55 protein-coding genes, 1 tRNA gene, 1 pseudogene and 1 other annotated feature (2 of these 58 only partly in view) are annotated in these 57,671 nt (G+C 52.6%); of the genes and pseudogenes, 47 read left to right on the plus strand and 10 right to left on the minus strand.

From position 1 onward, the window contains the following. The 7 genes from NST69_RS11685 to NST69_RS11715 all read left to right on the plus strand — a co-directional run. Positions 1-1,321, plus strand: the 3' portion of a protein-coding gene (locus tag NST69_RS11685) for a sensor histidine kinase (RefSeq protein WP_342549380.1). Its footprint begins 488 nt before the window's first position; only the last 1,321 of its 1,809 coding nucleotides appear in the window; its start codon lies beyond the left edge, outside the window; the stop codon is at positions 1,319-1,321. Then, on the plus strand, positions 1,296-2,921 hold the full coding sequence (locus NST69_RS11690; protein ID WP_342549381.1) for a response regulator: 1,626 nt from the start codon (positions 1,296-1,298) through the stop codon (positions 2,919-2,921). Before NST69_RS11685 ends, NST69_RS11690 begins: the two co-directional genes overlap by 26 nt. Before the next feature lie 64 nt (positions 2,922-2,985). Beyond that, positions 2,986-3,900 carry a sugar ABC transporter permease gene (locus NST69_RS11695; protein ID WP_051478340.1) on the plus strand — a complete coding sequence of 305 codons (915 nt, stop codon included), beginning with the start codon at positions 2,986-2,988 and terminating at the stop codon, positions 3,898-3,900. 3 nt (positions 3,901-3,903) lie between these two features. Continuing rightward, positions 3,904-4,743, plus strand: a complete 840-nt coding sequence (locus NST69_RS11700) for a carbohydrate ABC transporter permease (protein WP_209877698.1) — start codon at positions 3,904-3,906, stop codon at positions 4,741-4,743. A 30-nt stretch (positions 4,744-4,773) separates the two neighbouring features. Continuing rightward, on the plus strand, positions 4,774-6,099 hold the full coding sequence (locus NST69_RS11705; RefSeq protein WP_342549382.1) for an extracellular solute-binding protein: 1,326 nt from the start codon (positions 4,774-4,776) through the stop codon (positions 6,097-6,099). 78 nt (positions 6,100-6,177) lie between these two features. Continuing rightward, entirely contained in the window at positions 6,178-7,827 is a 1,650-nt protein-coding gene (locus NST69_RS11710; RefSeq protein ID WP_342549383.1) for a hypothetical protein, read from the plus strand. 40 nt (positions 7,828-7,867) lie between these two features. Beyond that, on the plus strand, positions 7,868-8,785 hold the full coding sequence (locus NST69_RS11715) for a glycoside hydrolase family 43 protein (RefSeq protein WP_342549384.1): 918 nt from the start codon (positions 7,868-7,870) through the stop codon (positions 8,783-8,785). A 448-nt stretch (positions 8,786-9,233) separates the two neighbouring features. Here NST69_RS11715 and NST69_RS11720 read toward each other — a convergent pair whose 3' ends face one another. Next, complete coding sequence (locus NST69_RS11720) at positions 9,234-10,511, minus strand: hypothetical protein (RefSeq protein WP_342549385.1); 1,278 nt, start codon at positions 10,509-10,511, stop codon at positions 9,234-9,236. A 245-nt stretch (positions 10,512-10,756) separates the two neighbouring features. Here NST69_RS11720 and NST69_RS11725 point away from each other — a divergent pair, with 245 nt between their 5' ends. The 7 genes from NST69_RS11725 (at position 10,757) to NST69_RS11755 (ending at position 14,252) form a co-directional block, all read left to right on the plus strand. Further along, positions 10,757-10,891, plus strand: coding sequence for a hypothetical protein (locus NST69_RS11725; protein ID WP_342549386.1), 135 nt, complete (start codon positions 10,757-10,759; stop codon positions 10,889-10,891). An 83-nt stretch (positions 10,892-10,974) separates the two neighbouring features. Next, positions 10,975-11,646, plus strand: a complete 672-nt coding sequence (locus NST69_RS11730; RefSeq protein ID WP_036729545.1) for a stalk domain-containing protein — start codon at positions 10,975-10,977, stop codon at positions 11,644-11,646. 163 nt (positions 11,647-11,809) lie between these two features. Next, a complete protein-coding gene (locus NST69_RS11735; RefSeq protein ID WP_036729541.1) occupies positions 11,810-12,376 on the plus strand; it encodes a hypothetical protein in 567 nt (188 codons plus the stop codon). A gap of 182 nt (positions 12,377-12,558) precedes the next feature. Continuing rightward, positions 12,559-13,182, plus strand: coding sequence for a hypothetical protein (locus tag NST69_RS11740; RefSeq protein ID WP_155991628.1), 624 nt, complete (start codon positions 12,559-12,561; stop codon positions 13,180-13,182). Beyond that, positions 13,175-13,702, plus strand: a complete 528-nt coding sequence (locus NST69_RS11745; RefSeq protein WP_342549387.1) for an accessory gene regulator B family protein — start codon at positions 13,175-13,177, stop codon at positions 13,700-13,702. The genes NST69_RS11740 and NST69_RS11745 overlap by 8 nt, the downstream gene beginning before the upstream one ends. Before the next feature lie 2 nt (positions 13,703-13,704). Beyond that, a complete protein-coding gene (locus NST69_RS11750; protein ID WP_081751311.1) occupies positions 13,705-13,839 on the plus strand; it encodes a cyclic lactone autoinducer peptide in 135 nt (44 codons plus the stop codon). Between the two features lie 17 nt (positions 13,840-13,856). Continuing rightward, positions 13,857-14,252 carry a LytTR family transcriptional regulator DNA-binding domain-containing protein gene (locus NST69_RS11755; protein WP_209877684.1) on the plus strand — a complete coding sequence of 132 codons (396 nt, stop codon included), beginning with the start codon at positions 13,857-13,859 and terminating at the stop codon, positions 14,250-14,252. Positions 14,253-14,332: 80 nt separating this feature from the next. Here NST69_RS11755 and NST69_RS11760 read toward each other — a convergent pair whose 3' ends face one another. Further along, positions 14,333-14,863: a GNAT family protein gene (locus tag NST69_RS11760; protein ID WP_339255957.1), complete on the minus strand. Its 531-nt coding sequence runs from the start codon at positions 14,861-14,863 to the stop codon at positions 14,333-14,335. Between the two features lie 316 nt (positions 14,864-15,179). On the opposite strand from NST69_RS11760, the gene NST69_RS11765 reads away from it, so the two are divergent. The 6 genes and pseudogenes from NST69_RS11765 to NST69_RS11790 all read left to right on the plus strand — a co-directional run bounded on the left by NST69_RS11765 (position 15,180) and on the right by NST69_RS11790 (position 19,186). After that, positions 15,180-15,722 (plus strand): hypothetical protein, encoded by a 543-nt coding sequence (locus NST69_RS11765; RefSeq protein ID WP_342549388.1) that lies wholly within the window; start codon positions 15,180-15,182, stop codon positions 15,720-15,722. 128 nt (positions 15,723-15,850) lie between these two features. Further along, positions 15,851-16,363 (plus strand): annotated as a pseudogene (locus tag NST69_RS11770) (Rpn family recombination-promoting nuclease/putative transposase); the annotation flags it as partial. Positions 16,364-16,502: 139 nt separating this feature from the next. After that, positions 16,503-16,574: transfer RNA gene (locus tag NST69_RS11775), tRNA-Val, on the plus strand. A 238-nt stretch (positions 16,575-16,812) separates the two neighbouring features. Further along, the gene (locus tag NST69_RS11780; protein WP_342549389.1) at positions 16,813-17,235 is read left to right on the plus strand and encodes an NUDIX domain-containing protein; all 423 of its coding nucleotides are present in this window, start codon (positions 16,813-16,815) and stop codon (positions 17,233-17,235) included. Positions 17,236-17,267: 32 nt separating this feature from the next. Beyond that, entirely contained in the window at positions 17,268-18,077 is an 810-nt protein-coding gene (locus NST69_RS11785; RefSeq protein ID WP_339255961.1) for a helix-turn-helix transcriptional regulator, read from the plus strand. Positions 18,078-18,232: 155 nt separating this feature from the next. After that, complete coding sequence (locus tag NST69_RS11790) at positions 18,233-19,186, plus strand: aldo/keto reductase (RefSeq protein ID WP_342549390.1); 954 nt, start codon at positions 18,233-18,235, stop codon at positions 19,184-19,186. Positions 19,187-19,227: 41 nt separating this feature from the next. On the opposite strand, the gene metG is transcribed toward NST69_RS11790, so the two are convergent. Beyond that, positions 19,228-20,946 (minus strand): methionine--tRNA ligase, encoded by a 1,719-nt coding sequence (metG, locus tag NST69_RS11795; RefSeq protein WP_342549391.1) that lies wholly within the window; start codon positions 20,944-20,946, stop codon positions 19,228-19,230. Positions 20,947-20,995: 49 nt separating this feature from the next. Then, positions 20,996-21,265, minus strand: a binding site (T-box leader). A 182-nt stretch (positions 21,266-21,447) separates the two neighbouring features. Here metG and NST69_RS11800 point away from each other — a divergent pair. The 6 genes from NST69_RS11800 to NST69_RS11825 all read left to right on the plus strand — a co-directional run bounded on the left by NST69_RS11800 (position 21,448) and on the right by NST69_RS11825 (position 24,925). After that, complete coding sequence (locus NST69_RS11800; protein ID WP_342549392.1) at positions 21,448-22,524, plus strand: site-2 protease family protein; 1,077 nt, start codon at positions 21,448-21,450, stop codon at positions 22,522-22,524. A 70-nt stretch (positions 22,525-22,594) separates the two neighbouring features. Then, the gene (locus NST69_RS11805) at positions 22,595-22,810 is read left to right on the plus strand and encodes a hypothetical protein (protein WP_342549393.1); all 216 of its coding nucleotides are present in this window, start codon (positions 22,595-22,597) and stop codon (positions 22,808-22,810) included. A gap of 123 nt (positions 22,811-22,933) precedes the next feature. Next, positions 22,934-23,377: a GNAT family N-acetyltransferase gene (locus NST69_RS11810; protein ID WP_339255971.1), complete on the plus strand. Its 444-nt coding sequence runs from the start codon at positions 22,934-22,936 to the stop codon at positions 23,375-23,377. A 91-nt stretch (positions 23,378-23,468) separates the two neighbouring features. Next, complete coding sequence (locus NST69_RS11815; RefSeq protein WP_036695032.1) at positions 23,469-23,705, plus strand: DUF3892 domain-containing protein; 237 nt, start codon at positions 23,469-23,471, stop codon at positions 23,703-23,705. A 258-nt stretch (positions 23,706-23,963) separates the two neighbouring features. Then, positions 23,964-24,518: a copper amine oxidase gene (locus tag NST69_RS11820; protein ID WP_036729511.1), complete on the plus strand. Its 555-nt coding sequence runs from the start codon at positions 23,964-23,966 to the stop codon at positions 24,516-24,518. A gap of 83 nt (positions 24,519-24,601) precedes the next feature. Then, positions 24,602-24,925, plus strand: a complete 324-nt coding sequence (locus NST69_RS11825; protein ID WP_036729508.1) for a DUF1292 domain-containing protein — start codon at positions 24,602-24,604, stop codon at positions 24,923-24,925. A gap of 75 nt (positions 24,926-25,000) precedes the next feature. Here the strand turns inward: NST69_RS11825 and NST69_RS11830 are convergent, their stop codons facing one another. Then, entirely contained in the window at positions 25,001-26,476 is a 1,476-nt protein-coding gene (locus NST69_RS11830) for an aminotransferase class I/II-fold pyridoxal phosphate-dependent enzyme (RefSeq protein WP_036729506.1), read from the minus strand. 144 nt (positions 26,477-26,620) lie between these two features. On the opposite strand from NST69_RS11830, the gene NST69_RS11835 reads away from it, so the two are divergent. The 4 genes from NST69_RS11835 (at position 26,621) to NST69_RS11850 (ending at position 31,214) form a co-directional block, all read left to right on the plus strand. After that, positions 26,621-27,910, plus strand: a complete 1,290-nt coding sequence (locus NST69_RS11835; protein ID WP_076074274.1) for an MFS transporter — start codon at positions 26,621-26,623, stop codon at positions 27,908-27,910. Between the two features lie 332 nt (positions 27,911-28,242). Next, entirely contained in the window at positions 28,243-28,839 is a 597-nt protein-coding gene (locus NST69_RS11840; protein WP_209877659.1) for a hypothetical protein, read from the plus strand. Between the two features lie 264 nt (positions 28,840-29,103). Then, positions 29,104-30,516, plus strand: a complete 1,413-nt coding sequence (gndA, locus tag NST69_RS11845) for an NADP-dependent phosphogluconate dehydrogenase (protein WP_076074279.1) — start codon at positions 29,104-29,106, stop codon at positions 30,514-30,516. Between the two features lie 191 nt (positions 30,517-30,707). Beyond that, a complete protein-coding gene (locus NST69_RS11850) occupies positions 30,708-31,214 on the plus strand; it encodes a shikimate kinase (RefSeq protein WP_342549394.1) in 507 nt (168 codons plus the stop codon). A gap of 37 nt (positions 31,215-31,251) precedes the next feature. On the opposite strand, the gene NST69_RS11855 is transcribed toward NST69_RS11850, so the two are convergent. Then, the gene (locus NST69_RS11855; protein WP_342549395.1) at positions 31,252-31,560 is read right to left on the minus strand and encodes a rhodanese-like domain-containing protein; all 309 of its coding nucleotides are present in this window, start codon (positions 31,558-31,560) and stop codon (positions 31,252-31,254) included. Positions 31,561-31,686: 126 nt separating this feature from the next. Here NST69_RS11855 and aroA point away from each other — a divergent pair, with 126 nt between their 5' ends. The 8 genes from aroA (at position 31,687) to NST69_RS11895 (ending at position 41,213) form a co-directional block, all read left to right on the plus strand. Next, the gene (gene aroA, locus NST69_RS11860) at positions 31,687-32,979 is read left to right on the plus strand and encodes a 3-phosphoshikimate 1-carboxyvinyltransferase (protein WP_342549396.1); all 1,293 of its coding nucleotides are present in this window, start codon (positions 31,687-31,689) and stop codon (positions 32,977-32,979) included. Between the two features lie 53 nt (positions 32,980-33,032). Then, complete coding sequence (locus NST69_RS11865) at positions 33,033-33,533, plus strand: GNAT family N-acetyltransferase (protein ID WP_339313915.1); 501 nt, start codon at positions 33,033-33,035, stop codon at positions 33,531-33,533. 161 nt (positions 33,534-33,694) lie between these two features. Then, positions 33,695-34,129, plus strand: coding sequence for a CoA-binding protein (locus tag NST69_RS11870; protein ID WP_209877653.1), 435 nt, complete (start codon positions 33,695-33,697; stop codon positions 34,127-34,129). Between the two features lie 223 nt (positions 34,130-34,352). After that, a complete protein-coding gene (locus NST69_RS11875; RefSeq protein WP_342549397.1) occupies positions 34,353-35,024 on the plus strand; it encodes a hypothetical protein in 672 nt (223 codons plus the stop codon). A 398-nt stretch (positions 35,025-35,422) separates the two neighbouring features. Next, positions 35,423-37,309: a glucose PTS transporter subunit IIA gene (locus NST69_RS11880; protein ID WP_036729487.1), complete on the plus strand. Its 1,887-nt coding sequence runs from the start codon at positions 35,423-35,425 to the stop codon at positions 37,307-37,309. Next, the gene (ptsP, locus tag NST69_RS11885; protein ID WP_036729485.1) at positions 37,306-39,072 is read left to right on the plus strand and encodes a phosphoenolpyruvate--protein phosphotransferase; all 1,767 of its coding nucleotides are present in this window, start codon (positions 37,306-37,308) and stop codon (positions 39,070-39,072) included. Before NST69_RS11880 ends, ptsP begins: the two co-directional genes overlap by 4 nt. 211 nt (positions 39,073-39,283) lie before the next feature. Further along, positions 39,284-39,808 carry a sigma-70 family RNA polymerase sigma factor gene (locus NST69_RS11890; RefSeq protein WP_339255986.1) on the plus strand — a complete coding sequence of 175 codons (525 nt, stop codon included), beginning with the start codon at positions 39,284-39,286 and terminating at the stop codon, positions 39,806-39,808. A gap of 1 nt (position 39,809) precedes the next feature. Further along, positions 39,810-41,213: a DUF4179 domain-containing protein gene (locus NST69_RS11895; protein ID WP_342549398.1), complete on the plus strand. Its 1,404-nt coding sequence runs from the start codon at positions 39,810-39,812 to the stop codon at positions 41,211-41,213. A gap of 85 nt (positions 41,214-41,298) precedes the next feature. Here NST69_RS11895 and NST69_RS11900 read toward each other — a convergent pair whose 3' ends face one another. Further along, positions 41,299-41,823 carry a type 1 glutamine amidotransferase domain-containing protein gene (locus NST69_RS11900; RefSeq protein WP_036729480.1) on the minus strand — a complete coding sequence of 175 codons (525 nt, stop codon included), beginning with the start codon at positions 41,821-41,823 and terminating at the stop codon, positions 41,299-41,301. 232 nt (positions 41,824-42,055) lie between these two features. Here NST69_RS11900 and NST69_RS11905 point away from each other — a divergent pair, with 232 nt between their 5' ends. The 3 genes from NST69_RS11905 (at position 42,056) to NST69_RS11915 (ending at position 44,612) form a co-directional block, all read left to right on the plus strand. Beyond that, entirely contained in the window at positions 42,056-42,493 is a 438-nt protein-coding gene (locus NST69_RS11905) for a hypothetical protein (RefSeq protein WP_076074887.1), read from the plus strand. Between the two features lie 318 nt (positions 42,494-42,811). After that, a complete protein-coding gene (gene ccpA / locus NST69_RS11910) occupies positions 42,812-43,822 on the plus strand; it encodes a catabolite control protein A (protein WP_036695017.1) in 1,011 nt (336 codons plus the stop codon). A 94-nt stretch (positions 43,823-43,916) separates the two neighbouring features. Further along, positions 43,917-44,612: a 5'-methylthioadenosine/adenosylhomocysteine nucleosidase gene (locus NST69_RS11915; RefSeq protein WP_342549399.1), complete on the plus strand. Its 696-nt coding sequence runs from the start codon at positions 43,917-43,919 to the stop codon at positions 44,610-44,612. Between the two features lie 21 nt (positions 44,613-44,633). On the opposite strand, the gene NST69_RS11920 is transcribed toward NST69_RS11915, so the two are convergent. Continuing rightward, entirely contained in the window at positions 44,634-45,266 is a 633-nt protein-coding gene (locus tag NST69_RS11920) for a GNAT family N-acetyltransferase (protein WP_209877641.1), read from the minus strand. 160 nt (positions 45,267-45,426) lie between these two features. On the opposite strand from NST69_RS11920, the gene acsA reads away from it, so the two are divergent. Next, complete coding sequence (gene acsA, locus NST69_RS11925; protein ID WP_340953497.1) at positions 45,427-47,151, plus strand: acetate--CoA ligase; 1,725 nt, start codon at positions 45,427-45,429, stop codon at positions 47,149-47,151. A 78-nt stretch (positions 47,152-47,229) separates the two neighbouring features. Here the strand turns inward: acsA and NST69_RS11930 are convergent, their stop codons facing one another. Both NST69_RS11930 and rpsD read right to left on the minus strand, forming a co-directional pair. Then, entirely contained in the window at positions 47,230-50,214 is a 2,985-nt protein-coding gene (locus tag NST69_RS11930; protein WP_342549400.1) for a transglycosylase domain-containing protein, read from the minus strand. A gap of 324 nt (positions 50,215-50,538) precedes the next feature. Further along, entirely contained in the window at positions 50,539-51,138 is a 600-nt protein-coding gene (rpsD, locus tag NST69_RS11935; RefSeq protein ID WP_036729464.1) for a 30S ribosomal protein S4, read from the minus strand. Between the two features lie 473 nt (positions 51,139-51,611). Between rpsD and NST69_RS11940 the strand changes: the two genes are divergently transcribed. From NST69_RS11940 to NST69_RS11960, 5 genes are all read left to right on the plus strand, one after another. Continuing rightward, on the plus strand, positions 51,612-53,618 hold the full coding sequence (locus NST69_RS11940) for a sensor domain-containing diguanylate cyclase (RefSeq protein WP_342549401.1): 2,007 nt from the start codon (positions 51,612-51,614) through the stop codon (positions 53,616-53,618). 132 nt (positions 53,619-53,750) lie between these two features. Beyond that, positions 53,751-54,614: a hypothetical protein gene (locus tag NST69_RS11945; RefSeq protein WP_342549402.1), complete on the plus strand. Its 864-nt coding sequence runs from the start codon at positions 53,751-53,753 to the stop codon at positions 54,612-54,614. Between the two features lie 97 nt (positions 54,615-54,711). After that, positions 54,712-55,827 (plus strand): aminopeptidase, encoded by a 1,116-nt coding sequence (locus tag NST69_RS11950; RefSeq protein ID WP_036729456.1) that lies wholly within the window; start codon positions 54,712-54,714, stop codon positions 55,825-55,827. 139 nt (positions 55,828-55,966) lie between these two features. Next, positions 55,967-56,209 (plus strand): HPr family phosphocarrier protein, encoded by a 243-nt coding sequence (locus NST69_RS11955; protein ID WP_036695008.1) that lies wholly within the window; start codon positions 55,967-55,969, stop codon positions 56,207-56,209. Positions 56,210-56,390: 181 nt separating this feature from the next. Next, the gene (locus tag NST69_RS11960; RefSeq protein WP_036695007.1) at positions 56,391-56,693 is read left to right on the plus strand and encodes a YlaN family protein; all 303 of its coding nucleotides are present in this window, start codon (positions 56,391-56,393) and stop codon (positions 56,691-56,693) included. A gap of 144 nt (positions 56,694-56,837) precedes the next feature. On the opposite strand, the gene cax is transcribed toward NST69_RS11960, so the two are convergent. Next, positions 56,838-57,671, minus strand: the 3' portion of a protein-coding gene (cax, locus tag NST69_RS11965) for a calcium/proton exchanger (protein WP_076074340.1). The gene runs 237 nt beyond the window's last position; 834 of the gene's 1,071 nt are visible here — the last part of the coding sequence; the start codon falls outside the window, past its right edge — the gene reads right to left on this strand; it ends in the stop codon at positions 56,838-56,840.

Below are 57,671 nucleotides of genomic sequence, written 5' to 3' on the forward strand. Positions count from 1 at the left end.
TAAGCCATACGAGGTGGTGAGCCTGCTGCTGCCGATCGGGATCTTCGAGCCTTCGCTGGCGAGGAATGTGATGAAGGTCAACATCAAGGCGGACTACCTGCTGGAGCCGCTGAATCGTATACATCTTGGTGAAAGCGGTACCATCTTCCTGCTCAACGAGCAGGGCAGTCCCATTCTGTCCCAGCAGGAATACAGCACCCATCCGGAGGCGGCGAAGGAGGTGGAGCGGGTGCGGGCTGGACGGGAGGCGCAAGGCGTGGTCTACCTGAAGGACGGGCAGGGGGCATCTCATATTCTCGTTTACAAAAAGCTGGCCATCACCAACTGGCTGCTGGTCGGCTTCGTCTCGGAGCAGGACCTGTACGCCAATCTGTTTAAGCTCCGCAACAGTATTATAGTGTTCGCCTCGCTGATGCTGGCGGCCGCCTTTGCGCTGGCCTACTGGATCTCAGCGGGCATTACCAAGCCGCTCTCGCGGCTGGTCTCGGCTATGCGCCATGTGCAGAAGGGCGACTTCGCCCAAGCCGAGCGGCTTACCTTGCCGGAGCGCAGAATCCAGAGTGAGGTGGACTATGCCACCGTTACCTTCCGCAATATGGTCAAGCAGCTATCGCATCTGATCCGCACCGAGTTTGAACAGAAGCTCCTGCGCCAGCAGGCTGAATACAAGGCGCTCTTGATGCAGATCAATCCGCATTTCCTGTTCAATACGCTGGAGCTGATGAGCAGCCTGGCGATCCAGCAGCGCACGAAGGAGACGGTTACGGTCATAGAATCGCTGGGCAAAATGCTCAGGTTCTCGCTGCGGATCAGCGAGGATCTGATCCCGCTGCGCGAGGAGCTGAAGGTCGTGCGCTATTACATGTCCATCCTGGAGGTCCGCTTCGGTGCGGGTCTTGATCTGCGGCTGGACGAGGAGGAGGCGCCATACGATCTGGAGATCGTCAAGTTCCTGCTGCAGCCGCTGATTGAGAATGCGGTGAAGTACAGCTTCATTCACCAGGCTAAGGCCAAGGTACGGATTACCGTCAGAGCGGACAAGGACCGGCTGGTTCTCTCCGTCGCCGACAACGGCATCGGAATGGACCCGGATCTGCTGCGCGAGCTGAAGGATCAGGCGATGCGCCAGCAGCCGGAGCAGTTATTGCAGAGCATGACCCATCAGATTGGACTGCGCAATGTACTGGCCAGATGCCGGCTGTATTACGGAGGGCTCTTCACCCTAAGCATAGAATCAAGCAAGGAGGCGGGCACCTGCATCACGCTGGGCCTGCCCCTTCAGAGGAGGAATGACCATGTACCGCGTATTGATCGTGGATGATGAGCCGGAGATCCGCCAGGGCCTGCGGCTCAAGGCTGACTTTGCAGCGCTGGGCCTCAGCGTAACCGGAGAGGCGGGCAACGGCATGGAGGCCATGGAACGGCTGGCAAGCCAGGCGGTCGATATTGTCATTACGGATATGAACATGCCGGTGATGAACGGCGTATCGTTCCTGGACGATTGCCGCAGGCTGTACCCGGAGCTGAAGCTGGTAGTCATTACAGGCTATGAAGATTTCCATTATGCCAAGGCAGCGATCCGCAATCAGGCGCGTGATTATCTGCTTAAGCCGGTGGCCGCCGATGAGCTGACGGCCGTGCTTCAGAAGCTGAAGGACGAGTTGGATCAGGAGCGCAATGACCGTGACCGGCAGGCGGTGAATGAGTGGCGGCTGTCCCAGTACTACAAGGAGATGAAGGAGCATTTCCTGGTGCAGCTTGTCAAAGAGGAAGTGGAGCCGGTCCATGCGCTGAAGGAGCGCGCTGCGCTGTTCGAGCTGGACGGCTGGGACCTGACGGAGGTGCGGTTCGTAACGGCCGGACTCCGTGAGCGTGCGGTGCCGGAGCCTGGGCACGGCAAAGGTTCAACGCTGCCGGAGCGTACGCCGGGCAAGCTGCGGCTGCCGTTCGAGCTGCTGACCAGGGAATTCGCGGGCAGCTCCGGGGAGCGCTGCCAGGTGCTGCGGGACCCGAGCTATCCGGGGCTGGTCCACTTCATCCTCCAGGATGCGCTGACCGATATGGACCGCTTCTGTGCAGAGCTGGCGGAATGCGTCGCCGCCCATCTGGGCTTCAAGCCGGTGATCGGCTACAGCGGCGGCAAGCTTGGATTCCTCCGCTGGAAGGAAGGCTACCTGGAATCTTTGCTGGCCTGGAACCTCTCGGAGAATGCGGCCCAGCCGCCGGCCGAAGGAAGAAGCGAGCCGGGACTGGTGCTTACGGAGGAATTGACACGGACCCTGCGCAGGCTTCTGATCCAGGGGGAATGGGACGCCTTCGGGCAGAGCATCCGCCAGGAGCTGCAGCAGGCGTTCTCCCAGTCCCGCTCCTGCCTGGTGAAGCTGATCTTCCAGCTCTGCCTGCTCGTGGACGGGGCGGGTGCAGAGGCTGCAGACGTCAACATCCAGTCCCAGGAGCTATGGCTCTATCCTGAGACGGTCCACAAGCTGGATTCGGTGGACAAGGCCGGACAATTCCTGCTGGAGCGGGCGGCCTCCGTGTACCGCATGATGCAGGGGGCCGGCGATGCCGAGGATTCGGTCATCCGCACAGCGACGCAATATATCGAGAGCAACTACATGTATGATCTTAACCTGACCCAGCTTGCCAGACGGTTCAATTACAATTCCTCCTATTTCTCGGAGCTGTTCAAGGCCAAGGTGGGCCGGAGCTTCATGGTCTACCTGACTGACATCCGCATGGCCCAGGCCACGCATCTGCTGTTGACGACAACGCTTAATCTGTGGGATATCGCCGAGCTGACCGGCTTCTCGAATGCCAGCTACTTCAGCTCCAGGTTCAAAAAAATGTATGGAACCTCCCCGTCGGACTTCCGCCAGCATCCACCTGAAAAATTCAGTAGTCAACAGCCGAAGAAATAGCATTCAAGCAGGCAGTGTTGCTTTCTATAATGAGCCTATATCCATGAAGAAGGAGAAGGCGCATATGAAGACAGCACACAGATCGGCGATGTGGAGAAGGAGCGGTACCGCTTACCTGTTCCTGCTTCCCTGGCTGATCGGCTTTTTCGGACTGACACTCGGGCCTATGCTGGGCTCCTTGTATCTGTCCCTGACCAAGTACGACCTGCTCAATGCCCCGCGGTGGCTGGGCCTGAACAATTACAGGCACATCTTCACGGCAGACGAATACTTCTACAAGTCTCTTACCGTGACGTTCAAGTACGTGCTATTCTCGGTTCCGCTCAAAATGGCCTTTGCCCTCCTGGTCGCCATCGTCCTGAACAAAGGCATCCGGGCGCTGGGCATCTACAGAACGGTGTATTACATTCCGTCCCTGCTGGGAGGAAGTGTGGCAATCGCCATCGTCTGGCGGCAGATTTTCGACGGGGAAGGGCTGATTAATCACTTCCTGGCCTGGTTTGGGATCGAAGGTCCGTCCTGGATTGCCCATCCCAGCTATATTCTCTCGACCATCGTCACGTTGTCCGTCTGGCAGTTCGGCTCCGCGATGGTCATCTTCCTGGCCGGCATTAAGCAGATTCCTGCGGACCTGTACGAAGCGGCGCAGGTGGACGGAGCCGGGAAGCTGCGCCAGTTCGGCCGGATTACGCTGCCGATGCTCTCACCGGTGATCTTTTTTAACCTGGTCATGGGGATTATCAATTCCTTTCAGGTGTTCACTCCGGGATATGTCATTGGAGACGGGCGCGGCGGTCCGGTGAATTCCACCCTGTTCTACACGCTGTATCTGTATCTCAAAGGCTTCTCCTTCTTCGATATGGGGTATGCTGCCGCTCTGGCCTGGATCATGCTGATCATCATCGGCCTGTTCACCTCCATAGTGTTCGTGACCTCCAAATTCTGGGTGTTCTACGGCGACGGAAAGGACGGGCGATAATTCATGACAGACGACAAAATGATCTTTAGGCTAGGCAAACATGGCGTCATTATTCTGTTCGGGCTGCTGATGCTGTATCCGGTGCTGTGGCTGCTGTCCAGCTCCTTCAAGCCGAATGCGCTGATCTTTTCGGAACCGGGGCTGTGGCCGGGGAAATTTACGCTGGAGAACTACGTGAACGGATGGAAGGGGCTGCAGGGCATCTCGTTTAGCCGCTTTTTCCTCAATTCTGCCACGATCTCTGTACTGTCGGTCATCGGCAACATACTGACCTGCTCGCTGGCGGCTTACGCGTTCGCCCGGCTGGAGTTCCGCTTCAAAAGTGTGCTGTTTGCCTGCATGCTGGTGACCATTATGCTGCCTTACCATGTCGTGCTGATTCCGCAATATATTATTTTCAGCAAGCTGGAGTGGGTCAACACCTATTTGCCGCTGATCGTGCCGAAATGGCTGGCGCATGACTCGTTCTTCATTCTGCTGATGATCCAGTTCATCCGCGGCATCCCGAAGGAGCTGGACGAGAGTGCCACGATTGACGGCTGCGGCCAGGGCCAGCTGTACTTCCGGATCATTATTCCGCTGCTGGTTCCGGCGCTGATTACAACGGCGATCTTCACCTTCATCTGGTCGTGGGATGATTTCTTCAGCCAGATGATCTACCTCAGCCGGATCAATCTGTTCACCGTGCAACTGGGTATACGCTCGCTCTATGATCCTTCGGGCTCCTCCGACTGGGGCGCGCTGCTGGCGATGTCGGTGCTGTCACTGGTGCCGATTATGACGATCTTCATGCTCTTCCAAAAGCATTTCCTAGAGGGCATCGCCACCACCGGTCTGAAATGAGCAAGCGATTACAATTATTCTTGGGGGGATATGTTTATGAAGAAAAGCTTAGGTCTTACGCTGAGTGTTCTGCTGCTGGCAGCCACAACCGCCTGCTCGGGCGGCAATAACGGTAAGCCTGCGGCGGCCGGCAACTCCGGCGGTGCCGGAACTTCTGCGGATCAGGTGGAGCTGCGGATTATGTGGTGGGGCGACCAGAAGCGTGCGGATAAGACGAACGAGGCGCTGCGCGCCTTCGAGTCGAAGCACCCGAATATTAAGGTGGTCGGGGAGTTCGCTCCGAACTCCGGGTATTTCGACAAGCTGAACACCCAGCTCGCTTCGGGCACAGCGCCTGATGTGTTTTTCCTGGGAGGGAACGTAACTGATTACGCCGCTAAAGGCGTGCTGCTGGACTTACAGCCCTATGTCGGCCAAGAGCTGGATCTGACGGATATGGATCAGACGATGGTGGAATACGGAACGCTGGGAGGCAAGCTGGTGCATATCTCTGCCGGGGCGAACGCCCGGGGGATGGTGCTCAATACAGAGCTGTTCAAAAAGGCTGGAATGGAGGTTCCGGCAGACGGCTGGAGCTGGGAAGATTACGCCCGCATCAGTAAGGAAATCTCCGATAATCTGGGCAAGGGTTATTACGGCACCTACAACTTTACCGTTGAGGGAATGGACATTTATATGAAGCAGCGCGGCAAGCAGGTCTATGATATGGAGAAGGACGCGCTGGGCTTCGGCCAGCAGGATGCAGAGGAGTGGTTCAACTACTGGTACGGGATCACTAAGAACGGCGGGATGGTCACGCCTTCCCTGCAGGTATCCAATCCGCCGGGAGACACAAGTAAATCCCTGGTCGTTACCGGCAAGGTAGCGATGAGCCTGATTCCATCCAACCAGTTCGCCGCTCATCAGAATCTGACCCAGGATAAGCTGACCATGATTCAGGTGCCGCGCGGGCCGAAGGGAACGGGGGTTGTCTTTGAATCCAGTCAAGGCTTGTCCGGTTATGCCAAGACCAAGCATCCGAAGGAAGTCGCGGAGCTGATGAACTTCTGGATCAATGATCCCGATGCCGCGCAGATTCTGGGCAGTGACCGCGGCGTGCCGGTGACCTCCAAGATGCGTGACCTGCTGATGAAGGAGGCTACGCCGCTGGAACAGACCGTATACGACTTCACCAGCCGGGTATCGGAAGCGACGAAGAAGGAACCGTTTGCCGTCAGCTATAACCCTCCGAATTTCACCGAATTCACCAAGCTGGCGGAGACCGCTGTACAGGAGATCGGTTTTGAGCAAAAGGATGTCAAGCAAGGGGTAGAGGATTTCTATACAGGCGCGACGCAGTTATTCGGAGCCAAGTAGCCATATCCCGGAAGCAGGCTGCCCCCGGCAGTCTGCTTCTCTGTCTGGAGAGCAACTAAAGTTACAGGAGGGAATGGAATGACGGGGAGTGTACTTGAGAGACTGCGGAGGATAGCAGTGGACGACCGGATTAGAGTGCTTAAGAAAGCGGCGGACCGGGATTCACTGGAGGAGTGGAAGCAATCCGGCGTGGCCTTCGCGGCTTCATCGGAGAATATGGAAAATGTCTATTACACTGCGCTGCACAAGCTGCTGGACTGTATCGTGCCGATGGACGGAGGCGGACTTGTGCTGCATGAAGGCGGAGTCTATCTCGGGAGCTGGCTGGAGAGCACGGGCACGATCAGCGCTGAACGGCTGTCGCGGTTCATGCCGCAGGTGGCGGGAGCGACCTTCCGGCTGTTCGCCGACCAGCAGCGGCAGGATGGGCTGATGCCCTACAAGGTGACGCCTGCGGGACCGGCCTACCGGCAGATTCAGATGGTGACTCCGCTGGCCCGCAGTGTCTGGAATTATTATCTGGAGAACGGGCGGGACAAGAGCTTCCTTCGCGCCATGTACCAGGCGATGAGCCGGTTCGACCATTGGCTGCATATGCACCGCAACACTAGAGGGACCGGCTGCGTGGAAGCGTTCTGCACGTTCGATACCGGGCATGATCTGTCCCCTCGCTTCTGGCATAGCCCGGATACGCCCCATCTGGAGGACGCGGCGCAGGTTAACCCGGATTCACCGCTGCTGCCTTTTCTGGCCCCGGATTTAACGGCCAATGTCTACTGCCAGCGGCTCTATCTGTCCAAGATGGCAGAGGAGCTTGGCGGGAGCAGGGACGAATGGCGTGCCCGGGCAGCGGCAAGCAGCCACAGCCTGTTCAGCCATTGTTATGACAAAGAGGATGAATTCTTCTATGACCGGGATCGCGGGGACCGATTCGTCCGTGTACAATCCGATGTCCTGCTGCGTGTGCTGGCCTGCGAGGTGGGGGACGGGGCGTTTTTTGCGTCAGCCCTCCGCCGTTACCTGCTGAATACGAGCAAGTTCTTCGCCAAATATCCCTTCACCTCCATTGCGATGGATGATCCCAGATTCGACCCCTTCTCCAGCTATAACACCTGGGGAGGCTCGTCGAACTTCCTCAGCCTCATCCGTGCACCGCATGCCTTCGAGCAGCATGGGCGTTATGTCGAGCTGACCTGGGTGATCCTGCCGATTCTGGCAGCGTTCTCGCGGATGACCCGTTTCGGGCAGACGTTAAGCCCATGGACCGGGGAAGAGGGCTATACGGAGTCCTATTCACCGGCGATTCTCTGCCTGCTGGACTATATGGAGCGGTTATGCGGGATCGTGCCGGTAGCGGGGGAGGAGCTATGGTTCACCGGCCTGCTTCCCTATGACATGGATCACGGCCACGAGGCGGCCCATGAGACCGGATACCGCCGGATCGTGGACGGCGCGGTCTTCGAGCTGATTACTACGCGTGAGCGCTCTGTAATCTACCGCAATGAAGAGGAGTATATGACCTTTCCGTTTGGAGTACGTATAGTCTTGGACCGGTCCGGACAACTGTTGCGGCTAATCGGCATGAGTGTCCGCCAGATCGAAGGCAATCTGTGTTATGAGGGCAAGACATTCCCGTTCACTATCAAGGGCAACGAGCAACTGGAATATGCGGACGGCGGTTTCGTGAGCGTCAGCGATATTGGAGTGGTACTGCCGGAATACAGGTAGATCAGGGAGAGTATAAGAGCGAAGTGAGGAGAGGGTCTAAATGAACCACCCGATGAGAACGACAGCGAATAGCGAGCTGCAAATCAGAGATCCGTATGTGCTTCCGCTGGCCGGAGAGGGGCAAGAGGCGGGCACCTACTATTTATATGGCAGCACCGACAGCAATATCTGGGGCCCGGGCACGGGGTTCAACGCCTACACCGGCACAGATCTGGAGCACTGGGATGGCCCGTTCCCGGTCTTCCGGCCGGAGCCGGATTTCTATGCGGAGCGGAATTTCTGGGCACCGGAGGTCTATGGTTATGGCAGCAATTACATCATGTTCGCCACCTTCCGGCGCAAGGACAATGATCTGCTGGGCACCGCCGTTCTGATATCGCTGCATCCGCTGGGTCCGTTCATCCCGCATAGTGAGGGGCCGGTGACTCCGCAGGAGTGGAGTTCACTCGACGGAACGCTGTATGTGGACCGGCAGGGCCAGCCGTGGATGGTCTTCTGCCATGAGTGGCAGCAGACCGGGGACGGCGAGGTCTGCGCCATGCGGCTAACAGAGGACCTGCGGAGTGCCGCTGGGGAACCTGTTGTTCTGTTCCGGGCATCCGAAGCCCCGTGGACCACTCCGTTTGAATCCAAGCGTTATGCGAATCAGCTTAATTATGTCACGGACGGGCCGTTCCTGTTCCGCTCAGCGGACGGCACCTTGTATCTGCTGTGGGCCAGCTTCATTAATAATACCTACGCGCTGGGTATCGCCCGTTCCGGGAGCGGAGAGATAACCGGACCCTGGCTTCATCAGGAGCAAGCGCTCTACCAGCAGGACGGCGGGCACGCCATGGTCTTCCGCACGTTCAGCGGTCAGCTGATGCTAGCCATCCACACGCCGAATCAGACGCCTGATGAACGGCCGGTGTTTGTGGAGCTGGAGGAGCAGGACGGTGAGATGAGAGTGAAGGCGTAGGCACTTACGCGGGCAGGCGAGCAGGGGGAGGGCAAATCTGCGGGTAACTAGTCTGCGAGGAATCAGCGGCGGTTCAGCAACAAATCAGCAACGAGGCAAGAACATCACTCTCCCTGCGATTTAGGCTCTAAATGTAATTTGTACAACTAAAATGGGCAAATATTGCGCAGGGAGAGCTTTAGTTGCACTCTGTACACTTATAAGTTACTCTCATGGCGGGAAAGAGCGTTTTCCTCAAATTTAGCTGTACAGAATACAACTATCCCTGCGCGCCAGCCAATTCGCCGTCATTTGGCTGTACAAAATACAACTATCTTCCAAACGCTGCCCATTCCCGGGTGAAGTTTGATTTGCACTATCGGAGTAACCTAAGCCTGTAAACGAACAAAACGATTGCCCTCCTTTAAAGAGTGGCAATCGTTTTTGGGTGCAGGTAACCTGCGGAAGCTTATTCGATATCAATGCTCCATTGTCCGTCTGCTTCCACAGAAAAGACATAAATTCCGTCGGATTCGATTTTTTCCGCTGTGGAGCCGGAGTAGTTCCCAATTTCATTAACCAGTAAGAGGCTATCATTCACTTTGACAGCGAAATTGGATTCACCCGTGTGCTTGGAAGTGAACCGGGTCAGCTTGCTTTGCAGCCTTGCAAACACAACATCGTTCCCCTTACCGGATAATTTAACCGGTGCGCTCTTGACGTTCTCGGGGATGCTCTGCTTAATATCTGCTTTCCACGAGCCATCCGACTCCACCTTCAGCATATATTTCCCGCCGTCAGGAATCACAGCTAGAGATTTTCCTTTGTAAGGCCCAATTTCATTCACGAGCATTTTTTTGGTATCCCCTGTTTCATCGTACATATAGATCACAAAGTTAGAATCCCCGTTGTCTGTTGCCTCAATTATGGCGATCCCGCTGTTCAAATAAAAGAACTCTGTAGCCTGGTCCTTTTTCCCTTTGAGATGTATGACTTCGTCCTTTGCTGGCGCTGGCGTAGCGGCTGCAGATGTGGCTGAACTAGGTATTCCTTGGTATAACGGCAGCAGTTCAGCGTATAGCTTCTCAACAGTAGCCTGGTCATCCTCTTGAATGGCAAGGGCCATTTCCTTGAATTTGCTTTGATTTTCCTTATTTATAAACTCCAGACTATTAAGAATAACTGCTAATACTTCATCTCTAAGTTCTTGGGTGAGGTTCTTTTCCAGATAGCTTTTGGCTAAATTAAGTGATCTGGCTCCTAGCTCCTGGTTTGCTTCATCAAAGGTGTTAATAGTATCCCCGCCAGAGGTTACATCCGTTGGAGCGGGTGTAGGTGTGGAATCCGGATAGCGGGCGGCAACGGAAGCAGGCAGAACTCCGCCAATTTTCGTGAAAAGCTTCTTTACATTTTGCACATCATTTTTCTCAATAGAGTCAGCAATCTCCAGATAAGTGAAGGTATTCTCTTTATCCTCCCGGGCCTTAATCCGGATGTTATTGGCAATTTCTTTGGACGACTCAATATTCCATGAATTAGTACCGAAGTTCTCCAGGTATTCCTGCGTCTTATCTTTCACTGAGAAGTTCTTCAGCTCTGGCGCTGGAGTAGGAGAAGCAGTAGGGACAACAGAAGGAGTCGCCGTTTCGGCTTGAGTAATCTCACCAGACCCGCCACATCCGCTTAATATCACAGGTGAAGCAAAAAGAGCAATAGCTAAAGTCATTTTGGATAATTTTCCGTACATGAGTAATTTCCCCCAAATGTTTAATCATACTTAGCCAGTATATCAAAATTGGATTATTTCTACAGTGAAATTTAATAGAACTTTGCATTCCTTACACAAACGTGCCAAACTTGATATGATTAGGATATAGACTTTTATCATGTTGAATTAGGGGGATGTAAGCTGTGTATATGACAGGTTTTGGGTCCTTGCTCGCTGGAGGGTTCAGTATTTTTGCTCTTTTACTCTGGTTGAGTTGTCTGGGGATGGGGATATATTTATTTGTGCTGGTGGTGAAGCTTGCCCGCAGGGGAATCATTGCGCTGGACTTGTACAATCACTCCAAAAATCTGGAGATCCGCGAACGTTACGAAGCGGCTCACCGGAGAGAAGATTTCTGAATGATTGCATCTGATGGCAGGATTTATTATACTCCCAATAAGGAATATTCAAATTTGTTATAAATGGAGAGGAGTATGATCGAATGAAGAAGAAGATGACTGCTGCACTGACTGCATTTGCCGTACTTGGAGGAATGGGCACAGGTGTGTACGCCGGAGCCAACCTGCAGGAGATCAAGGCATATCTCAATCCAAGCATCAAATTCAAGATGAACGGCCAGCCCGTACAGCTTAAGAATGGCAGCGGTGCGGTGGTTGCCCCAATTTCCTATAAGGACACAACGTATCTGCCGGTCCGTTCCGTATCCGATCTGCTGGGAGTTACCGTTAAGTTCGATGCTGCAACCAACACCATATCTCTGGGGGAGCAGACAGCGGGCGTACCAATCGCTACAGGTTTTGATGACATGTATCACACCAAAGATCCGGGCAAGACGGTCTTCAAGGACAAGGATTACAAGGATGTCTTCTTCGATAACGCCAGTGGTGACCGCGGCACTTCATTCATGCTCCACCCGAACAAAAAATATCAGAAGCTTTATCTCCAGGTAGCCGCGATCGGCGGAGAGATCAAAGACTTCGCGGTACAAGACAGCGACACCAATACTGTGTTGAAGAAGCAGACCATTGACCCGGCCAGCGGGCTTACTACCATCGAAGTGGATATTGCCGGAGTAAGCAGCCTGTATGTCAACGGAGATGTGAAGGATGGAACCTCGGTCTTCGTTCCGCTTACGACATCGTATTATAAATAAATTCTGAACTTATACATCATTCACGAATGACCCGGGAGCCTTGGCTTCCGGGCTTCTTTTTGTCTATTCGTTGTTTTGAGGAAAAAGAAAATGGGTACTATCCGGTAAGCCTGTGAATCTAACTGGCCATGTAACTTTCAATGAATTGACGAGGAGTGAGAAGATGTACACCAAAAAGCTAATAATGTCCTTATCCTTGACGTTGTCCCTATTGGCCCTCAGTGCCTGCGGTAATGCTGAGGATAAGCCGTCCACCGAATCGATGCAGACCACTGCACCGGCAACAGAGACTGTGCAGACTCCAGCGCCGACAACAGAGGCCGAACAGACTCCAGCACCAACGACAGAGCCGGAGCAGACCCCTGAGGCGACGGCCGGAAGTAACGAGACGGCTGCCGGATCTGCGGACCTGCCGAAATATCTGCCGGAGGACTTCCCGATGCCGGAGAATGTAACGGAGACCATTCTTTCGAATGCGGAGGAGAATGAGGGCAAGAAGACGGCATTGCTGATTTTTAGAACAACGGATAGTATGGAATCGGTAACGAAGCTCTATGATGATTATCTGGCTTCCAAGCTGGGCGATCAGTCCGTGAAGACTATCGATCCTAAGAACCTGATCATTCAAGGCAAGACCAAGGACGATAAGCAGAGCTGGTCAATCATTGGCGGTCCGCTTGCGTCCCAGGAGGGAACCGTGGAGGTTAACGTCATTTGGTCTGAAATTTAATACGGACAGCCAAGCTGCTGTACCCAGAGGAACATCCGTTGAGGCTCGATTCAGAGCGGCCAACGGATGTTTTTTTGATTTGATAAAAAGTGTCGAATTTTGTAATTAAGTAGTATACGTCAGGTGCGGCGGGGATATATAATTAATCTTGTGAACGAAAATTAGTCAGGCGGTGTTATGGTTTGTCGTGGGAACCTGTAGGATTTATGTTTTTCTCAACGATAGAGACGCTTGCGCTCTATTATCTGATTATGTCTCTCTATAGATTCAAGTGGAGATGGTACATCTGGCAGGCTTTATTTGTCATCTTGCTGAACAATCTGCAAAGCTATCTGTTACGCAATGAACTGGGCATGTCGAATGTTGCACCACTTGTTTTAATCTTGATTTTTATCTTCTTTTTCGCTGCGGTGGTGAGGATGCCGCTCATTCTATCCATCATCGCAACAATATCGGGATTTGCTATTTTTGCCGGGATTCAGACGCTGCTCACCCTGCTCATGTTCGGATCTATATCGAATATTGGTAGTACCGCGAACGGATATTTTCTGCAGGTAGCGACTGCGGCAGCGGTGTTCGGTATTTTTGGGCTTCTGTACCGCAAAGGCAAGGGCTTCACGTTCGATTTGGATAAACTCCGCTTTAAGATAGAAGATATCCTGCTGTCTCTGCTGATTTTCGGCTTCGTAATAGGGATTTCAGTGCTACTCTACTATAATGATATTCTGCTAAATGCCTTGATTTTCCTGGTGATGACTGTATTCCTTCTATATTATTCCACCCGGAGGGAGCGGGAAGATGCTTGAATTCATGTCCGGCAAGCTGGCATTTACGATTAAAAATATCGTACCTGAGCACCCGGCATCCTACGCTGTCCTGAAATTTGCTATTAGCGTAGTGCTTAATGTGGTGTTTATTATTGGGCTGACGCTGGTAGTATCCCTTTTGACAGGCAGGACAAGTGAAGCTCTGCAGATTCTGATCTCCTTTGCCTTATTACGTCAGGTGTCGGGCGGGGTCCATTTAAAGTCTGGTATAGCCTGTGTCTTGTTTACGGTAAGCTTGTTCACAGTACTGTCCTTCGTGGAGCTTAGCTCCTTCTACGTTATGTTATTGAATGCAGCGAGTCTGTTAATAGTTCTGTGGCTGGCGCCCATTGGGATTGAACGACAGACCCGGATTCCGAGGCGGCACTGGCCTAAGCTGAGAATCGTGGCGTTACTGCTGGTAGCTGCCAATATCGTTATAGGCTCATCTGTTATCGCAGCCAGCTTTTTGGCACAATCCATCAGTCTGATTATAGCTAGAAGGGAGGTGAACATCTGACAATGAGAGCTTTGCAGCGCAAAGTAGTGTATAAGCTTGCTTCTGGTTTGTCCGCCTTGGCTGCCCTTATCGTGTTGGTTACAGCAAGTGTATTATACATTAATCAACCGGAGGTTCCTGAAGAGTTACTTAAATAACATTGGAGTTGATCCCTTTGAGCACGATATCTGTTACTAGAGACACAGAGGGAAACACTGGTGTATTCTCACTCGATATTGAAAAAATAACTTTTATGGAATTTGAACGGACTATCTATCGGATCATTGTCCATACGTACGATCAGACCTTTTATACAGTAGGTACGCTGAAATATTGGCTTAATACCCTGGCCAGTTCAGGATATAATTTCGTTCTAGCAGATAGAAACACGTTAATTCAGGTTTCTAACATTATCCAGCTGGATAAGACGTTTCATATTGCTTATTTTGGGGAAGACCACAGAGGAGTCGAGCAAAAGTGTTTTCTGTCAGAGAAGGGCTATAAAGAAATTCTCAAATACGTAAAGACATCCGCATCGGATATTCAATTAGTGGAGCTGCCCCAGTGGTAGCTTTATTTTTTTATATAAAATTAGGCTGACCCTGCGCAGTTCATTCTGTAGCGCTTGGGCCAGCCCTTGTTCAGGTTAGCTTAATCTGCAGCTAATCTGGAATACATACACAGATCAATGAAGCTTCCTTTGGACCGCTCACTCTGCCTCAGAGTTCCTTCCAGCGAAAAGTTTAATTTCTGCAGTACCTTAATAGAATTGATATTAGCAGGCTGGGCCTTTGCTTCTATTCTATTGAAGCCCAGTGTATCAAACGCATAATCTATTAGTGCGCGAAGGGCTTCAGGCACATATCCTTTTCCCCAGCACTCGCGGCTAAGGTCATAACCGATCTCTGTCTTGGCATTGTCATAGTCTAGCGCATTGAAACCACAGGAGCCGATAATCCGGCCGGATTCTGCTTCCGTGATGGAATAGCGGATCGCCTGATTCTCGGTGGCTAACTTACCCAGCAGCTCAATCATTTCCACGGCCTGACTCTCATCCGTGAAGCTGCTGATATTCATGAACCGGGTGACTTCAGGATCGGACCAGATCGGGAACAGGCTGGCTGAATCGGCGGTGCGCATTTGTCTTAATACTAATCTCTCGGTTTGTAATTCTGTAATCATCAATAAGTTACCTCCATTAAAAATATATGGTATTGGTGAGGTACAACTATTGATATCTGCGCATAGTTCAGTCCTTTCCGTGTGTAAGCTGCCTCTATTATATAGAATGCAAGGGAGGAAGTTAAGATCGATTCAGGACCGTTTCAACAAATCTTCATAAAGAAGGGTGCTTTGCTTGGTGGCGATCTCAGGTTTTGATAAATATCTGTCAGCAACCATGCAAAAAAGAGGCTTACGGTCAGTCCTGTCAGGGATGCTACTGTTTCGTATTCCTCCTAACAAGGTAAACTTTAGATAAAAGGATCTGGAGGGTATTATGAGAAAAACGGTACTGGTAATGTTGTTCTTGTTCGTATTGACGGCATGTGCGGATTCAAAGGACGGGGTAACCACCAAAGACTTAGCCATTCAAAAGGTGAACGATCATAAAGCCGTTGTTGAGTATGGAATGAGCCGTGCAGAAGTGGAAGAGGTATTGGGCAAGGGGGAGGATAAGGATATTGCGAATTCAGTCATGTATAGCTCTGGCGTGAGGATTATGTACCGGGAGGATAAAGTGGCAGGGATTACTCTGGCAGAGGAATCGAAAGATACATATGAAACCACTGGCGGTTTTAAAATTGGCATGTCTAAGGATGACTTCAAACAAATCTATGGCGATCAATATCTGAAGGAGATGGAGAGGAACCTGGACTATGCTTACGATTCAGTCAACAAACGTTATTTGCAGGAAAAAGAATGGGTAGCGAAAGCTGAAGATGACACGAAAATATATGTAATATCAGCCATGTTCAACGGTAAGGGTGAAGCAGACGCCGTTGTATTGGTGGATAAGCGAATGGCGATAACATTAAGGTAGAGGGGGGCTGAAAGATAAAACATGTTCTTGTATGTTTCATAGCGCTTAGGGGACAGAATAGCAATATATGGAGCCCAAAAAGCTGGCCTTGTCTACAACGAGTAGTTCTGCCATGATATAATCAGTGTTTGAAGAAGTGTGTGACGATCAATATACTGAACTACTCCTGTCTGCCGAATGACCGTCATCATAATGTGTTTCATCTTCGGGAAGATCATACCGGGATATCTCTTAACAATGATCTTGAGATTCATGTGATGGAATTAACAAAGCTTGAGGAGCAGGCCGTTCCATTAACTGGTGGTCTGATTAACTGGTTATTATTCCTAAAGGGTGTTGAACAACCAAATTGGGAGGTGCTAACCATGAATGAACCGATGTTGAAAAAAGCAATGGATACGCTCGAGTTCCTGAGTCAGGATGCCGCTACAAGGATGGAGTATGAAGCCCGGATGAAGTATTTGCGTGATGAGGCATCACGGATGAATGGGGCTAAGGCTGAGGGGATTGCTGAAGGTTTGGCCACAGGAGAACATAAAAAGGCTGTGGAGGTTGCTAAGAATATGTTGAGAATTGGACTTGAAGTTAAGATTATTTCACAAGTTTCTGGACTTTCGGAACAAGAAATTTTAAAATTGTAATTCCTTTGATAGATGCTAAAATATTGCAAAGTTAACACCGTTGCAGTGAAATTTTAACAGATGCTAAGCATTGCCCCATCATATCATAAAAATTATCTTGCCATTCCCTCACGTCCTGTGTTATTATAAATTTCGTTGCAGGACGGTAGCTCAGCGGGAGAGCACTATCTTGACAGGGTAGGGGTCATGGGTTCGAACCCCATCCGTCCTATATGCAGAAAGCCTTGATAATCAAGGCTTTCTTTGTTTTTATGAACAGAGAACAACAAACAGAGAAGCTATTGACGTTTAGCGTTAGATGACTTTACGTGTCTAATGCAATGTTATGGTTTCTTTTTTTATGTGCATTTAGAGAGTGACAAAAACCCACGACACCCCATCCATAGTATATTACAATAATGGCGCTTATCTGGAAGATTCTAATGAACTATAAAAGGTGGAATTCTATCATGATCGTAACATTGCATGAAGCGGAGTGCCCTGGGGTGAGTCTCAAGTATGTAGTGATTTTTATGAAGCAAGGGAACGATTGGGTGCTGGTGCGGCACCGTGAGCGGTCCACATGGGAATTTGCCGGCGGGCATATTGAGGCGGGTGAGAGTCCCGGGGAAGCTGCGGTAAGAGAGCTTTACGAAGAGACAGGTGCTGAAGAATATGAACTGCATCCGTTATGCATCTATTCGGTCAGTAGTGAAGAGCTGGCAGAGAGCTACGGGATGTTATATTATGCAGATGTCAAAAGGTTCGGAAATTTGCCCCCGTACGAAATGGCGGAGCTTCGAAGCTTCAGCGAGCTACCGCAGGCGGTGACATACCCGGGGATTTACCCCACGCTATATGCGAGAGTGAGTGAATATGTGAAGCATCTATGAATCCATCGTAATGCTGAAAGGAGGCCCAGCTCATGAGTTACGAGATTACGAGGTTTAGGCGTCTTGGCGACTACCTGAGATCACGCCGGGAACGTCTGCAGCCTGAAGCTGTAGGGATCAAGGAAACGAACAGTCAGCGCAGAACACCGGGGCTGCGTCGGGAGGAGGTTGCGGTTCTGGCTGGTCTCAGCAGCACCTATTATACTTGGCTGGAGCAGGGCAGGGAGGTTACCGCCTCCAGAGAGGTCATGGAGAGTCTCAGTCAGGCGCTGCGGTTGTCGGCAGATGAGCGTAAGCATCTGTTTGAGCTATGGAATCCGGGCTTGCCGGATACACTTGCTTCTATAGATACAGCCAGTCCGGAGCTGAATCCGCAGTGGCGGAATATTATCCGCCAATTGACTTATCCGTCTTTTATTACGAATGAGCGGTCTGAGTTACTGGCCTGGAATGATAAAGCGAGTGAAGTGCTTAGTGATTTCGGAGGTCTGCCTGCTTCAGAGCGCATTATGATGCGTCTTCTGTTCCTGGATCTGGAGCTGCGCCGCCGGATGCGGAACTGGGAGGAGTTCGCAATCTATTCAGTAGGGGTGTACAGAACCTATTATGACATGAACCTGCACGATCCTTGGTACAAGGAGATGGTCGATCAGCTCCTGGAGGACAGTGCGGATTTCGCTGAGATGTGGAAGCAGCACAATATTCAAGGCAAGAAGGTCAACCGTGTGGTCATAGAGAGTCTTGGCACGAGCCAGCCTGTAGTCTACGATATCAATTCGATGGCCAATCTGGCGGATCACCCGGGTCTGCATATTTGTATCTATACCCCTGTCATAACGTAGTAGAGAATCATCTGAAGGCGCATTTTTACAGGTCTGTTGCTGCTCCCTGGTAATGATCTTACTAGCATGAACGTACTGTGGCTGCTCCACGGCAGGACGGTTAGAATAAGGTCATGTTCATAAGATCTATTACAGGGACAAGAGGAGGCAACCATATGCACACAAGAACACTTGGGAACGAAGGGCTGATCGTATCGGCTTTGGGACTCGGAACGATGATGATGCCAGATAATGAAGAGTCTGTACGAACCATTCATGGCGCGCTTGACCTGGGCGTAACCCTGCTGGACACAGCGGATATCTACGGAGCTTTCGAGCAGCAGCGCTTCGGCGGCAATGAACGGCTTCTCGGACGGGCGCTTAAGGGCCGGAGAGATCAGGCTGTGATTGCGACCAAATTCGGCATTACGCATACTCAGGGACCCAAGGGAGACCCGGCCTATATCAAAAAATCCGTAGATGCCAGCCTCTATCATCTCGGCACAGATTATATCGATCTGTACTATCAGCACCGTCCCGATCCGAACACGCCTATTGAGGAAACCGCCGGTACCCTGGCTGAACTCGTCAAGGAAGGGAAGATCCGTTATATCGGCTTATCCGAGGCTTCGCCTGAACTGATCCGCCGGGCACATGCGGTGCATCCGTTGACCGCCCTGCAGACAGAGTATTCGCTCTGGAGCCGGGAGGTGGAGGATGAGATTCTGCCGCTGGTCAAGGAGCTGGGCATCGGCTTCGTTCCTTATAGCCCGCTGGGCCGCGGTTTTCTGACTGGACAGATCAAGAGCTTCGATGATCTGCCGGAGGATGATTACCGCCGCCATTACCCTCGGTTCCAGGGAGAGAACTTCACCCGGAACCTGGAGGTCGTCTCGCTGATCGGGCAGATGGCGGCCGAGAAAGGCTACGCCCCGGCACAGCTTGCCCTGGCCTGGCTTCTAGCACAAGGAGATCAAATTGTACCGATTCCCGGCACGAAGCGGCTGGAGCGGTTACAAGAGAACCTCGGAGCGCTTAAGGTTACATTGACGGCAGAGGATCTCGCCCGGATTGAGCGGATATCCCCGCAAGGTATTGCAGCCGGAGCACGTTACCCCGGCCAGAACTAAGTTATTACACAGAGCGGACAGCCGCTGTGTATTCATCAATATTAAGACCCCGGAGCGTCCTTGCCTTCGCCGCTTGCTTTCGTGAGCGGTATGAGAGGCAGGACGCTTTTGTCTTTCATCCGCTCTATTTCCTCCTCTATGCGCTCTACATCTATCCGCTCGAACAGCAGCTCAAGCTCCAATATAGGCTGCTCTGCCAGGACGGATACCGGGTGCCATACGGGCTGTTCTATGGACAGGAAGCCTCTAATCTTCTCGCAGGAGAAGGGGAGGAACGGGTTCAGCAGGTTAGACAGATTGGCAATAATCTGAACACAGGTGTACAGCGTGTTAGCCCCGGCTGCAGGATCATGCTTGATCTGGAGCCACGGCTGCTGCTGATCGAAATACTTATTGGCCTGGCGGATATGCGAGAAGATGAATTCCAGGGCCTCCTTAAAGAGTCCGGCTTGGGTCAGCCTTCCTGCCTCCTTATACAGCTGGTCCAGACTGCTAACCCATGCTTCATCCAAGACTCCATCTGGAACTCTACCGTTCCAGAACTTATTCACGAATACGAGGCTGCGGTTGACGAAATTGCCGAATGCGCCCAGCAGCTCGCTGTTATGGCTGTAGATGAACTCTCTCCAGGAGAAGTCGGCATCCCGCTTCTCGGGACCGTTCGCAGTCAGGAAATAACGGACCGAGTCCGGGTCATACCGGCTGAGAATATCCGGCACCCAGACCGCCCAGTTGCGGCTGGTGGAGAATTTCTGCCCTTCCAGGGTCAGATATTCAGAAGAGAAGATCCGGTCCGGCAGATGCAGTTCCTCAGCTCCAAGCAGGATAGCAGGCCAGATCAGGCTGTGAAAAGGAATATTATCCTTCCCATGCACATAGTAAGCGGTTATAGGCGGCTGCCCATCGTTATCTTGTGCGGACCCTACAGACCAGAAATCCTCCCAGCGGCCCCCCGTCTCGGCGGCCCATTGCTTGCTGGCCGACAGATAACCGCTGACCGCTTCGATCCAGACATAGATTTTTTTGTCTGCGAAGCCTGGGGTGGGGACATCCACGCCCCAGTCCAGATCGCGTGTTGCTGCGCGGTCCTGCAGGCCTTCCTGCAGATATCTGCGGGTTAGACGGACGGCATTGTCTCTCCAGCCCTGCGCGGAATCAGCATATTCTGTGAGTGCTTGCTGGAAGCTGGACAGCGACAGATAGTAATGCTGAGTAGAGCGCAGCACAGGCGTAGAGCCGCAGAGGGCGCATGTGCGCTCCAGCAGATCCACCGGATCGAGAATCGTTGAACAGTAATCGCATTGGTCTCCCCGGGCCTGCTGTCCGCATACCGGGCAGAGGCCATGAACATAACGGTCCGGCAAGAAGCGCTGGTCCTGCTCACAATAACACTGGAGACCGGGTTTCTGGTACAGATACCCGTGATCCAGCAGCTTAAGGAACAGCTCCTGCACCGTATTGTGGTGATGTGCCTGATCGGTCCGGGTATACAAGTCATAAGTGAAGCCCAAGGCGCGGAAGCAAGCGGCGAACTCCTCATGATACCGGCTGGCGAATTCACCCGGGGCTACACCCTCCTGCGCCGCCTGTACAGCAACGGGGGTACCGTGACAATCACTGCCGGATACATAGAGCACAGCATCACCTTTAGCACGGTGGTAGCGGGCCAGAATATCTCCCGGAAGAATGCTGGCGAGTCTGCCCAGATGCAGGGAGCCGTTGGCATAAGGCCAAGCCCCTCCAATAAAAATGTTAGTCATATTTCTCTCCTCCTCAAATGATGTGAACGCAAAAAAGGCACTCATCCCCTAAAGGGACGAGAGCCTGTGCTCACGTGTTACCACCCAAATTCATCAATGCCTCGCAGCATCCACCTCTTCAGGTACGTCCGCAGATTAAAGCGGGTATACCCTAGCATGGTAACGGATGCGGGTTCCGGCGCAGCCTACGTCCCGGCGATGCGGGCTTCGATGCGCAGCTCTGAGACCATATTCCCGAGGGTTTTCTTTGCTCCTTTTCAGCATCCGGAGCTCTCTGTGGAAGAATTGCCAGGGTACTCTTTCTCTTCGCAGCTATTGTGGTTATCCTAATTACTGGATATCATATACGCAGGCCGGGAGATTTGTCAACACCGTAAGTCTATTTGCAATCCACTGCACTCCTGTGCGACAGTAGAGAGTAAGGGCTAACGGGAAGCAGAGGAGTGCCTGATCCTGGCCTGGAATTGAAGCGACACAGTGATCAAAAGGAGATTGAGACTATTGCAGGAAAACAAACAGGAGAAAAAAAGCTCGGGGGCATGGGGGTGGCTGGGCAGTGGGGCAGTACTGCTGCTGCTCAAGGGAAAAGCCATTATCTCTCTGCTTAAGCTGGGGAAAATCGCAGGTCCGCTGATCTCCATGATGGTATCCATCTGGGCTTATGCCCTGATCTCGCCATGGCAGTTCGCGGTGGGCTTCGTTGCCTTAATGTTCGTTCACGAGATCGGCCATGTGATCGCTGCCAAGCGGATTGGGCTGCCGGTGAGCGCGCCTCTATTTATTCCGTTTATGGGTGCACTCATTACGATGAAGCGGCAGCCGCTGGATGCCAGACAGGAAGCTTATGTAGCTTTTGGCGGCCCTATACTCGGGAGTATTGGTGCGGTTGTAGTATTCGGAGCGGCTTATTATTATCATAGTCCTTTGTTATACTCGCTGGCATACGTCGGGTTCTTGCTTAACTTGATTAACCTGCTGCCGATCCATCCGCTGGACGGGGGCAGAATTGCCACGGCGGTTACACGCTGGTTATGGCTGGTCGGGCTTATTGGAGGATTAGCTGTAATTATCTATCTGAAATCTATCTTATTTGGCGTAATCTGGGTAATGTTCGCTTATGATATGTATAAGAAGTACATCAGCCGGCGGACGAAGAATCAGATGCATACTGTGCTCAAAAGCTTCCTGATCCCCATCGGGGATCTGCAGGAGCAAGGATATCTGATCCCCGGCCCCGAGCATAAGCGGGAGCTGCCGTTCACCACCTACAGTGATTTGAACCGCCAGCAGTTTGTCGGCGTACGCTGGGATAACCTGGATTACTATGGAACGACGACCATGCCGGTGCAGTCGCTGATCGGAAAAGTCAAAGTCGTGCAACTAGATCAGCTGTATGTGGATGCCAGCCTGCAGATGAAGATGACCTGTGAGATCAGCTTCACGGTATATGACAATGATAAGTACTATGATGTGCCGGCTGCTTCCCGCTGGAGATATGGGGCCGCGTATTTTGTCCTTGCCGGAGTTCTTGGGGGGATGATGTATCTTGTCCATGTAGTGGGCAATGTAAATCTGTAAAGCTTCGTTTATGAACCTCCCGATTCGTCAAAGCTGTAAAGAGCCGAGAAGGATGAGGAGGTTAACAACTATGCGGTTGGCAAAAGTATGTCTCTTATGGATTGGAGCATGTCTCCTTCTGGGAATCGCCGGATGTACGGCAGGTAAGCAGGTTCCTGAATATACGGATGTTCACAGGATGACCGGACTGGACGGGAGTCTGAATTCACGGGATAGCCTGACCTCGCCGGTTCTGCGGGATGTGTATGACCGCTCGATTCCCGAGGAGGTCTATGAGACTCCGTAAATAAGGTGGTCGGAGGTTCCCTGTCCAAGGGCCTTGCCCTGAAGCTCTCAGGCTCTATACAGGATATTAATAATTCTGTATAATGCTCCATATTGATTGGAGCTATAGAGAGGAGCCAGGGAGATGGCAGTGGAAATCGTACATGTTACTACAGAGGAGCAGCTTCAAATGGCGCTGGAGATCCGCAAGAAGGTGTTTGTGGAAGAACAGAAGGTGCCGGTAGAAGAGGAGATCGATGAATATGATGCCATTAGTGAGCATGTGCATCATTTCCTGCTCATGGAGGGCGGGCAGCCGGCTGCAACCGGCCGGCTGATCTATTATAAAGCGGACACTGCCAAGATGCAGCGGATTGCCGTTCGGGAGGCCTTCCGCGCTAAGGGATGCGGACGTATTCTGCTGCTGGCTATGGAAGAACGGGCACGTGAGCTGGGTCTGCAGGCTTCCATTCTGGATGCCCAGTGTCAAGCAGAACCCTTTTACCGCAAGCTCGGCTATGAAGTGATCTCCAAGGAGCCCTTCTATGATGCCGGGATTCTACATGTAAGAATGAGTAAAGCCCTGTAATCTGCCGGGTACATACTCTTTCGCTGCGATGGACAAGCTAGAATCGGGCCAGGGTTGCTGGCTAATTCTAGTGCGAAGGAGACGATCCTAAGTGATGAATCAAGAACGGGAACGCTTTATTGCCGCCAAACGTAACGGTGACGGGGACCTGACCGGGTTCCAGACCTCCTCCGGACGCGTGCTGGATTATCAGCAGGCACTTCAGGAGGTTCAGTCCGGCAGCATCGCAGGGGTCAATGTATTTAAGGGCAAAGACGGCGAAATGTATATCCGCGGCGATGCAGATGGAGATCCTACGAACAATCTAGATCAGCTTCCGCAATTTTAGCCGGGCATAGATAACAGGGGGAACGGCCGGACAGGCGTCTTACAGGCGCTGAAGTCCGGCCGTTTCTATGTGCTAAGGGGGACTCCGGCTTCTCTGAAAATACTTCGTTTAAGGTCTGCTGTACATGCCGAAACCGGTTGCTGAAGGGCTTGTTTTTCTTTTCTTCTGCAAAAAGAAATAAATCCCTGAATTCTGCGCAACTTGTCGAAGGCTGAGCAGTATACATTAACAGCATGAATTATTTGGAGGGGCTTTACAATGAGATGGAGAAAAATTGCTCTGTGCACGGTTGTGTTTTTCATGATGGGAAGCTCCTATTTGTTCGCGGACGCTGTGAACCAGAAGATCAAAGTATGGAGCAATGGAAAGGAAATAGCCGATGGCGGCTATTTGATTGACGGCAAGACCTATATTCCCGCCAGGGAGGCCGGGGGTATCGTCAGCTGGGACGGCTCGGGCAGAGTGACGATCCTCAAGCCGAATGTTCATATCGTACTCTTCAAAGGCGACACGGTATTCGGCAATGTTAACACAGGCAAGCTGAAGATGAAAATTCTAACGCAGGTGGACAGCCTCAAGGACAGCATCGCTGCCGTGAAGGTGGCAATCACTGATCCTGCCGGGAATGTGAAGGATATTCTCGAGGATGCCGTCGGCTCCAAGAATGAGGATTTCTGGTTCTCCACACCGGAATTCACCTATGATTTCAAGGAACCGGGCAAATATAGCGTAGGCTTCTTCATGAAGGCGTCGAAGAACGGAGATTACATTCTTGTGTCCGAGAAGGTAGTTACGGCTTCATCCAAGAATTAAGTCTCTCCTGCAAATTGACCTGTCCTTATCTTACGTGTTACGATACCAAATGTAGGATAATTCAATTAAAGTGAGGTATTACAATGAGCGATCACAAACATGAGCATGGCCATGAACATGGTGAAGCATGCGGTTGCGGACATGATCACGACCATGAGCACGAGGAGTTTGTGCTGACCTTGACGAACGAGCAGGGCGAAGATGTAGAAATGGTACTGGTAGAAACGTTCGACGTAGGCGAGAAGTTGTACGCCCTGCTGCTTGAGCGCGAGAATCCGGAAGCAGACGGAATCATCCTTCGTATGGAAGAAGAAGACGAGGAAATGGTTCTGTACAACATTGAAGATGAAACTGAATGGAAAGCTGTTGAAGAAGCTTATAACGAGCTGCTTGCCCAGCAAGAATAGATTTCAGGCATTCATGCAAAACCCCGATACTATACGTATCGGGGTTTTGCATGTCGCACTGCTATAGGACAAGCCTTAGGAGATCGGCTCAGCTTCGACAATTACTTTTATATTGGTAATGCTGCGGTCTTCGGGTCCTTTGACGGGCAATCCGATTTCTACATGGTCAATGATATAGTCGATATTATCCTGGGTAATAACTTCTCCAGGGAGAAGAATAGGAATTCCCGGCGGATAGACGTAGATGAATTCTGCAATGATGTAGCCGGCAGACTCCCGGAAGGGAATCAGCTGCGTATCCGCATAGAAGGCATCTCTCGGGATTAGGGCCAGCTGCGGAATATTCGGCACCTGTACCTTAAGCTCATAGATCTCACCCTTGCTGTAATGGATCGCTGAGAGCACCTGCAGCGCCGCAAGCAGCTTATCTACAGATTCCTTAGTATCTCCAGGGGTAATCAGGCAAAGAATATTATACATGTCGCTGAGTTCAACTTCGATGTTGTACTTCTGCCGGAGCCAGTTCTCGGTCTCGTAACCGGTAATACCCAGATGCCTTACATGAATGTTCAGCTTCGTCGGATCATGATTGAAGGTGGCTTCTGTTCCGAGAATTTCTTTGCCGAAGCTGTACAGCCCCTCGATCTCGTTGATCGAATTGCGGGCATAATTGGACAAGGCGATGGTTCTCGCCGCCATCTCATGGCCGTTCAGGGCAAGGTTGCGTCTGGAGGTATCCAGAGAGGCAAGCAGAATATATGAGGTTGAAGTGGTGGTCAGCATGCTGAGAATGGTCTGTACCCGCTGTGGGTTGACAAGACCCGTCTTGGCATTGAGGTTCAGTACCGAGCTCTGCGTCATGGAGCCGCCCAGCTTATGCACACTGGTTGCTGCCATATCTGCACCGGCCTGCATGGCCGATACTGGTAAGTCCTCATGAAAATGAATCAGTACTCCATGTGCCTCGTCCACAAGTACGGGAACCCCGTAACTGTGGGCCAGGTCGACAATCGAACGGAGGTCGGCGCATACGCCGAAATACGTCGGATTGATAACGAGGACACCCTTGGCATCCGGATGGCGCCTTAAAGCCCGTTCCAGCGAGCTGGTGGTTATGCCGTGGTCTATCCCAAGATTCTCATCCTGTACAGGAGAGACGAAAATAGGCTTGGCTCCGGAGAAAATAATGGCCGACATTACCGATTTGTGAATATTGCGCGGCACAATAATTTTGTCTCCTTCTGAGCAGACAGAGAGGATCATAGTCATGATGGCATTGCTCGTGCCTTGTACACTGAAATACGTGTAATCGGCGCCGAAAGCCTCTGCAGCCAGCTTCTGAGCTTCAAGAATAACCCCGGTGGGCTGATGAAGATCATCAAGCGGTGCAATATTGATCAAATCTATGGATAGAGCGTTATCGCCGATAAACTCACGGAATTCGGCATCGGTCCCTAGCCCCTTCTTATGTCCCGGAATATGGAATTGAACTGGATTTCCGGCGGCATGCTTTTTGAGAGCAGTGAAGAGGGGAGTAGCTTGTTGATTCATTTAATGCTGTCACAACCTTTCGCGAAGAGTGGTTTTTTGATTTCGCTGAAGCAAAAGGCGTCCCCGGAGGGACAGAATACCTATTTCTACTTGAGCAAGCATCAGTATAACAAATCAATCAACATAATACTAGGATGTGATGAAATGTCTGGCAAAGCAGCGGAACGTATGCATATCAGTTTAGCCTCACCGTTCATATTAAAAATGTGGATCATTATTTTCCTGGTCGAATTCGTCAAAGGATCGCTGCTGGTAGCTCTGCTGCCGGTCTATATGGAGAATATTCTGGGCCTCTCCGTAACGGTGGTCGGGTTCGCCTTCGCGCTGCAGTATCTCGGGGATAACCTGTTCCGCAGTCCGTTCGGCTGGGTCATGGAGCGGATCGGCTACCGCTGGACGATGACAGGAGCTCTGCTGCTGCTGCTGGTGGCAGTCGGGCTGATTATCTATGCCAAAGATGCCGTAAGCTTGTCCCTCGCCTGTCTGATTCTGGGGATCGGCACCTCGCCGCTGTGGCCTTGTACGATGACAGGCATCACCGAGCTGGCAGGCTCTACCCGGAGCGGCAGCAGCGGCGCAGCCATGGGGGCGGTGGAGATGGCCTCACTGGCCGGAACCGGCGTCGGTCCGATTATCGTCAACTTCATGATGGATCATGGCGGACAGGGCTACCGGACGGTCTTCCTGGTGCTGATGGGCTTCGCTGCTGCTGTTGTAGCCGTGGCGCTGTTCCTGCCCTCGAAGATCGGCGGTCATGCGCCGCGCGTTGTCCGAGAGATATCGGCGGAAGGGCCGCCGGTACCTCGTAAGCCGGTAAGGCCCCTGGAGAGTCTGAAGCGGACCTGGCAGCAGGTCACCTCCTCCCTGAAGGTAAGCCGCCTGCTGTTCCCGGCATTGTTCCTGCAGGCTTTTGCGATCGGGCTTATGACCCCGGTGGTCACCTTGTTCGCACGTTCGGAGCTGCATGTCACCCCCAACCAGTTCAGCCTGCTGCTGATTGCCGGAGGAGGGATTACTGTGCTAACCCTTATACCCGCCGGGAAGCTGGTCGATAAGGTCGGCACCTCCATCTTCCTTAATATCGGCTTCCTGCTGGCGGCCTGCTCCATGGCTTTCTTCTCACAGGTCCGCTGGCTGCCGCTGGCCTTCGTGGCGGTGGCGCTGGTCGGGATCAGCTATGCGCTGATTCTCCCGGCGTGGAACGCCTTCCTGGCCAAGCAGGTGCCGGAGGGCGAGCGCGGGACTGTCTGGGGGCTCTTCCTGACGCTGCAGGGCTCAGGGATGGTTGCCGGTCCGGTGGTGTCAGGCAAGCTGTGGGATACGGTCAGCCACGGTGCCCCTTTTCTGGCCAGCGCGGGAGTAATGGTTGTGTTATTCGGCCTGCATCTGCTGATCGTCCACCGGACGAAGCTGAAGCACGGCAGGGCGCACTGAGTAGAGCGGACACAGGGGGGGGGAGTAAGCCGGTGTGGAAATGCAATAAGCCGTAGACTGCCTGAAAAGGAGGCGCAATGCGGCTTTATTGCTGTTTTTGCATATAAAAGGGCTGGTCCAACTCTCCTAAAACGGGTTCCAGCGTTTGGAAAAGGCTAAAAACGGGTAAAAATAGTCAATAAACCAAGTTACCGCTACATATTATGAAGTATAAAATAAGTGTAAGCCACACAAAGAATCAAGGTGCAAGCGGAGGTCCGGCAGTCTGTTCTACTCTTAGGTTAGGCCGTGAAGCTGACTATGCTTAAATCAAGCAGTTAGGGGGGAGTGCCGTGAACAAAAACGATGAAGTGGAGTACTGCAATCTGGAGCTGCGGTTCGACAGACAGCATATCCAGGATCTAATCAAGGACCTGATCAAGGAAGGTTATTCCCTGTACTGGAGTGAGAACGAGACTGTTTTTCTTATTTCGGTGCGCACCGGCCGCAAGCTTGTGAAGCTGCGCTTCCAGCGGATTAAGGACGGCTTCAAGCTGGTGGGGGACTACATGATCCGTGATGCGCGCCTGTCAGAATGGATGGAGAAGCTGATTGGGGATATGAGAGGTCATGCCGTTGTCAAGCGCTTCCGCGACCGTCAGATCATTATAGAGAATATTTTATTCGGTGAAGTCATCCGCCTGGTGGAGATTTCCGGTTATCAGCAGCGTGTGCTGTACCAGAAGGGGCCGCTGTTGTCGGATCAGGAGCTGACGAAGCTGTTCTACTCCATAGAGGGCGAAGAGCGGATCCGTGACCGCAGGCTTGCCGTGGATGAACAGCTCGACTTGCTGAATGAAGCTATGCGTGAGCGCGATACGGAAGCGGTGGCGGCCAGCACAGCGAGGCTTGAGCAATTGACCAGGGAGCTGGCAGCGCTGGAGTGGTAGTGCACTGAGTGAACTTAGGCGATTAAGGGCATCCCATAATGGGGTGTCCTTTTATTGTGCCTTTCTGGTGGAGGGGGTTCACTTCTGCGGACAAAACCGTTAAAATAGTCATTGTGAGCAATTTCCCTGATGGATCGAAGTTTGTCAATGAAATTGATCTCTCTTTCGCAGGCAGAACTTTGCTGTCTCTGACAAAGGGTGGTATTCTTATACTGCGAGAAATGGATTTCACAAAAATACAGGGTGCAAAGGGTGGAGAACCAGATGTCAAAACAACAAATCGGCGTTATTGGCTTGGCGGTAATGGGCAAAAATTTGGCTCTTAACATCGAGAGCAAAGGCTTCAGCGTATCCGTGTTTAACCGTTCCCCGGAGAAGACACATGATCTGGTTGCAGAAGCAGCAGGCAAGAACCTGGTGGGCACGTTCTCCGTTGAAGAGTTCGTACAATCACTGGAAGTACCGCGCAAGATTCTGATCATGGTTCAGGCAGGCCAGGCTACGGATGCCACCATTGAGCAGCTTCTGCCGTACTTGGATCAAGGCGATATCATCATCGATGGCGGTAACGCTTATTTCCCTGACACGGTACGCCGCAGCAAATATCTTGAAGACAAAGGCTTCCGCTTTGTCGGCACCGGCGTGTCCGGCGGTGAAGAAGGCGCACTCAAGGGCCCTTCGATTATGCCAGGCGGTCAAGAAAGCGCGTATAAGCTGGTTGAACCTATCCTTACGGCGATTTCAGCTCACGTGGGCGGAGAGCCTTGCTGTACATATATTGGGCCGGACGGCGCAGGACACTATGTCAAAATGGTGCATAACGGCATCGAGTATGGCGACATGCAGCTGATCGGCGAAGCCTACCACCTGCTCAAGGACGTCCTGGGTCTGGATGCCAAGGAGCTGCACAGCACCTTCGCAGAATGGAACAATGGCGAGCTGGACAGCTATCTGATCGAGATTACGAAGGATATCTTCGCCCAGTATGACGAAGAGACCGGCAAGCCGATGGTGGACGTCATCCTTGATGCTGCCGGACAAAAGGGTACCGGCAAGTGGACAAGCCAAAGCTCGCTGGATCTCGGCGTTCCGCTGTCCATGATTACCGAATCCGTCTTCTCCCGCTTCCTGTCTGCCATGAAGGAAGAACGCGTTGAAGCCAGCAAGGTGCTGAGTGGCCCTGCTACGGCTCCATTCGATGGTGACAAGGCTGAATTCATCGAGAACGTGCGTAAAGCGTTGTTCGCCAGCAAGATCGTATCGTATGCCCAGGGCTTCGCCCAGCTGCGTGTGGCTTCTGACGAATACGGCTGGAATCTGAAGTACGGCGAGCTGGCCAAGATCTGGCGCGGCGGTTGCATCATCCGTTCCCGGTTCCTGCAGAACATCACGGATGCCTATGCCAATAATGCAGAGCTGAAGAACCTTCTGCTTGATCCGTTCTTCAAGGATGTTATGGACAACTACCAGTCGGCATGGCGCAAGGTTATCGCTTCGGCTGTAACTCTGGGTATTCCGGTTCCGGGATTCTCCAGCGCCCTTGCATACTACGACAGCTACCGTACAGAACGTCTTCCGGCGAACCTGCTGCAAGCACAGCGCGATTACTTCGGCGCTCACACCTTCAAGCGTGTGGACAAAGAAGGCGTGTTCCACCACAACTGGCTGGCAGAGTAACAAGCAGCGTTCAGCTTATTGCTTAGGAACCCGAGATGCTTTCCGCTTCATGCGGAGGGCTTTCGGGTTTTTTGCATCCATGAGGCATAGCCATGGCGGGCACAGCCCGCCTGAAAATGAAGGCTGCCGGCATTGTGCAAACTTTTCACCCTGTGTTATGATATGACAAATGTCGCGGCTTGGAGGTTGTTATGGACGATCGAAATATCATTCTCGTCGGGATGATGGCTACGGGGAAATCCACAGTAGGCGCCATTCTGGCCGAGGAGCTTGACTATGAACTGGTTGATCTGGATGCAGTGATTACCGGGAGAGAAGGCCGCAGTATTGCGGATATCTTCGCAGAAGGCGGAGAGGAGGCATTCCGGAGCATTGAATCAGCGGTACTTCAGGAAATGCTGCAGGGAGAGCGCAAAGTGATCTCTACAGGCGGAGGGGCGGTGCTTGCGCCGGGGAATGCCGAAGTCATGCTGAAGCATGGATTCGTAGTGGCCCTTACAGCCTCGGAGGATACCATTATTGAACGGGTCAGCGGGGATGAGAACCGGCCGCTGCTCGCCGGCAATGCGGCGAACCGGGTCCGTTCCATTATGGAACAGCGCAGGGAAGCTTACCGTTTCGCGCATTGCACGGTCGATACAACGGAGTTGAATGTGGCTGAGGTCTCGCAATACATTTTACTGCGTTACCGCGCTTGAGCTTTTATGTGTGTTGGCGCTATGCATCAGGATGAAGTTATTCCGCGCTGGTATCATCCCACTCGATCATGCCGCCGCTCAGGTTAGAGCTTTGAATGCCGAATTGCTGCAGATATTCACAGACCCGCTGGCTGCGGTTGCCGGAACGGCAAATGAAGATGATCTCAGTGTCTGACGGAAGCTTGTCCGTCTGCTGCGGGATCTGGCCCATCGGGATATGCTGAGCACCGGGAATCATGCCGAAAGCAACCTCATCCTCTTCACGGACGTCGATCAGTACAAGTTCTTCGCCGGCAGCGAGCCGTTTACGCAGCTCCTGCGGTGTAATTTGCGGAATTTCATTCATGATAGTACCCTCTTTTCTGCCCGAATGGGAATGGATTCTCTTCACGCAATAATAACACAACTGCGGATTACCCTGTCAAACAGGCCCGTACATACAGACTATATATTATGAAGGAGCGCTTATACTATGGACGTTATTGTTAGGCCTACGCCGACGCTGCAAGGAGAATTCGGAGCCCTGTCCTCCAAAAACTACACCACGCGCTATCTGCTGGTAGCCGCTCTCTCTGAAGGAGTCAGCACGATCTACCATCCTGCCCACAGCGAGGACAGCGACGCGATCCGCAGATGTATCGCCGATCTCGGCGCAGTCCTGACCGAAGATGATGAGAAAATCATCGTGCAGGGGTTCGGCCGCCATCCCCGTGACGTAAAGGAGCTGAATGTCGGTAATGCCGGCGCTGTGCTGCGCTTCCTGATGGCGGTGGCTGCGCTTAGCCCGGAGGTTACTTTCGTGAATACGTATCCCGATTCTCTGGGCAAGCGGCCGCATGACGACCTGATCCTGGCACTTGGCCAGCTCGGTGTGGAAGTAGAGCATAATAACGGAAGACTGCCGATTACGATCCGCGGCGGCAAGCCGCAGGGCGGACGGATTACCGTCTCCGGTGCCGTCAGCTCGCAGTATCTCAGCGCACTTTTATTCCTGACCCCGCTGCTTGAAGAAGACAGTGAGATCATCGTGCTGGATGATCTGAAATCCAAGGTGGTCATCGGGCAGACGCTGGAGGTGCTGGAGCAGGCAGGGATTATCGTACATGCGGCGGACGATTATATGTCCTTCAAGGTGCCTGGACGCCAGAGCTATGCTGCCAAGACCTATACGGTGCAAGGCGATTATCCGGGATCAGCCGCAGTGCTTGCGGCCGCAGCGGTGACTAAGTCGGATGTGACCATTCACCGGTTGGCGGAGAGAAGCAAGCAGGGGGAGCGGGCCATTGTTGATGTGCTGCGGATGATGGAGGTGCCGCTCACCCATGAGAACGGAACAGTGCATGTGCAGGGGAACGGGGTCCTGAAGGCGGTGGAATTCGACGGCGATGCGGCAACTGATGCGGTGCTGGCTATGGTAGCGGCGGCGGTTTTTGCCGAAGGGACCTCGCGCTTCTATAACGTCGAGAACCTGCGCTATAAGGAATGCGACCGCATCACGGATTATCTGGCAGAGCTGACCCGGGCCGGTGCGAAGGTTGAGGAACGCCGGGACGAGATCATTGTGCATGGTACACCGGAAGGCGTGGAAGGCGGCGTAACGATTAATGCCCACTATGACCACCGTGTGATTATGGCCCTTACTGTAGTAGGGCTGCGGGCACGCCAGCCACTGCTCATTAAGGATGCCCATCATGTGGCGAAGTCTTATCCGCAGTATTTCGATCATCTGCGCTTGCTGGGTGCGGATGTGGAATGGGTGAATTGAGCATTTTAGGTTCTTTATGCATTACACCTCTTGCCCCGGAAGATATTCCTTCTGTGTCGAATCTATTCAAGGTGACGATCGCCGATGCCTTCGAACAGGAAGGATTGGGTCACCTGCAGGCGGACATCCGGGAGGAGATTGCAGCCAAGATAAGGATGGCTAATGCTTCGTTGAATCCGCTGGAGACGGATGTGTATTTCTGGGTTGCCAGAGCCAATGGAACGATCGTCGGCACCGTTTCTTACGCGCCTTGCGGAGAGGACATACGGAACTGCACTGATAACCGGCTGTCCGCTGTGGGTGAGCTGGGAAGTCTGTATGTGCTGCCTGGGAATCAAGGCAAGGGTGTGGGCTCGGCGTTAATTGATGAGGTCATGGGATTTTTCAGAAAGCGGGGAATTTCCGAATTCTGCCTCGACAGCGGATATAAGCGGGCCCAGGACAGATGGCTGCGGAAATTCGGAACGCCCTATGCAGCAGTGCAGGATTACTGGGGACCGGGTTCCGTTCATATGGTATGGCTATGCAGCGTGGGGGACCCAGAGGATTCGTAGGCACAGAGATGAATGGACAGGTTACGCAAGCTGATGAGAATTTGGAACTTCTGGCGCAGCGCTGTATGATGTAGTTGTTGCTGAAAATGATAAAACTGTGACTTAAGCGGCAGTAATGCTGCGGAGGGCATGGAAGAAATCAGACGGAAGGGGAATAAGACATGAGCTTTGAGAACCCAAGCAGGGAAGAAATCGGCGAGATTCTGGCTGCGGCAGGCAATATCGCTGTTGTTGGCCTATCCGACAAAACAGACCGTACCTCATATATGGTTGCAGGCGCTATGCAGAGCCGGGGCTACCGGATCATTCCGGTCAATCCGTTAGTAGACGGGGAAATCCTGGGCGAGAAATGCTACCATACGCTGGCGGAGATTCCGGAGCCGGTGGATATTGTGAATGTGTTCCGCCGCAGCGAATACTGCGCAGCTGTAGCTCAGGAGGCGGCCGATATCGGCGCGCGTGTGCTCTGGCTGCAGCAGGGGATCATCAGCCAGGAGGCGGCGGACATTGCCGCTGCAAATCATATGATCGCAATCATGGACCGCTGCATCAAGGTGGAGGAAGCGATCACGATGAAGGGCCGGAGCCGGGGGTAAGACGAATCGTATGCATGATCAGGTACACAGATGCCGGATATACTTGTAGTTCAGAGCTATCCAGATTGAATTTTGCCAAACGTACCTCAGACCTGGTTGCTGCATTCTCGATTAGTTTTCACTAATAAGTATTGCTATACTTGACACAGACGAAGAACGTCCTTTACTCCATTTTAAATGGGGAAAGGGCGTTTTTTGTATTTTCAGGGAGGGGGAAGTAGATATGGAATTTGAGCAGGCACACAGCAACTTTATGGAGGCACATATGATTGTAAGAACGGGTGAACGGCGGGGGAGGCTGCTGCGCGGACATAACTATGCGGAGAAGCTATTTCTGCAGAATGTATGGTGGCCGCTATTCGAGTCACTGGAGCAGCTGCACCCGGAATATGAGGTGTATGACTGGAACCGGAAATCGCAGTTTCTGGATTTTGCCTTTCTGCCGCAGAACGGGACCCGCTTCGGGATTGAGTGTGACGGCTATCAGAGCCATATCAAGGATATGGACCGGGAGAAGTTCAACTATGCGCTTAACCGGGACACCTTCCTGACCGGGATGGGCTGGAAGATGCTGCACTTCTCGTTCGACGACATCCAGCAGCGTCCCGAAGTGTGCCGGATGCTGCTGCAGCTGGCGCTGGCGCCTTATTTGGCGCGGAGTTCGTCCAGCAGGGAGCAACTATTGTCAAAAGAAATGGATGTGCTACGGCTGGCATGGCGGATTTCTAGACCGCTTCGGCCTAAAGACTTAATTGAATCTTTACACATTAATTACCGGACAGCACACAAGCTGCTGGTGGCGTTGAGTGATAAGGGTTTCATCAAACCAGTCTCTTCAAAAGAACGGATACGGTATTACGAGGTGAATTCCATGCGGCTAGATCAAATATGGTGAAGGAGGAGCTCAAGATGTAACATGTAATCTATGCGATAATCGGCTTAAGTGTAGTTCGTACAACTAAAATGCGCTGGATAAGGTGTTTATTGGGTTTAATCGCACTTCGTACAACTAAAAATACGCATTATTGCGATTAGAGTTAAATTGTCCAAAAATAGTTGCACAGAGTGCAGTTAAAGTAAAATAGAAGGTCGTATTGCCAAATATAGTTGTACAAACTACACTTATCCAGTCACAGGAGTCACAGGAGTCACAGGAGTCACAGGAGTCACAGGAGTCACAGGAGTCACAGGAGTCACAGGAGTCGCAGGAGTAGTCCTTTTCACGCCAGATTCTTTTGACAAAAACTGCTGTAACGCTTACCATTCAATATAGAAAGAAAGGAGAGGGTCGCCTTGAATTGGCTCGGATCTTTGCAGCAGTTGGGCAGAGCCATTATGCTTCCTACCATGGTGCTTCCGGCGGCAGCGATTCTGCTGAGTCTGGGCAGCTTACCGTGGTCTGCATGGGGACTTTCTTCGGTATCCGAAGTGACGACGTACGCGGGGCAAGGAATATTCTATTTCATGCCTTATTTGTTTGCTGTCGGTGTGGCGTGGGGGTTGTCCAATCAGGCCGGACCGGCCGGACTGGCCGCACTCGCAGGGATGTTCACTTATGACCGGATTGTGTCCAACATGGGAGACGGGGCTGTACAGCCTGCAACATTAATTGGGATTATCCTGGGGATTGTAGCCGGTGTAGCGCATAACCGGTTTAAGAATATCAAGCTGCCGGAGGCGATCCAGTTTTTTGGCGGGTCGCGTTTTGTTTTGCTGTTCATGGGCTTATTCTCGGCGCTGTTCGCCTGGGTCATGCTCGGAGTGTCTCCGCTACTACAGGAGTTGCTTAATGAGCTGTTCAGGGTAGTGCAGGTGACCGGCGGCTATGGAGTGTTCGTCTACGGGGTGCTGTACAGGGTGCTGACGGCCTTTGGCCTGCACCATATTCTGAATAATGTGTTCTGGTTCCAATTGGGCTCCTTTACGACGCCTGACGGCAGTGCAGTCGTACAGGGGGATTTGCCGCGCTTTTTTGCCGGTGATCCTACAGCGGGTGTGTTCATGGCCGGACTGTTCCCGATTATGATGTTCGCCCTGCCCGCAATTGCCTTTGCAATCATTCAGGAAGCGCGCGAGGACCTCAAGCCCAAGATCAAGAAGACTTTTTTGCGTGCAGCTTTAGTGTGCTTTTTGACCGGTGTGTCGGAGCAGATTGAATTTGCCTTCCTGTTCGCGTCGCCGTATTTGTTTGCGCTGCATGTGGTTATGTCCGGGCTTGCGATGGTGCTGACCTACTCGCTCGGGATTCATCACGGCTTCTCCTATTCAGCGGGGACCATCGACTTCTTCCTCAACATGCATCTGTCCCAGCGGGCCTGGCTGCTGATTCCAATCGGGATCGGCTATGGCATTGTGTATTACAACGTGTTCCGCTGGGCGATCCGCCGGTTTCAGATTCCTACCCCTGGCCGTGAGGAAGGCTCTGAGCTGGGCGACTGGGCGGGCAATATCCCGTATCAGGCTCCGCTGATTCTGGAGGCGCTGGGCGGCAAGGAGAATATTGTGCAGGTTCAGGCCTGCATCACCCGGCTGAGATTAACGGTGCATAATGACCGCTTCATAGATACAGGGGCGCTTAAGGGGCTGGGCTCCGCAGGCATTATCAAGCTGGGCGGCGGCAATGTGCAGGTCGTCTTCGGGACGTATTCGGAGCTGATTCGCGAAGAGATCGACAAGCTGATGCTGCGCGATCTGCCGCAGGTGCTGTTCAGTGCACCGATCCAGGGGCGGATGATGCCGATTGAAGAGGTGCCGGATCATATTTTTGCCGCGAAGCTGGTGGGGGATGGAGTGGCCTTTGTCCCGGAAAAAGGAGAGCTGGTCTCGCCTGTATTCGGCAAGGTGATGCACGTATACCCTACGATGCACGCAGTGGGCATTGCTACGCCCGAAGGGCTGGAGGTGCTCATGCATATCGGGATCGACACTTCGCAGCTTAAAGGGCCGTTTGAGGCGCTTGTACAGGAAGGGGACAGCGTGGAGCCGGGGCAGCTGCTAGTCAAGTTTGATCTGGCCTTCTTGAAGGAGCATGCCGCGTCGCTGGCGACACCGATGGTGATTACCAACCCGGACCGGGTCAAATCCTGGAGCTACGCGCCATTCAAAAACGTGAAAAAGGGGCAGTCTTCCGTCATGTCCGTGGTACTACATGAAAGCAATGTTGGAGGGATCGAAGCATGATACAAGGCGTAGGCGCCGCAGCAGGTGTTGCCATTGGGAAGGCCTTTGTCTTGCCGAACTGGGAATGGAGTCTGCCGGACACTCAGGTGAATCCGGTGGATCTGGCTAAGGAGTTCGAACGGTTGTACGAAGGCATTCGGACCTCCAAGGACGAAATCGAGTTTATCAAAAAAGAATTCCGCGAGGTCGTCGGACCGGAGGAATCGAGCATTTTCGATGCCCATCTGGCGATCCTGGATGATCCGGTGTTCATGAGCGAAATCCGCGGCATTATCGAACGCCAATACAAGGCAGCCGAGGTGGCAGTCAAGGAAGCGATCGACCACTTCGTGGCGATGTTCGATTTGCTCGACGATGAATATATGAAAGAACGTGCAGTGGATATCAAGGATGTCGGCAACCGCCTGCTGAAGCATCTCCTGGGTGCGCCGGAGGTCACTCTGCCGTCAGATACCCAGCCGTACATTCTGGTAGCGAAGGAGCTGTCCCCCTCACAGCTGGCGCATTTGAATCCGGCGTATGTGCTGGGCATCGTGACGATGATGGGCGGCAAAACCTCGCATTCCTCCATCATGGCCCGTGCGCTCGGCATTCCGCTGGTGGCAGGCCTGGAGAACAAGATCCTGACTCCTATCCAGACAGGGGACATGCTGGTGCTCGATGGGGAGACCGGGGCGGTTATGATTCATCCAGATGAATCCACACTGCTGGACTTCAACACCAGACGTGCGAAGCAGCAGCGGAAGCGGGAGCAATTGGAGCTGCTTGCAACCGTCGAAGCCGTGACGAAGGACGGTGTGTCTCTGCGGCTGGCCGGCAATATCAGTTCCGTGAAGGAGCTGAACATGGCACTGAAATACGGGGCCGAGGGAGTGGGACTGTTCCGTACAGAGTTTCTGTACATGGACCGTAGTACTTTTCCGACAGAGGATGAACAGTTCGAAGTCTATAAGCTGGTTGCGGAAAAAGTCGGCAAGGAGACCGTAGTCATCCGTACACTTGATATCGGGGGAGACAAGCATCTGGATTACTTCCAGCTGCCGGAGGAGCAGAACCCGTTCCTCGGCTACCGGGCCATCCGGATCAGCCTGGACCGCAAGGACATGTTCAAAACCCAGATTACAGCCATTCTGCGGGCCAGTCATTACGGCAATGTCCGGATGATGTTCCCGATGATCTCTTCTGTCGAAGAGGTGCAGGCGGCCAAAGCAGTGTTGAACGAGGTAAAGAGCGAGCTCGACAGCCGGGGTGTACCGTATAACCGCGACATGAAGGTAGGTATAATGATCGAGGTTCCGGCCGCAGTGATGATTGCCGACCTGCTGGCGGAGGAAGTGGACTTCTTCAGTATCGGCACGAATGATCTGGTACAGTATGTACTGGCTGTGGACCGGATGAATGAGCAGATTGCCCATATGTATCATCCGTACCATCCGGGAGTGCTGCGTATGATCCGCATGACGGTGGATGCGGCACGCAGCGTAGGCATCGATGTCAGTGTATGCGGTGAGATGGCCGCAGATGAGCGCTCACTGCCGCTCTGGCTGGAACTGGGGATCCATGTGCTGAGCATGTCACCGCAAGCCTTGCTGAAGGTGAAGCACCGCACACTGAACACACTGGCTTCTGAAGCCAGGGAGATTGCGAAGGTCTGCTTCCGCAACCGCACCAGCTCTGAGACGGAGGAGCAGCTTACTGCTTTTGCCTCACGGAGCGGATTCCCGCTGGGCGCCGGCGGTGATTCCAAAGAGAAGACATCATAGCCGGGTAACGGCTGAACGTTATCGGGTTTTCAAGGACAAGCAGCAAGAATATCTAAATAAAGTCCGGGTGAGGGTCAAGGGGGCCACACACCGGACTTTTTGTTTTGAGATCTGAGGGAACAGGCCTGCCATGCAAAAAAGTAAAACCGTTTGGGCTGCGGGACAGTCAGTATATACAGAAGTCAAAAAAGAAAGGGGAGACTAAGCCTGGATGGAGCATACGTGGGAAGGCGAGCAGGTGCGCCACTTGAATGAACAGGAGCAGCTGTTTATCAACCGGGTACTGGAGCAGAAGAAAATACTCTACAGTATTGCGTACAGCTACTTGCGCAGCGAGGCGGAGGCACTCGAGATGGTTCAGGAAACTACATACCGGGCCTGGGTTAAGCGCGGGAGCCTGAAGGATGAGGACCGGTTCGCACCCTGGCTGACCCGGATTCTGATCAACTGCTGCAAGGACGAACTGAAACGGAGGAAGCGGCTGGCTGCTCCTGTGCCGGAACAGGCAAGCGCTGGACTGCAGGAGATGACCAGTGACCGTAAGCTGGATATGGAGCAGGCCCTGGAAGCGGTAAAGCCCAAATATCGTCAGGTGCTTGTACTGAAGTACTACCGGGATATGACGCTGACAGAAATTGCCGAGGTGCTGGGCAAGCCTGAAGGAACGGTCAAGACCTGGCTGAACAAGGGACTTAAGCAGTTGCGAGACAAAATGAGAATCAAAGGGGGATTATAGCATGGTCAATACAGAAGAAGAGCTGTTGAAGGAGTACTACCACAGTCTGTCGGCAGAAGCGGAGGAAATCCCGGAAATGCGGCTGAATACGGCAATCCGCAACGGCATAACGCGTTCCCGGAGAAGCTCTATGTCACTAAGTAAGCGTTATGCTCTGGCTACAGCGGCGGCAGTACTTGGGATTGTGCTGTTGTTCTCTTTTCCCCGGGTGGGTGAGGTGTTGAAGACCCAGGGAGCCGCTCCGGATCAGGCAGCAATATTTCAGAGCTACGGACCCTTTGAAAAGTATATTCCAGCAGTAAGACATTCCACTGTATCTTCGGCAATCGAGGCTGGCCTTGTACAGCGCGTCACTGGTGTTACCGCGGAGCAGAACGGATTTGTCCTGACTGTAGATGGAATTGCTGTGGATCAGAAGGGGATCATCATTTTATATTCATTGCAGAATAAGACTAAAGAGAATGCCAAAGTTGAACTTATGCAGCTTACATCAGCAGCTTTAAATCCTTTGAATACTTCCAGGGGACCGGGGAGTTCAATTTCCCCAAATCGTATAACCTACGGTTATGAAGTAAGGCAGTGGGAGAGTGACGAAGGCGCTCTTCCGGATCAAATTACGTTTGAGCTGGAGCTTGGTAAGTACAAACAGTTCACCCCAGCTTCAGCAGACAGCCTTCAAGCTAAACTGTCTGTAGCCATTCCGCTGGACCGGGAGCAGCTCGCCAAGGCAGGAGAAACCATACATGTAGACAAAACACTGGAAATAGACGGTCAGAAAATTAAAATCAACGAGGTCTATCTGGCCGCCTCCGGCATTTATCTGGACTATACCTGCGACCCGCTGAACTCCAAACAGATATTCTCCATGTACAAACCGCGTTTCTTAGCGGGCGGCAGCGGCGACTATACGGATCTGGATTTACGCGCCGCCAGCTTTACGGACAGTGGAGGCAGACTGATATTTGCCAACGACAGGAGCTCGATACAATCGCTCCAGCTGCAAATCAATGGAATTCTGGCGCTGGATAAGCAGGCAACCCAATTAATTATTGATACGGATAAGCAACAAATTATTAAGGCTCCAGATCACAATCTGCAAATGTCCATTCACAACACGGAGAAGGGCTCCACGATGGTGCTGGAATATGATTCTCAAGCACAGAGTAACAGTATCTACAATGACCTTATGCTGGGGCAAACATTTACCGATGGAGCAGGTACAGTTCATTCAGCAGATAAATTTGATATCGATATTCCGCAGCGCACTGAGCCGGAGAATGCGAAGTCCATCCCTCACATGTACTACCGGGGTCTGGGCAGCAATAAATACCCGCAGCCGCTGACGTTCACTATTGAGGCGTATCCTGCCCTGATCAAAGAGAAGCTGTCTGTCCCTATCCGCTAATCTCCTTTAAAAGCGGCAACAAGCCCTGAACCCTGTCAGACGACAGGGCAGGGCTTGTTGTTTATAACAGATCTCATGTTGCCTGCTACTCACCGGCCAGAGCATCGCAGAACGCTTTGCCGTAAGGCGGCAGATCCGGCGGGCGGCGGGCGGAGATGATGTGTCCGTCCTGGACGAGCGGCTCGTCCTTCCAGATGGCTCCGGCGTTCTCCATATCGTCACGGATGCCCGGCGTGGAGGTGACCGTTACACCTTCGAGAATTTTGGCGGAGATTAAGACCCATCCGGCATGGCAGATCTGGCCAATCGGCTTCTTGGCAGTATTGAAATCCTGCACCAGCTTCAGCACTGCGCTGTACCGGCGGATTTTGTCGGGTGCCCAGCCTCCGGGAACGAGGATGCCGTCATAATCGGCAGCCTTCAGCTCGTCCCAGCTGTATTCAGCCGTGGCGGGTACACCATATTTGCCTACATACGTCTTGCCCTTCTCAAGGCCTGCCAGATGTACCTCGGCCCCTTCCTCACGCACGCGGTATACGGGATACCACAGCTCAAGGTCTTCAAATTCATCGTCCACCAGCGCAATGACTTTTTTACCAGACAGTCTCATTCTGTACAGCTCCCTTCGGCTTAACTTCCTGATATCTATGTCATTCTATCAAAAGAGAGAGTTGAAGTCACTTTTCGGTATGGAAATTCCTACGACAATTGCCAATTAAAACATGATATGCAAACTTGCAGGGATTCAGGGGGATGAAGTCGAATACTAGAGAGGGAAAAGGCAAAGCTATGCGTTTTTAAAAGATCATTCTGAGGTGTGGGAGATGTATAAGGAACAATTAATGAAGAAGTCTTGTGGCTGCGGCGGGATCATGACCATACATATGCACACGCTGATTTATAGTGCGAAGATCAAAATTACTAATGTCCCTGTATATACCTGCGGGCAATGCGCCCGTTATGAGCCCTTGCCGGTTATTAAGCGTGACCTGGGCCTGCTGATCCGGGAGCTTGGAGAGCGCCCTGCGGGCAAGCTGCATCTATCCTTTGCGGACCGTAATGAGTGGGCCAGTGTGCTGAAGGATACCTTTGCTGCGGGCTTGTTTGCCGGCGGCTTGCCGGAATTGGAGGAGGCTATCCGCAAGGCTATGCAGAGCCGGATTGATCTGCTGCTGGATGTATACCGCACGGCGGCGGATTTGTCCGACAAGAAGTGGATGGAAGAGATCGGCCTGCGGCTCTCCCAGTTGACGGCTCATTCGGCAGAAAGTGCCAAATAAAGAGCATTTTTTGACATTTTGAAAAAAAGTCTGCAAAAACAATGAAAAACTTTCAACGAATGTTGGATTTTTCACGCGCTTTTTGATACGATAGAGAAAGCATACAGAATTCTTGAAATTTTAAGGGCTTTCCACTGGAAGCTATTGGAGGATCAGGAATTGGCGGAAGGCGTCAAAGCCGCGCCAGGACTGGCGTTTCAACCTTTGAAAGAAATTTTGAAAGGAAAATGAAGCGTTATCATTGCACAATTGTACAAAGTGTCGTATCATAATTTTAATTAGTCGAACGATAAAATTTATCGCAATGGAGAGAGTAATTTGACGGTAACCATTTACGATGTAGCTCGAGAAGCAGGCGTATCTATGGCTACGGTATCACGGGTTGTGAATAATAACCCCAACGTGAAACCGCAGACCCGGAAGAAGGTTTTTGAAGCGATTGAGCGTTTGGGCTATCGTCCGAATGCGGTGGCGAGAGGTCTCGCCAGCAAGAAAACGACAACCGTAGGGGTTGTTATCCCTGATATCTCAAACTCGATTTTTGCGGAAATTGCACGCGGGATTGAAGATATTGCCAATATGTATCACTACAACATTATTCTCTGTAACGCTGACAAGCGTAAAGAGAAGGAGATTCGTGTCATTAACACACTGCTCGAGAAGCAGGTGGACGGGCTGCTGTTCATGGGCGGAACCGTTACGGAAGAGCATATTCAGGCGTTCCAGACGTCTGCTGTGCCTATCGTGCTCTGTGCGACCCGCGATGAGAAGGGAACGTATCCTTCCGTGGATATCGACCATGAGACGGCTGCATTTGATGCAGTGAATACGCTGATCCGCCACGGACACCGCGAGATCGCAATGATCAGCGGTACGCTGCAGGACCCTGCGAACGGCTATGCCCGGTTCCACGGCTACAAGAAGGCGCTGGAGGCGGCAGGTATCGAGTATCAGGAGGATCTGGTACGCATCGGTAACTATCGTTACGAATCCGGTGTCGAAGCCATGAAGTACTTCCTGGGTCTGAAGAAGAAGCCGACAGCTATCTTTGCTGCTACCGATGAGATGGCGATTGGCGCCATTCACAGTATTCAGGACGAAGGCCTTAAGGTGCCGGATGACTTCTCGATTATCAGTGTAGACAACATCCGGATGGCTTCAATGGTTCGTCCGCTCCTCACTACTGTAGCACAGCCGATGTATGATCTCGGTGCTGTAGCGATGAGACTGCTGACGAAGCTGATGAAGAAGGAGACGGTTGAGAATCCGCGGGTTATTTTGCCGCATGAGACCATTCTTCGTCTGTCTGTCAACCATGTCAACAAATAAGTTTAGTACGTTTAGCTCGTGAACATAGGTTTCTTAAGAAGCTCCTTCGGGAGCTTTTTATGTTTGTGGACACAAAGTTCGAGGGGGATATGAAATGAGCGGAGTTTTGGGTCTGATTGGGGCAATGGATGAAGAAATCAAGCTGCTGCTGGAAGAGATGGAGAATCGGCAGACCACGGTGAAGGCCGGAATTACCTTTTATGCAGGGACAGTGTTCGGGAAGGCAGCTGTAGTCTGCAAATCAGGGGTAGGGAAGGTGAACGCCGCAGTAACCACACAGATTCTGCTGGACAGCTTCGGCGTGGAGCAGGTGCTGTTCACTGGTGTGGCCGGGGCGCTGCACCCTGAGCTGAACATCGGGGATATTGTTATTTCGTCCTCCTGCATTCAGCATGATATGGATGCTACAGCGCTCGGCTATGCCAGAGGAGTGATTCCGTATCAGGAGATCTCCGTCTTCCAGGCAGATGCGCTGCTGGTGAAGTTAGCAGAAGAGGCCTGTCAAGAGCTGAAGCAGAAGTCTGTAACAGGCATTGTGCTGTCCGGGGATCAATTCATTGCCAGCAGGGCGTCCGTAGCTATGCTGCGTGAGCAGATGGACGGGGCCTGTGCAGAGATGGAGGGTGCGGCGGTCGCCCAAGTCTGCCATATGAACGGGATCCCTTTTGTAATCGTACGTTCAATGTCGGACAAAGCCGACGGCTCAGCCCATGTGAATTACAGTGAGTTCACCGTAACGGCCTCGCAGCATTCCCATGCCATTCTGGAGCATATGCTTAAGGCTATGTAACCTGCAGGCAGGCCGCCTGAATTAATACATAAACCGCTGTCTGAAGCGCACCCGGTCGAAGGTCTCGCGGGAGGACAGCGGCACATCCTGGCCCATGCGGACCATGAGGCAATTCGCCGGATGCGAGCAGATCTCCGGGTCATCGGTGGCATACCACACCATATCTACCGTCTTCATCAGCTTCTCCATCATCTGGCGGTACTCCCATACATTAAGACCGCTCCCCTTGAGGTCCCAGTGCCAATAATATTCGGTTGTGAATACGATGCAGTTCTCCAGTTGTCCCTTTTCAAAAGCGCTTGAAACCAGCAGCTTCGCAAGCCCGCTTCCGCGATACTCGTCAGCCACTTCGATGGCTCCCAGCTCAATCAGATCCTCCATCCCGCCCTGAGACCATAACTCCAGTTCATCCGGATAATGAAAAGTAACATAGCCCACGATAACGTCTGAGACCACTGCTGCTACGATGCGTCCTTCGGGCAAGCCAGATATCTCGATCAAGGCTTCAAGCTGCTCCTGCGGCTTACGGAAGGCGTCCAGATCGCGGTGCATGCTTAAGGTCTGGAGCGTTTCGGGAGATAAGGGTCCACGGACAGAAATCAGCCGGCCTTGATGCTCTATGGTATGGGATACAGGGATTTTATGGTGCTCCATGCTTGGGCTCCCTTCCAGTTCACTATAATATGGAATGTAACCGCTTCCTGTGATATACTGATTCCGACACGGAATATTCACATTTAGAGCATTGACGGAATTAATAGAATTAGAGGGTACCCTTAAAGCTTAAAGCAAACCAGTAGGGGAGGCAAGAGTAATGGGGCAAGTTCAAGGCGAAATTTTACCGGGCCGGGTGCAGCATTCGAATATGGAGGATTATTCCCGGGCAGTTGATGAATTCCGGTGGGAGGATGTCGAGCGCAGCTTCTCCTGGCATGGGACCGGTAAGGTGAATATGGCACATGAAGCTATAGACCGTCATGTCGAAGAGGGGCGGGGGGCTGCTACGGCACTGATCTACAGCGATGCGGTGCGCGAGGAGCGGTACACCTTCGCTGACTTGCGGGAACGCTCGAATAAGTTCGGTAATGTACTGCGCAAATACGAAATCGGAAAAGGCGACCGGGTGTTCATCTTCATGCCGCGTACTCCTGAGCTGTATTTCAGCCTGCTTGGCATTCTGAAGACGGGAGCAGTGGCGGGTCCGCTGTTCGAGGCATTCATGGAGACGGCGGTCAAGGACCGTCTGGAGGACAGCGGAGCGGTGGCGCTGGTGACCACGCCGGAGCTGCTGCACCGGGTGAAGCGGGAGCAGCTCCCAGGACTCCGCCATATCTTTGTAGTCGGAGCCTCTGCTGATGAGGATGCGGGGTTGCTGAGCTATGAAGCGGAAATGGCTGATGCCTCCGCCGAGCTGGAACCGGAATGGCTGAGCCTGGAGGATGGTCTGATTATGCATTATACCTCCGGCTCCACCGGGAAGCCCAAAGGCATCTACCATGTGCAGAGAGCCATGATCCAGCACTATTATACAGGCAAGGTAGTTCTGGACCTGCGGCCGGATGATGTGTACTGGTGCACGGCTGATCCGGGTTGGGTGACCGGAACCTCTTACGGAATTTTTGCTCCCTGGCTGAATGGAGTAGCCAATGTAGTCCGGGGAGGCCGCTTCAGTCCGCTGGATTGGTATAAGACGATCGAGCGCTTCGGGGTGACGGTATGGTACAGTGCGCCCACGGCTTTCCGGATGCTGATGGGGGCTGGCAAGGAGACGCTGGAGGGGATCGATCTCAGCAGTCTGCGTCATGTGCTGTCTGTCGGCGAGCCGCTGAACCCGGAGGTCGTGCGCTGGGGCGATAAAATCTATCAGCAGCGGATTCATGATACATGGTGGATGACCGAGACGGGAGCGCAGCTCATCTGTAACTACCCGGGAATGGACATCAAGCCCGGCTCCATGGGACGGCCGCTGCCGGGGATTGAAGCAGCTATCCTTGATGACCGCGGCAACGTACTGCCGCCGTATTCCATGGGTAACCTGGCCATCCGCACTCCCTGGCCGTCTATGATGGCCAAAGTGTGGAATAACCAGGCTAAATACGATGAATACTTCCGGATTCCCGGATGGTATATCTCTGGGGACTCGGCGTACATGGATGAAGACGGTTATTTCTGGTTTCAGGGCCGGATTGATGATGTGATCAATTCCTCCGGGGAGCGGATCGGACCCTTTGAGGTCGAGAGCAAGCTGGTGGAGCATCCGGCTGTCGCGGAGGCAGGGGTAATCGGCAAGCCGGATGTCATGCGCGGAGAGATCATCAAGGCCTTCATCTCGCTGCGGGATGGATACAGTCCAACTGCTGAGCTGAAGGAAGAGATCGCGGCATTTGTCAAAGCGGGCTTGTCTGCCCATGCTGCACCGCGTGAAATCGAGTTCAAGGATAAGCTGCCCAAGACCCGGTCCGGTAAAATTATGCGCCGTGTACTGAAGGCCTGGGAGCTGCATCTTCCGGCAGGCGATCTGTCTACCATCGAAGACTAGGCAGAATTTAAAAAAGCCCGTTCCCCTTATCCCGGGGAACGGGCTTTTGAAGCTTTTACTGAAGTCTGCCTGATGAGCTTAACGTCCGGAGTTGCCTGGTGCGTTAGTAGCGGTACTGCCTCCGGCATTCCCGCCCGTATTCCCGTTGGCATTGCCTGCAGGCTTCCCGCCGGTATTCCCAGCGGCATTCCCGCCGCCAGCATTGGTACCGCCTAATGGAGTAGAAGTATCCACAGCAGGCGGCTGAACAATGATCATGCCAGGGTCTTCCGTACTGTCCGGGATGATTCCGGCGTCCGGTGTCGGCTCAGCGTCCGGCGTCTGTTCCGGAGTTGGTGTCGGCTCAGGTGTAGGCTTAATGCCGCCAGCCACACTGCCGGAAGCAGTCTCATGTCCGGCTACGTCCACGGCAGCCACATAGAAGGTAGCATTAGCACCTGCCGGAGTACCCGGCCTGAAGACGGTGCTCTCTCCAGCCGCGAGAACGGCCTGCTTCTGGAAAGATCCGCCGTTCAGGGAACGGTAGAGGCGGTAGCCGACAACATCCGGCGAACCGCTTGGAGTGAAGGTAACTACAGCCTTGCCTGTGCTGTAGGAGACCATGACTTCACCGGGAGCGCTTGGCCCGTTGCCGTCATCGACCCGCGGATCGACCTCGGTCGGATAGTCGGTTTTGGCATCCTGCGGCATGTAGTACGATAGCGACTCATGCGATTTCATCGCCGGGAAGGCGGCCAGCAGCTCTTTGACCAGCTCCTGAATCGGCTTCTCGCGCTTGACTACGATCTTCTCCTTCAAGAAATCCTCAGGAGTTCCTTCCAGGGGGATGTAGTTCACCCCGTTATAAGTGATGTATTTGGCATTGGAGATTCCGTCATCGCTCTCCTTAGGAACAAATTTCGCGTTGAACAGATCCGTTGTGAATCTATCCGTCAGCTTGGAAGGCTTCTTGCCGCTGTATGCCGAGACTGTTGCCTTGACGATGCCTTCCGGCTGGGCGAATTCCTTCGTGGTGAACAGCTCGGGACGCTTGTCAATCACTGTATTCATTACCTTGGTCCATAGGGTCTGCGCCTGACGCTTCTGCGTATCCCCCTGAAGGGTATTGACCTGCTCTTTGTAGCCCACCCAAATTCCAAGGGTGACATCCGGGGAATAGCCCATGAACCAGACATCCCCGTAGTTCTGGGTGGAGCCGGTTTTGCCGACAATTGGAACTTCCTTGAAATGCTTGTAGTTCCTCTTCACTGTAGTTGCTGTTCCGTCAGTAATTACGGTACGCAGCATATCCGTCATCAGATAAGCGGTCTGCTTGGAGAAGACTTGTTCCGGGTTGACTTTATGCTGGTAGACGATTTTGCCCTGACTGTCCACGATCTTCTCGATCATATAAGCATCATTGAAGGCACCGCCGTTACCGATGGAGGAATAAGCATTAGTCAGCTCTTCCACGGATACCCCGTAACGCAGCCCCCCGATAACCCCGGTCTGAGCGCTATAGTCATTGTCCTGGATGGTGGTAATCCCCAGCTTCTTGGAGAAGGCCCAGGCCTTCTCAATTCCCACCTTGTCGTTGAACAGCTTCAAGGCGGGAAGGTTCAGGGATTTGTTCAGGGCATACCGGGCGGTAACCAGACCCTGATAACGGTTGTTGGCATTCTTAGGAATGTGGTAGCCTTTGCCTCCGTCCTTCATGACAATCGGCGCATCATCCAGAATGCCGGCAGGCTGAATGAGTCCTGCATCCAGTGCAGGCAGGTACGCTGCAATCGGCTTCATGGTAGAGCCGGGCTGGCGGATCATCTGGGTGGCATAGTTCATCTGCTCGATGTTGAAATCGCGCCCTTCGATCATGCCGAGAATCGCGCCGGTCTTATTGTTGATCATCATGCCGGCTGTCTGTTCCTTGCCTCTAGCCTTGCTGTCCTTGGTGAAATTGCTGCTGTCATCCGAGACACTGTGCATCGCACTGTACACTTTCTTGTCTATGGTGGTGTACACCCGGTAGCCGCCGGTCATCAGCTGCTGGCGGGCTTCCTCCAGAAGCTGGGCGGAATCGTTAGCAGTGGCTGCCTTGTCTGCCGTGCACTGGTTCAGCTTCAGCAGGATCTCGGACGCTTTGCGTTCGGTCTCCATCATGAGATAAGGGAAGGTGGCATAGGCCTTCTTCGTATGCGGTGCAAGAGAGCTCTTGATGTCGAAGAGCAGCGCCTCGTCGTATTGGGAAGTGGTAATCTTGTTCTCCTCCAGCATCCGCCGTAAGACCAGCTTCTGGCGGTCCATCGCCCGGCCGAAGGCCGTCTCGTTGAATTCGCCTACGCCGTTGAACGCAGAATACTTGGAAGGGAGCTGCGGCAAGCCGGCGAGATACGCCGCCTGGGCCACATTCAGCTTCTCCAGATCATCCAGGCCGAAGATGCCTTTGGCGGCGGCCTTGATACCAAATACATTATAGCCGTTGGAACCGTTCCCGAAAGGAACCTTATTTAAATAAGCCGTTAAAATCTCCTGCTTGGACAAGAAACGTTCCAGCCGCAGGGAGAGCAGGATTTCCTTCACCTTGCGGTCTTCCGTGCGGTCCAGGTTCAGGAACACGCGCCGTGCAAGCTGCTGGGTCAGGGTACTGCCCCCGGTCTGAACGGATTCATTCAGTACCTTTTGCTTGACGGCCCGCAGGGTGCCGCTGAAATCCACCCCTTTATGATTGTAGAAATTATTGTCCTCTATAGCGAGAACGGCATCAATCACAAGCTGCGGAATATCGTTGAATTCAATAAGTCTGCGGTCTTCTTCTGTGCGGAGCTGGCCGATCGGCTGTCCGTCACTGAAATAGGCAAAGCCGGTAATGGCGTTCAGCCCAACCTGCTGCTGGATTAGTTCTTCGGGCCGGACCGGGTCGTCCTTCACTATTGAAGTGACGTAGCCGGCTACAGCGCCGCCGGCGAACAGGCAGCCGAGTATACCGAGTATGAACATCCACTTCACAACTGAACCGAACCTGCGGAGCCAGGATCTGCGCGGTGGACGCTGTTTTGCGGTCTTCTTTTTCTTCTCCTCAACCATCGACGATAATCCTCCTTTTAACGGAACTATTATAGCACAATTTGGCGATTTTGAATGCGCTTCTGCCGGAGAGGATTTTTAAAATAACCCCACAAAGTGGGGACTTCTGCTTAAATATAAGACTTTATATGTTGCACACGATAAATTATCCTTCTATTTCTCGTTGAAACGGTACCGTCCTCTAAAAAGACGGCCAAGCCGTTTCCACTTGCGATGATGACCCAAAAACTTTGCGGGGGCCCAAAAACATATACATTCTTATCATAAAAAAAGCTCCCGGATAGAAATCCGGGAGCTTTGATCAGATTCCGCTCTAAGCGAATCTTAACGGTTGTAGAACTCGACGATTTGCTTCTCATCGATATCCTGGGACAGCTCAGCACGTTCTGGCAAACGGATGTATTTGCCTTCGAACGATCCGTCAGCATATTCCAGGTAAGCCGGAAGGTGGTTACGGTTCTCGAGAGCTTCCTTTATCGAAGTCATAGCGCGGCTTCTTTCGCGGAGTCCGATAACGTCGCCAATGCTTACACGGTAAGAAGCGATGTCGACTTTTTTGCCGTTAACGGTTACGTGGCCGTGGGATACCAACTGACGTGCGCCTGCACGGGAGTTAGCGAATCCAAGACGGTAAACCAGGTTGTCCAGGCGGCTTTCGAGCAGGAACATGAAGTTTTCGCCCGCAATACCCTGGAGCTTTTGTGCCTTAGTGAAAAGAGTTTTAAACTGCTTTTCGCCCAGGCCGTACATGTGACGCAGTTTTTGTTTTTCCAAAAGCTGCATTCCGTAGTTACTTACTTTTCTGCGTTGGTTAGCGCCGTGCTGTCCTGGTGGGAAAGGGCGTTTCAGGTCTTTGCCTGTACCGCTAAGGGAAATGCCCAGACGACGGCTGAGTTTGAATTTAGGTCCGGTGTAACGTGCCATATTATAGTAGACTCCTTTTAATGAAAAAATTTATTGTAGGGCCTATTTGCGCCGCAATTCGTATCCGTGAAAGCGTTAAATGGTTTCACACTGCCGAGGGAAGTTCAGCCGCTGCCCTGGCAGTAACGAAATGCGTAGAGGGTGACACAACGTTACGCCCAATAAGACTTGTTACAGTCTTGTTCAACAATAAATATTATATGAAAATGACAGTCAAAGTCAAGCGCAACTTAAAAGAGTTTTTGTCTATGTTTGTCGTTAGTTCTTTGGTCCTAAAAAAAATCCCGGTTTTGCGGAAAATATAATGCAATACCTCAAGAAAGGGAGTAAAATATAACTAATTGGATGTTATCGGAAAACTGTGATTTCAAATATCCTGACTATATTTACGCTGGATTGGTAATGTCTCTACTATAGAATCAGGGGGCGTACTCCGGTCTGGCCTGATTTAAGATGCAAAGGAGGTCCTCTTTATGTCAGAGCAGGAGGCATACGGCCATAAGGATCGGGACAGCCGTATGCTGTTACAGGACATGAGGCAATCCGGCGGAGAAGATGTAGATCCCGCCGCCTGGCTGAAGGAGACGGATATCGTATCTCACGATTTCCCCTACGCCGCCAGCTTGATTGCCGAGAGCTTTAGGGAATGGCAAGGACAGGGAGTCCCCTCCTTCGCGAAGGCCTGGAGCTGGTGTGTGCTGAATTATGAAGGTGATTGGATTGAACCCGGCTCTGAATTCCGGCAGGGGCGCTGGAGAGCAGAGTGGGAAGAAGCGGCGGGAATCTGCCTGCAGACAGGAGGGATGTATGCCGCCGAGGTTCTGGAGGAAGGACAAGCCTATACCCTTCTGGCTTTGCCGGTATTTACGCGCGGGCACCGGGAAATCTTTGCCGTGCTTGGCTGCAGAATGCCTGCTGAGCAGTACGAGTCGGGCGGGAAGCATACGGCTGAAGCGATGTCGATGCATTTCCAGACCTGCTTTTATCACCGGTTTGAGCATGTGTTTGTCTCGGATCTTGCGGGAATTCATCTGCATGCCGAGCGTGAGGGCAGCCGCCGTTCGCTGCTTTTTCAGATTGTCCAGCGTATGCATGACAACATTGATGTAGATGCCGTGCTGACGGAGGTCATTGACAGTATCGCTGCGATGTATCCGGGGGCGCGGCTTGATTTGTTCATGTCCCAGGACCACCGCAGCACGCATCCTCAGGTCAAGCCGCTTCCGCTGACATGGGCAGGCAATGATGTCTGTGACCGGGCCTTCAAGGATGGGCGGGTCACGCTTCATGCCGGGCGTGATGAGAACGGGACGGTTGAGGTAGCGCTTCCGCTCGGCGGCAAGCAGGGGGTATACGGTGTGTTTCATATGATTATGGACAAAGCGTCCTTCCATGAGCTGGATCTTAGCTTCCTGACCATGGTCGCGGATACCGCCGGTACAGCCTTTGAGAATGCGAAGCTGTATGAACGCTCCAACCAGCTGATCAGGGAGCTGCGCATGAGCAATGAGCTTACCCAGCGGCTGAATCAGAGCCTCAGGCTCGGCGATATTTTCCAGTTTGCTTTTGAAGAGCTGCTGGCAATGTTCGAGGCGGATTATTGCTGTATCCTCCATAAGAATGAAGAACGCGGCGGGCTTGAGGTAATCGCCTGCAATTATCTGCCGCTGCTGGGTGAAATATTGGATGGCAGTCAGGGACTCGGCGGTAAGGTTTACGCTACGGGAGAGCCGCTGCTGCTGTCCGATTACAAGTATGCTGCGGGGCAGACCTCGACGCTGATGGATGCTACCGGCTCACAGTCGCTGATCGCTACTCCGCTGAATGTGGGGGGAGAAGTGCGTGGAGCCATTATGCTGGCGCATAAGCAGGCGCACTTCTTCTCCTATGACAGCTACCGGCTGCTGCAGGCGATGGCCGGCCATATCGGGCTGGCTGTCGGAAATGCGAGGCTTCATGCCGAGGTGCACCGCCTGGCGAACCGGGATACGCTGACCGGACTTTTTGCCCGCCACTATCTGGATGAAGAGATTAAGCAGCGGCAGTCGAGTGATTTTTGCGGAACCCTGATCGTGGTGGACATTGACCAGTTCAAGATGGTGAACGACACCTATGGACATCAGAAGGGGGACAAAATTCTGAAGCAGGTCAGCGACATCGTGAAGACCTCGATCCGCCAGGGGGATGTTGCCGCCAGATGGGGCGGGGAAGAGCTTGCAGTCTATCTGCCTCAGCTTGGGGTGCAGCAGGCCGTATTCGTAGGGGAGCGTATCCGCAAGCGTGTGATGGGAGAGACAGAGCCGCGTGTGACCGTGTCCTGCGGAGTCGCCGAGTGGAGCTGGACCGATGACCGGGTCAGTGTCGAATCTCTCTTTTACCGGGCGGATATGGCGCTCTACGAAGCCAAGAACAACGGGCGCAACCAGGTAGTGATCGATAACAAAACCGTAGAGAATAATTCGAAGAATCCTTGGGCTTAGGCCTTAAGGATTTTTTTGTGCAAAAGCCCTGCTTTGTGAGGGGGCGTCATCCGGCGTATAAGCCCGGCATTCAGGGAGACCCTAGGTAGAATACAGGTACACTCTACTTTCTTGCGGAAAGGGCTTGATGCCATGATGAACTTACGATGCGTCCGCACGGGAACACTTGCCCTGCTGATGCTCTCCAGCCTTGCATTCAGCGGGTGCGCGGGTGTGAAGGACAAACCGGCTGCGGAGGATTTGAATCTGGTAATGGCGGGGATGGATGGCACTGACGGGGTGTCCTTTGAAGGTGCGGCTGCCCTGCTGATCGACGGGAAAACGATCCCGGAATCCTCGCTCTACTATGGGGGAAAGGTAGCAGATCATAACCGGGTCAGCCTCTATTCGCTCCTGCCGGACGGCGGACATCCCGCTTCTGCGGCGGAGTCCGGTCCGCGTTCTCTGGAGCAGGGCTCGGGAGATGCGCCCGTCTACTATACCCGGATGGTGAAGGAGGACGGGAAATGGACGATGAAGCAGGCCTCTCCGGCCCTGGGCGGCAGTAATCCCCTGGAGGCGCTGAATCCGCTGCGTCAGCTGGAGGAGCTGGAGAAGATGGGCAAGAAGGTGACGGAGGAAGCGGGCAGCGCCAGAGGGACACGGGTCCTGCGGATTGAATTAACGGCAGAGGAGGCGCGCAGACAGCTCTCGGCAGAGCTTGCGCAGAAGATGCAGGCAATCAAGCCGGCTGCCAGAATAGGCGCTGCTGCGCCTGCTGACACTCAGGCTAAGGCACTTGCGGCTAAGACCGCACTGTGGGAACAGAAGCAGACAGAGCTGCAGCAGAGGCTGAACCAGGCGGATATCCGCACGGTATATTATCTTAAGGTTGACCCGAAGCGGAATCTGCCCACCCGGCTGACCTCGAACCGCACCCTAACCTACCCCGGCAAGGCCGGTGCGACCACGGAAGAAGCCTACATTACGCAGGTGGATTTCTATGGTTATCAGTGAGCGGTTCCCTTCCCGCAGATGGCTTGCGCTCTATGACAGGCGTGCTACAATATAACGGTATGTTTATTTTCAGCAAGAGGAAGGAAGAGAGAGACAGATGAATGATCCCCGGATTCAAAAGCTTGCGGCGAACCTTGTAGGTTACTCCGTAAACGTACAGCCCGGCGAGAATGTGCTCGTCGAAATGATCGGCAGTGAACGAGATTTGATCAAAGCCGTTGTGGAGGAAGTGGGGAAGGCCGGAGGCCGTGCATTTGTGCAGCTGACCGACCGCACTGTTCTGCGCAGTATGCTCAAATATGCAACACCTGAAGGCATCAAGACCTGGGCGGAGATCGACCTGAACCGGATGAAGCAGATGGACTGCTATATCGGCATCCGTGCAGGTGAGAATGTCAATGATCTGTCCGATGTGCCGGAAGAGAACATGAAGCTCTACAACTCCCTGTATTCCCACCCGGTACATAGCGAGCAGCGTGTCAAGCACACCAAATGGGTGGTGCTGCGTTATCCTAACGCCAGTATGGCTCAGCTCGCCAACACGAGCACTGAGGCCTTCGAGGATTTTTACTTCGCAGTCTGCAACCTGGATTATGCCAAAATGGATAAAGCCCAGGATTCGCTGGCTGAGCTTATGCGCAGAACCGACAAGGTGCGTATCGCAGGTCCCGGAACAGACCTTACATTCTCCATCAAGGGAATCGGGGCGGAGAAATGCTCCGGCCAGAAAAATATCCCGGACGGAGAAGTGTACAGCGCGCCTGTCCGCGATTCCGTGAATGGAACGATCAGCTATAATGCCGCATCGATCTATAACGGGGTGACCTTCGAGAATGTGAAGTTTACGTTCGAGAACGGCCGGATCGTAGAGGCTTCCAGCAATGATACCGCGCGGTTGAATGAAATTCTGGATTCCGACGACGGGGCGCGCCATATCGGTGAGTTCGCCATCGGCTTCAACCCTTATATTCTGCATCCGATGAAGGATATTCTGTTCGATGAGAAAATTGCCGGCAGTCTGCACTTCACACCGGGCCAGGCGTATGATGTGACGGACAACGGCAACCGTTCGTCCATTCACTGGGACCTCGTGCTGATTCAGCGTCCTGATTACGGCGGCGGCGAAATTTACTTCGACGATGTGCTGATCCGTAAGGACGGAATTTTTGTGGTGCCGGAGCTGGAAGGTCTGAATCCGGAGAACCTGAAATAAAATGGTACAAAAGCCGGATTCCAAAAGCACGTAAAGGCCGGTTTCCAAGAAACACCTTGCGTGAGTAAGCGGATTCAATGTATCATGGAATTGGTAACAAGTGAACATAAGTATATAATCAAGTTGCGGAGGGATTCCTATGTCCAACAATGCGGCAATCGTGGATATTGCACAGACAGCAAGCCAATTTAATTCATCTATCGTTCTTCAAGCGGACAACAAGTACATTGATGTGAAGAGCATCCTGGGCTTGTTCACCACCCTGGTATCCAGCCAAAGCTATGAGCTGCATGTACATGGCACAGATGCCGAGGAAGCCAAGAAAGCCATGAGTGAAGTTTTCGCCAAACACAATTTGAATTTTACAGTAGTAGCAGAGTAATTCCAGTTTCTTCTCAGACGTCCGGCCTTGCGGCTGGGCGTCTTTGCTGTGGAACCAGGTGATTTTGCAGGAACTTCAGGAATAACCCAAACTGCAATCTTGTATTAGGTCCTAATTTCGACTAATATTAAGAATAATAAGCAATCGCTGCTGTAACTTTTGGACATGGGGGGGAAAATGCATGACTTCATCGGATTTGCAGGAACAGCTCAATATCAAAGCAATCAATCTTCTTCAAGAAGATGCCGATAAAATTCAGAAGCTCATTGAAGTACAGATGGAGAATTTGGCAACCCGTTACTGCCCTCTCTATGAGGAAGTGCTGGATACCCAGATGTACGGCTTCTCCAGAGAGGTCGATTTTGCGGTCAGAGCGGGGCTGGTACCGGAGCTTACCGGCAAGCAGGTGCTGAGCAAGCTGGAACGTAATTTGGCTGTACTATACGAGGCACTGAACAAGAAGGCTGAGGAACGGGAGATGTAAGTCCCGGTCATCAAGTGGAAACGGCTTTGCCGTCCTTGTTAAAGGACGGTACCGTTTAATTCTTATATTTTCAACAAAACGCACATGAAAGACCCGGGGGTCGATCATGTGCGTTTTTTTACAATTATTTATAAGTTTTGTGTTTCAGACCAGATAGAACGATACACCGAGAATCAAATAGACCGCCAGCAGCAGGAGACCTTCGTACCAGTTGGTTGCGCCGTCCTGAATAATCGATTTGGCGATGAACACCGATACGGCAATCGCTACAATCTCAATCGTGGTGAAGACAATCGACATGGTGTTGCCCATGAAGTAACTGGCGAAGATCAGCACAGGGGCGACGAACAGGGCAATCTGCAGACTGCTGCCTACGGCGATCTCGACTGCGGCTCCGATCTTGTTCTTCATGGCGAGCATAATGGCAGCGCTGTGTTCTGCGGCGTTACCGATAATCGCTACAAGGAATGCGCCGACGAACAGCTCACTGAAGCCGAAGCGTTCGGTGAGAGTCTCCAGCGTGCCGACCAGCCACTCACTGACGAAGGCGACCATGACTGTGGCAAGGACCAGGTAGAGGATTGAACGGTTCCGGGACCAGACAGGAGCATGCTCATTCGGCAGCTCTTCCGCAGTATCGTCTGTAACATCCGCCAGGTACTTCTTGTGTGTGATCATGGAGAAGACCAGCCAGGCGAGGTAGGCGGCAATCAGGAGGCCGGCGACGACAAGGCTAAGCACATTGGTGTCTTTCTCGGTGATGGAATGCGTGTTGAAGAACATGGCGGGGACGAACAGGGCGATAACCGCAACGATCATCAGTGAGCCGTTCAGACCAGCGAGTGTGACATTGAAGTTCTGAACCTTGAACTTCATGCCCCCGGCAAAAATACTGAGTCCGAGGACGAGCAGCAGGTTGCCGATGATGGAGCCGGTCAGACTTGCTTTGACCATGTCAAACAATCCTTCCTTGACCAG

This window comes from Paenibacillus sp. FSL P2-0089 (assembly GCF_038595095.1).
GTDB lineage: Bacteria > Bacillota > Bacilli > Paenibacillales > Paenibacillaceae > Paenibacillus_AQ > Paenibacillus_AQ silagei.

Bases quoted from the DNA above. Each gene is read 5' to 3' on its own strand.
- NST69_RS11690 (WP_342549381.1), top strand. From the start codon at position 1,296: ATGTACCGCGTATTGATCGTGGATGATGAGCCGGAGATCCGCCAGGGC.
- NST69_RS11695 (WP_051478340.1), top strand. From the start codon at position 2,986: ATGAAGACAGCACACAGATCGGCGATGTGGAGAAGGAGCGGTACCGCT.
- NST69_RS11700 (WP_209877698.1), top strand. From the start codon at position 3,904: ATGACAGACGACAAAATGATCTTTAGGCTAGGCAAACATGGCGTCATT.
- NST69_RS11705 (WP_342549382.1), top strand. From the start codon at position 4,774: ATGTTTATGAAGAAAAGCTTAGGTCTTACGCTGAGTGTTCTGCTGCTG.
- NST69_RS11710 (WP_342549383.1), top strand. From the start codon at position 6,178: ATGACGGGGAGTGTACTTGAGAGACTGCGGAGGATAGCAGTGGACGAC.
- NST69_RS11715 (WP_342549384.1), top strand. From the start codon at position 7,868: ATGAACCACCCGATGAGAACGACAGCGAATAGCGAGCTGCAAATCAGA.
- NST69_RS11720 (WP_342549385.1), bottom strand. From the start codon at position 10,511: ATGTACGGAAAATTATCCAAAATGACTTTAGCTATTGCTCTTTTTGCT.
- NST69_RS11725 (WP_342549386.1), top strand. From the start codon at position 10,757: ATGGGGATATATTTATTTGTGCTGGTGGTGAAGCTTGCCCGCAGGGGA.
- NST69_RS11730 (WP_036729545.1), top strand. From the start codon at position 10,975: ATGAAGAAGAAGATGACTGCTGCACTGACTGCATTTGCCGTACTTGGA.
- NST69_RS11735 (WP_036729541.1), top strand. From the start codon at position 11,810: ATGTACACCAAAAAGCTAATAATGTCCTTATCCTTGACGTTGTCCCTA.
- NST69_RS11745 (WP_342549387.1), top strand. From the start codon at position 13,175: ATGCTTGAATTCATGTCCGGCAAGCTGGCATTTACGATTAAAAATATC.
- NST69_RS11750 (WP_081751311.1), top strand. From the start codon at position 13,705: ATGAGAGCTTTGCAGCGCAAAGTAGTGTATAAGCTTGCTTCTGGTTTG.
- NST69_RS11760 (WP_339255957.1), bottom strand. From the start codon at position 14,863: ATGATTACAGAATTACAAACCGAGAGATTAGTATTAAGACAAATGCGC.
- NST69_RS11765 (WP_342549388.1), top strand. From the start codon at position 15,180: ATGAGAAAAACGGTACTGGTAATGTTGTTCTTGTTCGTATTGACGGCA.
- NST69_RS11780 (WP_342549389.1), top strand. From the start codon at position 16,813: ATGATCGTAACATTGCATGAAGCGGAGTGCCCTGGGGTGAGTCTCAAG.
- NST69_RS11785 (WP_339255961.1), top strand. From the start codon at position 17,268: ATGAGTTACGAGATTACGAGGTTTAGGCGTCTTGGCGACTACCTGAGA.
- NST69_RS11790 (WP_342549390.1), top strand. From the start codon at position 18,233: ATGCACACAAGAACACTTGGGAACGAAGGGCTGATCGTATCGGCTTTG.
- metG (WP_342549391.1), bottom strand. From the start codon at position 20,946: ATGACTAACATTTTTATTGGAGGGGCTTGGCCTTATGCCAACGGCTCC.
- NST69_RS11805 (WP_342549393.1), top strand. From the start codon at position 22,595: ATGCGGTTGGCAAAAGTATGTCTCTTATGGATTGGAGCATGTCTCCTT.
- NST69_RS11810 (WP_339255971.1), top strand. From the start codon at position 22,934: ATGGCAGTGGAAATCGTACATGTTACTACAGAGGAGCAGCTTCAAATG.
- NST69_RS11820 (WP_036729511.1), top strand. From the start codon at position 23,964: ATGAGATGGAGAAAAATTGCTCTGTGCACGGTTGTGTTTTTCATGATG.
- NST69_RS11825 (WP_036729508.1), top strand. From the start codon at position 24,602: ATGAGCGATCACAAACATGAGCATGGCCATGAACATGGTGAAGCATGC.
- NST69_RS11830 (WP_036729506.1), bottom strand. From the start codon at position 26,476: ATGAATCAACAAGCTACTCCCCTCTTCACTGCTCTCAAAAAGCATGCC.
- NST69_RS11835 (WP_076074274.1), top strand. From the start codon at position 26,621: ATGTCTGGCAAAGCAGCGGAACGTATGCATATCAGTTTAGCCTCACCG.
- gndA (WP_076074279.1), top strand. From the start codon at position 29,104: ATGTCAAAACAACAAATCGGCGTTATTGGCTTGGCGGTAATGGGCAAA.
- NST69_RS11850 (WP_342549394.1), top strand. From the start codon at position 30,708: ATGGACGATCGAAATATCATTCTCGTCGGGATGATGGCTACGGGGAAA.
- NST69_RS11855 (WP_342549395.1), bottom strand. From the start codon at position 31,560: ATGAATGAAATTCCGCAAATTACACCGCAGGAGCTGCGTAAACGGCTC.
- aroA (WP_342549396.1), top strand. From the start codon at position 31,687: ATGGACGTTATTGTTAGGCCTACGCCGACGCTGCAAGGAGAATTCGGA.
- NST69_RS11870 (WP_209877653.1), top strand. From the start codon at position 33,695: ATGAGCTTTGAGAACCCAAGCAGGGAAGAAATCGGCGAGATTCTGGCT.
- NST69_RS11875 (WP_342549397.1), top strand. From the start codon at position 34,353: ATGGAATTTGAGCAGGCACACAGCAACTTTATGGAGGCACATATGATT.
- ptsP (WP_036729485.1), top strand. From the start codon at position 37,306: ATGATACAAGGCGTAGGCGCCGCAGCAGGTGTTGCCATTGGGAAGGCC.
- NST69_RS11890 (WP_339255986.1), top strand. From the start codon at position 39,284: ATGGAGCATACGTGGGAAGGCGAGCAGGTGCGCCACTTGAATGAACAG.
- NST69_RS11895 (WP_342549398.1), top strand. From the start codon at position 39,810: ATGGTCAATACAGAAGAAGAGCTGTTGAAGGAGTACTACCACAGTCTG.
- NST69_RS11900 (WP_036729480.1), bottom strand. From the start codon at position 41,823: ATGAGACTGTCTGGTAAAAAAGTCATTGCGCTGGTGGACGATGAATTT.
- NST69_RS11905 (WP_076074887.1), top strand. From the start codon at position 42,056: ATGAAGAAGTCTTGTGGCTGCGGCGGGATCATGACCATACATATGCAC.
- NST69_RS11915 (WP_342549399.1), top strand. From the start codon at position 43,917: ATGAGCGGAGTTTTGGGTCTGATTGGGGCAATGGATGAAGAAATCAAG.
- NST69_RS11920 (WP_209877641.1), bottom strand. From the start codon at position 45,266: ATGGAGCACCATAAAATCCCTGTATCCCATACCATAGAGCATCAAGGC.
- acsA (WP_340953497.1), top strand. From the start codon at position 45,427: ATGGGGCAAGTTCAAGGCGAAATTTTACCGGGCCGGGTGCAGCATTCG.
- NST69_RS11930 (WP_342549400.1), bottom strand. From the start codon at position 50,214: ATGGTTGAGGAGAAGAAAAAGAAGACCGCAAAACAGCGTCCACCGCGC.
- rpsD (WP_036729464.1), bottom strand. From the start codon at position 51,138: ATGGCACGTTACACCGGACCTAAATTCAAACTCAGCCGTCGTCTGGGC.
- NST69_RS11940 (WP_342549401.1), top strand. From the start codon at position 51,612: ATGTCAGAGCAGGAGGCATACGGCCATAAGGATCGGGACAGCCGTATG.
- NST69_RS11945 (WP_342549402.1), top strand. From the start codon at position 53,751: ATGATGAACTTACGATGCGTCCGCACGGGAACACTTGCCCTGCTGATG.
- NST69_RS11950 (WP_036729456.1), top strand. From the start codon at position 54,712: ATGAATGATCCCCGGATTCAAAAGCTTGCGGCGAACCTTGTAGGTTAC.
- NST69_RS11955 (WP_036695008.1), top strand. From the start codon at position 55,967: ATGTCCAACAATGCGGCAATCGTGGATATTGCACAGACAGCAAGCCAA.
- NST69_RS11960 (WP_036695007.1), top strand. From the start codon at position 56,391: ATGACTTCATCGGATTTGCAGGAACAGCTCAATATCAAAGCAATCAAT.